Annotated in this window: 37 protein-coding genes and 2 tRNA genes; 33 read left to right on the forward strand and 6 right to left on the reverse strand. The window is 34.3% G+C overall.

The window, feature by feature from the left end:
* Nucleotides 1-173 precede the first annotated feature (173 nt).
* The 5 genes from uvrA (at nucleotide 174) to NE544_RS06640 (ending at nucleotide 6,912) form a co-directional block, all read left to right on the forward strand.
* Nucleotides 174-3,023 carry an excinuclease ABC subunit UvrA gene (gene uvrA, locus NE544_RS06620; protein WP_256268774.1) on the forward strand — a complete coding sequence of 950 codons (2,850 nt, stop codon included), beginning with the start codon at nucleotides 174-176 and terminating at the stop codon, nucleotides 3,021-3,023.
* A complete protein-coding gene (gene hprK, locus NE544_RS06625) occupies nucleotides 3,001-3,963 on the forward strand; it encodes an HPr(Ser) kinase/phosphatase (RefSeq protein ID WP_118116032.1) in 963 nt (320 codons plus the stop codon). Before uvrA ends, hprK begins: the two co-directional genes overlap by 23 nt.
* Nucleotides 3,941-5,398 carry a prolipoprotein diacylglyceryl transferase gene (gene lgt, locus NE544_RS06630; RefSeq protein ID WP_256268775.1) on the forward strand — a complete coding sequence of 486 codons (1,458 nt, stop codon included), beginning with the start codon at nucleotides 3,941-3,943 and terminating at the stop codon, nucleotides 5,396-5,398. The genes hprK and lgt overlap by 23 nt, the downstream gene beginning before the upstream one ends.
* Complete coding sequence (gene trxB, locus NE544_RS06635) at nucleotides 5,374-6,288, forward strand: thioredoxin-disulfide reductase (RefSeq protein ID WP_256268776.1); 915 nt, start codon at nucleotides 5,374-5,376, stop codon at nucleotides 6,286-6,288. The genes lgt and trxB overlap by 25 nt, the downstream gene beginning before the upstream one ends.
* Nucleotides 6,289-6,420: 132 nt before the next feature.
* On the forward strand, nucleotides 6,421-6,912 hold the full coding sequence (locus NE544_RS06640) for a PocR ligand-binding domain-containing protein (RefSeq protein WP_118116038.1): 492 nt from the start codon (nucleotides 6,421-6,423) through the stop codon (nucleotides 6,910-6,912).
* A gap of 44 nt (nucleotides 6,913-6,956) precedes the next feature.
* Here NE544_RS06640 and NE544_RS06645 read toward each other — a convergent pair whose 3' ends face one another.
* The gene (locus NE544_RS06645) at nucleotides 6,957-8,330 is read right to left on the reverse strand and encodes a polysaccharide deacetylase (RefSeq protein WP_256268777.1); all 1,374 of its coding nucleotides are present in this window, start codon (nucleotides 8,328-8,330) and stop codon (nucleotides 6,957-6,959) included.
* A gap of 200 nt (nucleotides 8,331-8,530) precedes the next feature.
* Here NE544_RS06645 and NE544_RS06650 point away from each other — a divergent pair, with 200 nt between their 5' ends.
* The 3 genes from NE544_RS06650 (at nucleotide 8,531) to NE544_RS06660 (ending at nucleotide 11,882) form a co-directional block, all read left to right on the forward strand.
* Nucleotides 8,531-8,854 (forward strand): cyclic-di-AMP receptor, encoded by a 324-nt coding sequence (locus tag NE544_RS06650; protein ID WP_003865930.1) that lies wholly within the window; start codon nucleotides 8,531-8,533, stop codon nucleotides 8,852-8,854.
* Between the two features lie 123 nt (nucleotides 8,855-8,977).
* Entirely contained in the window at nucleotides 8,978-10,210 is a 1,233-nt protein-coding gene (purD, locus tag NE544_RS06655; RefSeq protein ID WP_256268778.1) for a phosphoribosylamine--glycine ligase, read from the forward strand.
* Between the two features lies 1 nt (nucleotide 10,211).
* On the forward strand, nucleotides 10,212-11,882 hold the full coding sequence (locus tag NE544_RS06660) for a formate--tetrahydrofolate ligase (protein ID WP_256268779.1): 1,671 nt from the start codon (nucleotides 10,212-10,214) through the stop codon (nucleotides 11,880-11,882).
* Between the two features lie 99 nt (nucleotides 11,883-11,981).
* Here the strand turns inward: NE544_RS06660 and NE544_RS06665 are convergent, their stop codons facing one another.
* Nucleotides 11,982-12,776: a DUF6591 domain-containing protein gene (locus tag NE544_RS06665; RefSeq protein ID WP_256268780.1), complete on the reverse strand. Its 795-nt coding sequence runs from the start codon at nucleotides 12,774-12,776 to the stop codon at nucleotides 11,982-11,984.
* A gap of 544 nt (nucleotides 12,777-13,320) precedes the next feature.
* On the opposite strand from NE544_RS06665, the gene NE544_RS06670 reads away from it, so the two are divergent.
* From NE544_RS06670 to NE544_RS06695, 6 genes are read left to right on the forward strand one after another with little or no spacing between them, the layout of a single operon-like run.
* Nucleotides 13,321-14,298, forward strand: coding sequence for an SIS domain-containing protein (locus NE544_RS06670; RefSeq protein ID WP_227992537.1), 978 nt, complete (start codon nucleotides 13,321-13,323; stop codon nucleotides 14,296-14,298).
* An 11-nt stretch (nucleotides 14,299-14,309) separates the two neighbouring features.
* Complete coding sequence (locus tag NE544_RS06675) at nucleotides 14,310-14,996, forward strand: HAD family phosphatase (RefSeq protein ID WP_256268781.1); 687 nt, start codon at nucleotides 14,310-14,312, stop codon at nucleotides 14,994-14,996.
* Nucleotides 14,980-15,402: a PTS sugar transporter subunit IIA gene (locus tag NE544_RS06680; RefSeq protein WP_003865937.1), complete on the forward strand. Its 423-nt coding sequence runs from the start codon at nucleotides 14,980-14,982 to the stop codon at nucleotides 15,400-15,402. Before NE544_RS06675 ends, NE544_RS06680 begins: the two co-directional genes overlap by 17 nt.
* A complete protein-coding gene (locus tag NE544_RS06685) occupies nucleotides 15,399-15,860 on the forward strand; it encodes a PTS sugar transporter subunit IIB (protein WP_256268782.1) in 462 nt (153 codons plus the stop codon). The genes NE544_RS06680 and NE544_RS06685 overlap by 4 nt, the downstream gene beginning before the upstream one ends.
* Before the next feature lie 38 nt (nucleotides 15,861-15,898).
* A complete protein-coding gene (locus tag NE544_RS06690) occupies nucleotides 15,899-16,642 on the forward strand; it encodes a PTS sugar transporter subunit IIC (RefSeq protein WP_256268783.1) in 744 nt (247 codons plus the stop codon).
* 2 nt (nucleotides 16,643-16,644) lie between these two features.
* Nucleotides 16,645-17,460, forward strand: coding sequence for a PTS system mannose/fructose/sorbose family transporter subunit IID (locus NE544_RS06695; protein ID WP_256268784.1), 816 nt, complete (start codon nucleotides 16,645-16,647; stop codon nucleotides 17,458-17,460).
* Nucleotides 17,461-18,539: 1,079 nt separating this feature from the next.
* On the opposite strand, the gene NE544_RS06700 is transcribed toward NE544_RS06695, so the two are convergent.
* Nucleotides 18,540-19,295, reverse strand: a complete 756-nt coding sequence (locus tag NE544_RS06700) for a GntR family transcriptional regulator (protein WP_256268785.1) — start codon at nucleotides 19,293-19,295, stop codon at nucleotides 18,540-18,542.
* Nucleotides 19,296-19,508: 213 nt separating this feature from the next.
* Here NE544_RS06700 and NE544_RS06705 point away from each other — a divergent pair, with 213 nt between their 5' ends.
* The gene (locus tag NE544_RS06705; RefSeq protein ID WP_256268786.1) at nucleotides 19,509-19,745 is read left to right on the forward strand and encodes a hypothetical protein; all 237 of its coding nucleotides are present in this window, start codon (nucleotides 19,509-19,511) and stop codon (nucleotides 19,743-19,745) included.
* 374 nt (nucleotides 19,746-20,119) lie between these two features.
* Here the strand turns inward: NE544_RS06705 and NE544_RS06710 are convergent, their stop codons facing one another.
* The gene (locus tag NE544_RS06710) at nucleotides 20,120-20,623 is read right to left on the reverse strand and encodes a hypothetical protein (RefSeq protein ID WP_256268787.1); all 504 of its coding nucleotides are present in this window, start codon (nucleotides 20,621-20,623) and stop codon (nucleotides 20,120-20,122) included.
* A gap of 339 nt (nucleotides 20,624-20,962) precedes the next feature.
* On the opposite strand from NE544_RS06710, the gene NE544_RS06715 reads away from it, so the two are divergent.
* The 14 genes from NE544_RS06715 to NE544_RS06780 all read left to right on the forward strand — a co-directional run bounded on the left by NE544_RS06715 (nucleotide 20,963) and on the right by NE544_RS06780 (nucleotide 31,526).
* Complete coding sequence (locus tag NE544_RS06715; protein ID WP_256268788.1) at nucleotides 20,963-21,673, forward strand: LytTR family DNA-binding domain-containing protein; 711 nt, start codon at nucleotides 20,963-20,965, stop codon at nucleotides 21,671-21,673.
* A gap of 194 nt (nucleotides 21,674-21,867) precedes the next feature.
* Nucleotides 21,868-22,851 (forward strand): hypothetical protein, encoded by a 984-nt coding sequence (locus tag NE544_RS06720; RefSeq protein ID WP_256268789.1) that lies wholly within the window; start codon nucleotides 21,868-21,870, stop codon nucleotides 22,849-22,851.
* 100 nt (nucleotides 22,852-22,951) lie between these two features.
* On the forward strand, nucleotides 22,952-24,196 hold the full coding sequence (gene pepT / locus NE544_RS06725; RefSeq protein WP_118116050.1) for a peptidase T: 1,245 nt from the start codon (nucleotides 22,952-22,954) through the stop codon (nucleotides 24,194-24,196).
* Between the two features lie 57 nt (nucleotides 24,197-24,253).
* Nucleotides 24,254-24,339: transfer RNA gene (locus NE544_RS06730), tRNA-Leu, on the forward strand.
* A 10-nt stretch (nucleotides 24,340-24,349) separates the two neighbouring features.
* Nucleotides 24,350-24,425, forward strand: a tRNA-Thr gene (locus NE544_RS06735).
* Between the two features lie 92 nt (nucleotides 24,426-24,517).
* Complete coding sequence (locus tag NE544_RS06740; protein WP_118116561.1) at nucleotides 24,518-25,237, forward strand: sugar isomerase domain-containing protein; 720 nt, start codon at nucleotides 24,518-24,520, stop codon at nucleotides 25,235-25,237.
* 20 nt (nucleotides 25,238-25,257) lie between these two features.
* The gene (locus tag NE544_RS06745; RefSeq protein WP_256268790.1) at nucleotides 25,258-26,364 is read left to right on the forward strand and encodes an AI-2E family transporter; all 1,107 of its coding nucleotides are present in this window, start codon (nucleotides 25,258-25,260) and stop codon (nucleotides 26,362-26,364) included.
* A 61-nt stretch (nucleotides 26,365-26,425) separates the two neighbouring features.
* Entirely contained in the window at nucleotides 26,426-27,805 is a 1,380-nt protein-coding gene (gene purF, locus NE544_RS06750) for an amidophosphoribosyltransferase (RefSeq protein WP_256268791.1), read from the forward strand.
* A 2-nt stretch (nucleotides 27,806-27,807) separates the two neighbouring features.
* Nucleotides 27,808-28,692: a Cof-type HAD-IIB family hydrolase gene (locus NE544_RS06755; RefSeq protein WP_256268792.1), complete on the forward strand. Its 885-nt coding sequence runs from the start codon at nucleotides 27,808-27,810 to the stop codon at nucleotides 28,690-28,692.
* A gap of 28 nt (nucleotides 28,693-28,720) precedes the next feature.
* Nucleotides 28,721-29,029 carry a thioredoxin gene (gene trxA / locus NE544_RS06760; protein WP_117926679.1) on the forward strand — a complete coding sequence of 103 codons (309 nt, stop codon included), beginning with the start codon at nucleotides 28,721-28,723 and terminating at the stop codon, nucleotides 29,027-29,029.
* A gap of 36 nt (nucleotides 29,030-29,065) precedes the next feature.
* Entirely contained in the window at nucleotides 29,066-29,476 is a 411-nt protein-coding gene (locus tag NE544_RS06765) for a gamma-glutamylcyclotransferase family protein (RefSeq protein ID WP_227992197.1), read from the forward strand.
* 53 nt (nucleotides 29,477-29,529) lie between these two features.
* Nucleotides 29,530-30,114 carry a VanZ family protein gene (locus tag NE544_RS06770; RefSeq protein ID WP_118116570.1) on the forward strand — a complete coding sequence of 195 codons (585 nt, stop codon included), beginning with the start codon at nucleotides 29,530-29,532 and terminating at the stop codon, nucleotides 30,112-30,114.
* On the forward strand, nucleotides 30,104-31,003 hold the full coding sequence (locus NE544_RS06775) for a ketopantoate reductase family protein (protein ID WP_118116572.1): 900 nt from the start codon (nucleotides 30,104-30,106) through the stop codon (nucleotides 31,001-31,003). The genes NE544_RS06770 and NE544_RS06775 overlap by 11 nt, the downstream gene beginning before the upstream one ends.
* 283 nt (nucleotides 31,004-31,286) lie before the next feature.
* Entirely contained in the window at nucleotides 31,287-31,526 is a 240-nt protein-coding gene (locus NE544_RS06780) for a hypothetical protein (protein WP_256268793.1), read from the forward strand.
* A gap of 38 nt (nucleotides 31,527-31,564) precedes the next feature.
* Here the strand turns inward: NE544_RS06780 and NE544_RS06785 are convergent, their stop codons facing one another.
* Nucleotides 31,565-33,061 (reverse strand): carboxypeptidase M32, encoded by a 1,497-nt coding sequence (locus NE544_RS06785; RefSeq protein WP_118114927.1) that lies wholly within the window; start codon nucleotides 33,059-33,061, stop codon nucleotides 31,565-31,567.
* 108 nt (nucleotides 33,062-33,169) lie between these two features.
* On the opposite strand from NE544_RS06785, the gene NE544_RS06790 reads away from it, so the two are divergent.
* From NE544_RS06790 to NE544_RS06805, 4 genes are all read left to right on the forward strand, one after another.
* Nucleotides 33,170-33,670, forward strand: coding sequence for a nitroreductase family protein (locus NE544_RS06790; protein WP_118114926.1), 501 nt, complete (start codon nucleotides 33,170-33,172; stop codon nucleotides 33,668-33,670).
* Nucleotides 33,657-34,166, forward strand: a complete 510-nt coding sequence (locus NE544_RS06795) for a GNAT family N-acetyltransferase (RefSeq protein ID WP_117571336.1) — start codon at nucleotides 33,657-33,659, stop codon at nucleotides 34,164-34,166. Before NE544_RS06790 ends, NE544_RS06795 begins: the two co-directional genes overlap by 14 nt.
* 66 nt (nucleotides 34,167-34,232) lie before the next feature.
* The gene (locus NE544_RS06800; RefSeq protein ID WP_256268794.1) at nucleotides 34,233-35,258 is read left to right on the forward strand and encodes a 3-deoxy-7-phosphoheptulonate synthase; all 1,026 of its coding nucleotides are present in this window, start codon (nucleotides 34,233-34,235) and stop codon (nucleotides 35,256-35,258) included.
* Between the two features lie 91 nt (nucleotides 35,259-35,349).
* A complete protein-coding gene (locus tag NE544_RS06805) occupies nucleotides 35,350-38,553 on the forward strand; it encodes a PAS domain-containing hybrid sensor histidine kinase/response regulator (RefSeq protein ID WP_256268795.1) in 3,204 nt (1,067 codons plus the stop codon).
* 14 nt (nucleotides 38,554-38,567) lie between these two features.
* On the opposite strand, the gene ftsH is transcribed toward NE544_RS06805, so the two are convergent.
* A complete protein-coding gene (gene ftsH, locus NE544_RS06810) occupies nucleotides 38,568-40,436 on the reverse strand; it encodes an ATP-dependent zinc metalloprotease FtsH (RefSeq protein ID WP_256268796.1) in 1,869 nt (622 codons plus the stop codon).
* Between the last annotated feature and the right edge of the window lie 152 nt (nucleotides 40,437-40,588).

The raw sequence follows: 40,588 nt of genomic DNA on the forward strand, positions 1-40,588 counted from the left end.
ACAATAGTTGGGCTTGCCCCTGCGAAGATAGCTAGCTGCCGGGTCCTTTTTTTTTGCCTTTTATATTCAAAAGCCAAGTCTTTATTTACTTTGACTTGGCTTTTTTCTTGCACATTTTTTCACATATCATGAATAAATGTTTATGGTATAATAAAGTGCATAGGAGGTTTACTATGGACCAAAAGTATATAACAATACAAGGTGCTCGTGAAAACAACCTTAAAAATATAAGTTTAAAAATACCTAAAGATAAATTAGTCATTATGACAGGCGTTTCTGGAAGTGGAAAAACCTCTCTAGCCTTCGATACCATTTATGCTGAAGGACAACGTCGATATATGGAATCTCTATCTGCATACGCTAGACAATTTCTTGGCAATAGCGAAAAACCTGATGTTGATCAAATCGATGGATTATCACCAGCCATCGCAATTGATCAAAAAACTACATCTAATAATCCACGTTCAACCGTAGGAACAGTTACCGAAATTTATGATTATCTACGATTATTATATGCACGTATAGGTGTCCCTTATTGTCCTGATCACCATATTCCTATTACTGGAAATACAATTAAGGAAATGATTGATAAGATCATGGAACTACCTGATAAAACCAGATGTACAATTTTAAGTCCAGTGATTCAAGGTAAAAAGGGATCACATAAAGATCTTTTAGAAAATTTAATGAAAGAAGGCTATATTCGAGTTCGTATTGATGGAGAAATTAAGTATCTTGAAGAACTTGAACCTTTAGATAAGAACAAGAAACATTCAATTGATGTTGTTGTTGATCGCATTGTAAAGAGTGATGATCGTTCGCGTTTTCATGATTCATTAGAAACTGCACTCAAATTAAGCGATGGTTTAGCTATTTTACTAACGAATGATTCTGAAACATTATTTTCAAGCAATTATGCATGTAAAGTGTGTGGTTTTTCTGTACCTAAACTAGAACCTAAATTATTTTCATTTAATGCTCCTTTCGGAGCTTGTCCAGAATGTAAAGGACTAGGTATTACACAGAAAGTAGATCTATCTTTGTTGATTCCGGACGATACTAAATCAATTGCCCAAGGTGGTATTCATTATTATAAAAATATTGTAAATACAGAAAACCTAGAATGGCAGAGAATTCATGCGCTTATTAAATATTATGAAATAGACATGGATACACCTATCAAAGATTTACCTAAAAAGAAGCTTAACTATTTATTATATGGTTCAGATGTACCAATCGCATACCAGTTGAATTCTCGTTCGGGAATCGTCTCAACAAAGTTAGAATACATTGAAGGTGTTTGCCCTATGATTGAACGTAGATATATGGAAACTACTTCAACGATGTCTCGAGAATGGTACGGTTCTTTCTTGGCAGATGCTCAATGTCCGAAATGTCATGGAGCACGATTAAATAAACAGGCACTATCTGTACTTGTTGGTGGAAAAAACATTTATGAATGGACGCAAATGAGTATTAGTGAAGCCATCGATTTTATGGATCAGTTAAAATTAACTCCAACACAAGCTAAGATTGCAGAGTTGGTGGTCAAAGAAATTAAAAACCGTCTTTCATTTTTAAATCATGTTGGACTTAGTTATTTAACACTCGATCGTTTAGCATCCACTTTATCAGGTGGAGAAGCGCAACGTATTCGCTTGGCAACACAGATTGGATCCCGCTTAACGGGTGTTATGTATGTTTTGGATGAACCAAGTATTGGTTTGCACCAAAGGGACAATGACCGTTTGATTGGTGCATTAAAAGATATGCGTGATTTAGGCAATACATTAATTGTGGTTGAACATGATGAAGATACAATGCGAGCAAGCGATTATATTGTGGATGTAGGACCGGGTGCCGGTGTGCATGGTGGACAAATCGTTGCGGCAGGAACACCTGAAGAAATCATGCAAAACAAAAACTCAATTACGGGAGCTTACTTAAGTGGACGTAAAAGAATTGAAGTACCGGCAACGCGTCGCAAAGGAAATGGCAAGAAACTAAAGATTGTGAAAGCGAGTCAAAACAACTTGAAAAATGTGAATGTAACTATTAAACTTGGTACATTTACTGTTGTCACTGGTGTTTCAGGAAGTGGGAAATCGTCATTAGTTACAGAAGTATTAACACATGGTTTACAACATGCACTAGGACGATTAAGAATTAAGCCAGGGGCATGTAAAGAAATTCAAGGAATCGAAAATATTGATAAGATTGTTGAAATAGGACAAGATCCAATCGGTAGAACGCCACGTTCAAATCCTGCTACATATACAGGTGTATTCGATGATATTCGTGATTTATTTGCGCAGACAAAAGAAGCTAAAATGTTAGGCTATGATAAAGGACGCTTTTCATTCAATGTGAAAGGTGGACGTTGTGAAGCTTGTCAAGGCGATGGAATTTTACGTATTTCTATGCACTTTTTACCAGATGTTTATGTACCTTGTGATCAATGTGGTGGAAAGCGTTACAACGAAGAAACATTACAAGTCCATTATAAAGGCAAGACGATTGCGGATGTATTGGATATGACGGTTGAAGAAGCCTTGGAATTCTTCAGCAATGTTTCAAAAATCAAACATAAACTACAAACATTAAACGATGTAGGACTTTCTTATATTAAGTTAGGTCAAAGTGCTACGACTTTATCTGGTGGTGAAGCACAACGTGTTAAACTGGCAAGTGAACTTCAAAAGAAGGCAACAGGAAAAACATTATTTGTGCTTGATGAACCAACAACAGGTTTGCATAGTGATGATGTAAAGAAATTGATTGATGTTCTACAACGTCTTGTAGAACATGGTGATACAGTATTAGTTATAGAGCACAATTTGGATGTGATCAAATGTGCAGATCAAATTATAGATATGGGACCTGAAGGTGGACAAGGAGGAGGAACTGTGATTTGCACGGGAACTCCAGAAAAGGTTGCTGCATGTAAAGAGAGTTATACAGGTCAATATTTAAAACCAATGTTAGAAAAAGGAGGAGACCATGGCAAAAGTAATTGTTCGTGATTTAGCTAAAAAATTCATGTGGACTATTGTAACTGGGGATTCAGACTCATTAAATCGTCCGTTGACTTTGGCAGATACAAACCGCCCTGGATTAGAACTAGCCGGATATTTTCCAGACACACAAACAAAACGTCTTGTCGTACTTGGGGATAAAGAAATAGGATATATCGAAGAGCAGATGGATGAAATTTCTCAGCGTCGTTCTTTTGAATTTTTGACAGGAGATAATACACCATGTATTGTGGTTGCGCATGGGCATGAGTGTCCTCCTGTTTTAAAAGAGATAGCACAACGTAAAAATTTCCCTGTATTTAAAACAGAACATCAAACATCGCACGCAATCGTTAGTATCACAAACTATCTAGATGAATGTCTTGCAGAATCTGTAGTCATTCATGGAGAGTTAGTGCGTGTATTTGGGGTTGGTGTATTGATTACCGGTCGAAGCGGTATGGGAAAAAGCGAAATTGCCTTGGAACTTATCAAACGAGGCCACCAATTAGTTGGTGATGATCGTATTGATTGTTACAAAATACACGATGATTTGGTAGGAAGAACGACACCTATGTTAGAAGGGTTCATGGAACTGAGAGGTGTTGGAATTATCAATGTTTCTCGCATGTATGGAGTAGGAGCTGTTGCCCATGAAACACAAATTGAATTTCAAATCGATTTAGAACCATTTAATGATTCTTATGAATATGATCGTGTTGGAATTGAAGAAAAAGAATACAATGAGATTTTAGGAATCAAAATTTTAAAGATGACTATTCCGGTTTCTCAAGGACGTCCAATGTCATCTGTTATTGAAACGGCTGTGACAAACTTCTTATTGTTGAAAGATGGCTTAGATTCAGCTAAAGAATTTGAAGAGCGTGTGCTAGCACAAATCTCTGAGAATAAGAAGGAGGAATTCGATGCATCTGTTTCCGAACACTAGAATTTTTGTTTCTTTTGGATCTTTAGAAATTGCTTGGTATGCCGTTTTAATTTTAACAGGCGCATTGTGTGCCTATTTACTATGTCAAAGAGCAATGAAAAAATGGGGGTATGCACCTGAAGTTCTAGACGATTATGTAGTTCCTATGTTGTTTATTGGAATTTTGGGAGCTCGAGCCTGGTATGTTATTTTTGAATGGAATTATTATTCTTCACACCTAAATGAAATTGTAGCCATTTGGAACGGTGGTTTGGCCATACATGGAGGTTTGATTGCAGGAACTATATTTAGTTTATTCTTCTTTAAGAAACGCAACATTTCATTTCTTAGAATGTTTGATTTGATTATGCCAACCGTGTTATTGGCACAAGCCTTTGGTCGTTGGGGAAACTTTATGAATCAAGAAGCCTATGGTGGCATTGTATCTGAGAGTTTCTTTGCGCATTATCCAGCGTTTATTAAAAATCAAATGTTTATTGATGGAGCCTATCGTATGCCTACTTTCTTATTTGAAAGTGTATGTAATCTATTAGGATTCTTGTTTATCACATTAATTTTCCGTAAGCATTGGTATAAAAGACGCGGTGACTGCGGATTTATGTATATGGTATGGTATGGAATTACACGTTTTGTGATTGAAGGAATGCGAACAGATTCTTTAATGGTATTTGGCCTTCGTACAGCTCAACTTGTATCTTTAGCTTTAATGGTTGTTGGTTGTCTTGGCTTAATGGGTGTATTTCATAAGGTGTTTCACTGGAAAAAGAAACCGATTGTTTTGTTTGACTTGGATGGAACGCTGATTGATTCACAACAATTGGTTTTTGAAACATTTAGAAGAGTTTTTAAAGAATTAAAACCCAATTATGAATTATCAAATGAAGAATTATATTCATTCTTTGGACCAACGTTAGAAGTAACTTTTTCAAAGTATTTCCCAGAAGAGCAGGTACAAAGTATTATTGATCGTTATCAAGTAATCAATAAATCTTTGCATAAAAATCTATTAAAGGAAGTGCCTCATGCCAAAGAAATGTTAGAGGGGTTAAAAGAACAAAATATACAGTGTGCGGTAATATCAAATAAGCGTATTGAAGTTGTGAAAAGAGGACTAAAACAAGCTGGTTTAAATGGCTATTTCAAGGTTGTATTGGGAAAAGAAAATTTGCCCGAACCTAAGCCAAGTGCATCTGGCTTGATTGAAGCATGCAACTTATTACATACTAGTCATGACGATTGTATTTATGTTGGTGATAATGTTGCGGATATTGTAGCCGCAAAAAATATGGCTGCCTATTCTGTAGGGTTTAGTGTAGATGAAAAACAACGCGAAGCTTTAGAAAAAGCACATCCATGTAAGGTCATCGATGATTTAATGCAGTTAGTACCATTATGTAAGGAGGATCGCATATGGAGCGACAATACGATTTGGTAATAGTTGGTGCCGGCCCTGCTGGTTTAAGCGCAGCATTATATGGTTCAAGGGCAGGACTTAAAACTTTGATATTAGAAAATGGAGCGCCTGGTGGAAAATTGATTAAGACAAATAAAATCAGTAATTATCCAGGTATAAAAGATATTGAAGGTACACAGTTGGCAATGGATATGTTTGAACAAGCAACATCCTTTCAAGCTGAATATGCGTATGGTGAAGTCAATAAAATCGATGAAAATAAAAATGTATATTTAAACGATGGGAATGTTGTGAAAGGGGAAGCTGTCATTCTTGCGACAGGGACAAAGGAACGTTTATTGAATATTCCTGGGGAAAATGAAAATCTAGGACATGGTGTTTCTTTCTGTGCAGTTTGTGACGGTGCATTTTTTAGAGATAAAGAGGTTGTAGTGATTGGTGGAGGAAACTCGGCATTAGAAGAATCGATTTATCTTGCCGGGCTTGCGCGCAGTGTTACGATTGTGATTCGTAGAGATGTATTTAGAGCTGAAGAACATATTCAAAAACAAATTGAAGAGAACGCAAAGATTCATGTCATTAAGAAGCATATTCCTGTTCGAATTTTAAGTTCGGAAGGAAAAGTATCCGGTATTGAACTTGAAAATGTGGATACGCATGAAAAACAAGTTATAGAATGTTCAGGTATCTTCCCTTATGTTGGACAAGATCCAAATACGGATTGTGTACAAGATTTAGGTATATTAAATGAGCGTGGCTATGTTCTAGTCGATGATGATCGTCAAACAAAAATTCCAGGAATTTATGCAGCAGGCGATGTCATTGACAAAAATTTAAGACAGGTTATTACGGCATGTAACGATGGTGCCATTGCAGCACAGCATGCATTTCATAAAATAAAAGGAATTTAATAATCCCAGAAACCAGGTGGAAACATCTGGTTTTAATTTACAAAAAAGCGATTGAAACGGCTTACAATATGCTTGAAATCAATCACTGAAAGTGATTTAATTAAGATAAGAAAAGGATTTGAGGTGTTATTTATGTTGCCTGAAGAAGCAATCAAAAAGGTAATGGATGCGTATTACCATATTACTGGATTAAGATGCTATTTCGTGCAAGACGAGACAGAAATTAGCAGTGCAAAGGAAAAGAACTTCTTTTGTAAATGCTTAAAAACAAGTTCATCTGCATTACGCCAATGTGATGAATGTACATTTGAAAATTATACAGGAGCTTTAAAATCGAATGAACCGCAAAAGTATGCATGCCATGCAGGACTAGTGAAATGGAGTGTTCCCGTATCGCTTGCAGATGTAAAAGGTGTAATTGTATCAGAAGGTGTTATTACAAAGCAGCAAGGCTTAGAAGCAGAGGATTGGGTCAATCATTTGGCAGAAACATATAATGTTTCTAGACCTATACTTTTACATAACTACACAAAAGTTGTTGTGATGAATGAAGATCAGGTTGAAGAAAGTATTGAATTGATGCAAGATCTATTAAAGTACTACAAAGCAGTAATCGAGGGTTAATTCCTTCGATTTTTTTGTATAAAAAAAGCCAGCAATTTGCTGACTTAGTTATTGACTCCATGATGGAATATGGGTGTATCATCACTGATCGCTTTAAATACATAACCACGACTTTTATAGTTTTCAATGATGGCGGGCAAAGCTTCAACTGTAGAAGTTTTAGGACTTGAGTCGTGGAACAACAACATAATTTGATCGTAGTTGCAATTTGTTGAGTTATCGACGATTGTTTGAGCAGGTACGCTGTTTGAAGCGGCATCCCCACTTGAGCAGTTCCAGTCAAAATATTCATAACCTCTTTCATGTACCATACTATCAAGTTTTGACATAATACCCTGAGAGTAGTTGGCAGAAACCATATTGCTTGAACCACCAGGGAAACGAATATATTTTGGAGCTTTTCCTGTGATTTGTTTAACCATATCACTTATTTGTTGTAAATCATTAAAATATGCTTCTGTAGACGAATAGACAGTCGCATAATCATGCGTATATGTATGAAGTGCAATTGTATTTCCTTGTTTTTCTGCTTTTCGAATGGAATCATTATATTTTTGATTGTTTCCAGTCACAAAGAATGTAGCTTTCGCATCATATTTTTTTAGTATCTTTAATACTTTATCCGTATTTTCACTTGGACCATCATCAAATGTTAGATAAACGACTTTTGTAGGATCCTCAACAATGACATTAATTTTTTTCTTAGCCTTATTGCCAGAACGATCTGTTGCCGTAACCGTTAATTTATAAGAGCCTTCTTTTTTTGTCTTTACTTTTGAAGAATCGATTTTGATCTTTGGATTTAAATCTAAGTTATCCGTTACGTCAATATAAGATTTAAAGTTCGGTTTTGAATCTGTGTAGACATGAATTGGATCTGTACGAATAACAGGTTTTTCAGTATCTTTTTTTAACGTAAGTGTCGTATCTTTCATTGTGCAATTTCCATATGCATCTTTAGCTACGATCGTCACTGTTTGTTTTTCATCTTTAGTCACTTTATTTTTAAAAGATAAGGTAACCTTTGAATCATCTTCAACACTTTCTACAAAAGAATTGGGCTTCACATCTTCTTTTAAATCGGTGGTGTATGTTTTAACTTTTAGCTTTGGCGCTTTCGTATCTTTTACTGAGACTGTACATGTTTTTTTATAGTCTTTTATTTGATAAGTAACCGTATAATTCCCCACTTTTTTAGTATCGATATCACTTGAAACTTGAACACTAGAATCCGAATGATAGAAGACTTGTTGAATGTTTGTCTTTGGATCATATTCATGATTGATCTCTACTTCTGGATTTGTAGAATATAATAATATAGGATTTTTAAAAGCATAACCCATCAAAAATATCATGCATATAAATAAAAAAGCAATCAAGCCATTTCCGAAAGTATCTTTCCTTTTTTTATTTGTCATAGTTGACCCTCGAAAGATAGGTTACAGTCTTTTTTTGTGCATAAAAAATTAAATTCCCTTAACATAATTAACCCCTTTTAAACTCTATATCTATTATACATGAAATAAGAGGAATTGTTCTAAAGATTATGGTTCTTTTTTCTTGTTGTAGTTGCGCATAAATTCTTATATAATAACCTTAGAAAGGTGGGGGAAGCACTATGAAACTTATCCTAGCAATTTTATCAAATGACGATAGTCCAGTGGCAAGTAATGCACTAAATAAAAATGGTTTTTCTGTTACTAAATTAGCAACGACTGGTGGATTCCTTCGCGCAGGCAATACAACGTTGATCATTGGTTGTGAAGACGAAAAAGTAGAAGCAGCTATAGATATCATCAAGGAATATTCAAGTAAGCGAACGGAAATTGTACCTAGTACAGCTAGTTATGATATTGGCCGTTATGCAAGTTTTCCTGTGGAAGTTACTGTTGGTGGAGCCACAATTTTCGTGCTAGATGTAGCACAATTCTTAAAGGTTTAGAAAACAAGGGGGGTAGAATATAATGTTCTACCTTTTTTCTGTTAAAAAAATTGTGAATAAAGACCCATTAGGGGCTTTTTTCTGTTATGATTGAATGGTAAAGAAAAAGGAGATTAAAACGCAATGAAAATACTAGTTATCGGTAAGGGCGGACGTGAACACGCACTTGCGTATGCATGCAAACGTTCAGCTTTATGTGATGAGTTGATTTGTGCTCCAGGTAATCCTGGAATGGCAAAAATTGGAGAATGTGTCAATGTGAAAGACAATGATGTAGAAGGCCTTGTCGCCTTGGCAAAAGAAAGAAATGTAGATTTAACCATCGTAGGTCCTGAGGCAACTTTAGCTCTAGGTGTTGTAGATGCGTTTAAAAAAGAAGGCCTAAAGATTTTTGGGCCAGATAAGAAGGCGACTCAAGTCGAATCAAGTAAGGATTTTGCCAAGAAAATCATGGCAAAATATAATATCCCAACAGCTGCTTATAAAACATTCTATGATTTAGAATCTGCATGGGCATACGTACAAGAACAAGGGGCTCCTATTGTTATTAAGGAAGATGGCTTAAAAGCTGGAAAAGGTGTTACAGTAGCTTCTACGGTAGAACAGGCTAAGGAAGCATTGGATATTGCCTTTGCGATTGAAAATAATTCGGTTGTGATTGAAGAATGTTTATTTGGATTTGAATTTTCTTTGATCTGTCTAGTACACAATGAAACAGTTGTACCTTTAGAAGTAGCCCAAGATCACAAGTGTGTATTTGATGGAGATAAAGGTCCAAATACAGGTGGTATGGGATCTTATAGTCCAGTTAAGAAGATTACTTCTGAAATTATCGATGAAGCCATGAATGAAATTATGAAACCAATGGCAAGTGCTATGGTTAAAGAGGGTGTTCCATTCACTGGATTCTTATATGGTGGATTGATGTTGACAGAAAAAGGTATTAAAACAATTGAATTCAATGCACGTTTTGGAGATCCAGAAGCCGAAGTTATTTTGCCTCGTTTAGAAAGTGATTTTGTCCAAGCTATTTTAGATTTAATGGATAATAAACCAGTTGAACTAAAATGGACAGATAAAGTCAGTCACGGTGTTGTTTTAGCAAGTACAAACTATCCTGCAAGCTCTACAAAAGGATCTTTGATTACAGGTGTTGATGATGTAGACGGATTGGTTTTCCACATGGGAACAAAAATGACAGATGAAGGATTAGTCACAGATGGAGGACGTGTTTTAATGGTCGTTACTCTAGAAGATGACTTACAGACTGCATTTGATCATACATATAAAGAATTAGAAAAAATTCAATGTAAAGATTTATTTCACAGAAATGATATTGGAAAGAAGGATATGTAAAATGGCTAAAACAGATTTAGAAATTGCACAAGAATGCGTCATGGAACCAATTGAAAAGGTTGCCGCAAAAATTGGAATTCCTGCAGATAGCTTGGAACATTATGGAAAATATAAAGCTAAATTGTCTTTTGATTATTTGAAATCCATTGAAAATAATCCTCATGGAAAATTAGTATTAGTTACAGCCATTAATCCTACTAAGGCTGGAGAAGGAAAGAGTACGACAACAGTTGGTTTGGGAGATGCCTTAAATCGTTTAGGTAAGAAAACGATGATGGCTTTACGTGAACCAAGTTTAGGTCCAGTATTTGGATTAAAAGGTGGAGCTACAGGTGGTGGCTATGCCCAAGTTGTACCCATGGAAGATATCAACCTTCACTTTACTGGAGATATGCATGCGATTACGACAGCTAATAACTTAGTTAGTGCATGCTTGGATAATGTGATTCATCAGGGAAATGAATTGAATATTGATCCTGAAAAAGTCACATTCAAACGTTGTTTAGATATGAATGATCGTACTTTGCGTAATATTACCATTGGTTGTGGTGCAAAAGCCAATGGAGTTGAACGTAAAGACGGATTTAATATTACTGTCGCAAGTGAAATCATGGCAGCTTTATGTTTGGCAGATGATTTAATGGATTTAAAGAAAAGATTTGGAAAAATGCTTGTGGCATATACTTATGATGATAAGCCTGTATATGTGCATGATTTAGGTATTGAAGGTGCATTGGCTATGGTTATGAAAGATGCTGTATTGCCTAACGTTGTTCAAACTCTTGAACATAATCCAGTATTGATTCATGGTGGTCCATTTGCGAATATTGCGCATGGATGTAACTCTGTTATTGCCACAAAAGCATGTCTAGAACTTGCAGATTATACAGTTACAGAAGCTGGATTTGGTGCAGATCTAGGTGCTGAAAAATTCTTGGATATCAAGTGTCGATTGGCTGATCTTAAACCGAATGCGGTTGTGATTGTTGCGACAATTCGTGCCTTAAAACAACATGGTGGAATTGCCTTAGAAGATTTAAAAGAAGAAAATGTAGAGGCTATGCTTGCAGGATGTGAAAACTTAGCAAAACACATTGATACAGTACAACAATTTGGTTTACCATACATTGTTGCGATCAATGAATTTGCGACAGATACACCGGCTGAAGTAGCTGCATTAGAAAAATGGTGTGAAGAAAACAACCACCCAATGTCATTATCTCAAGTATGGGCAAAAGGTGGAGAAGGTGCTATTGATTTAGCCAACAAAGTCGTTGCGTTATGTGATCAAGAAAATAACTATGCTCCTTTATATGATTTAGATAAGACTATTGAAGAAAAAATAGAAACCATTGCCAAAAAAGTATATGGTGCAGATGGTGTTGATTTTACAGAAGAAGCACAAGCACAAATTGCGAAGTTCAATGAATTAGGATGGGATAAATTACCAATTTGTATGGCTAAAACACAAATGTCATTATCAGATGATGGTAAAGTAATGGGTCGTCCTACAGGATTTAGAATTACAGTTCGTGAATTACGCCCAAGTTTAGGTGCTGGCTTCATTGTTGCTCTAACAGGTAAAGTATTAACAATGCCAGGACTTCCAAAACATCCAAGTGCATTAGACATGGATGTGGATGAAGATGGTAAAATCGTAGGATTATTCTAATGTCAAAGGCTGGATGAAAATTCCAGTCTTTTTTTTTGTTCTCATTAAAAAAAAGAGTCCAGACAATCAAATGTTGTCTGGACTTTTGGTGAGTAGAACTTATTGTCTTCGAATGTATAAATCAAGGATTTTATTTGTTGCATCATAGTGTATATTGACTGATATATTATCGTTGTTGACGCCTAAAAAAGATTCTTCTGGAGAATTTGGATCAATGGAATCAAAACCCTTCTCTTTAATTTTCTTTATGTAATCGGAATACTCATTTTCTTCTACTTCATAATAATGAATGGCATATTTATTCTTTTTGTTGAAAACCGTTCGTGAAATATAATCTGTTTTTGGCAATAATGAGTTTAATTCACTGACTGGAGAAGACAGATTTTTCTTTTCTTCTTTAGCATCTTCTTGGATCAAACGGTTGTATTCTTTTTCTTTCGCTTCTTTTACTGTCATAGAATCATAATCTGGATTATTAGCCAAGTCTTTTTCGTTACCATTTTCATCCATGACTGTAGATGCATCTGTGAAGCCACCATTTTTCTTATTATAGAAAACCTCATCTGAATCGTTGAATCCCTCAAATTCTTCAGTTAAATAATTACTCACATCTATAGCTAGTAAAGCATAATATTTAGCTTTTTTTGCCCGAATGGCCCCTGAATCTTGATCGCTATCATAATATTTTCCATTCACTTCTTTTGTTCCATGTATATATTCTCCATTTGGCAAACGAATAATTGTATCTGAATCACTATATGAAGAGAATGAATCATAAGCTACATTATCCTTTAGAATATGCTCCTTAATATTATTTGTGTTTGTGATGGTAGGTGTAGAAGAGCATCCAGTGATTAAAAGTAAACTGGTGATTGCGATAGCTAATTTTTTCATAGTTATGTCCTGCCTTTCTAATTTAAGTATACTATATTGTTTTAAATATTGACTAGATATGTATAAGAGGAAAAAATAATGCATAACATGATCTGATTACAATAGTATGGTAACACGGGAGTTTTTTATTATGAGTTACTGGAGAACGTAAAATAATCTGTGTATTTCTCTCTTTACATCTCTGCAGATATAAACCAATTTAAATAAGATTGTAAGTTTTCTACTTCCATTCCTATAAACCTTCAGATATATCTTTTCAACCAGCTGCACATATTATTGATCATTGCCATATTCTTATTGGAATCAATAGCTACTACGATGCATATCTTTGTTTTCGACAATCCTCTTGGATGCTTTTCGTTATTAGATTCCAGCACTTGATAATCTTCTACGTACTTTTCATCGATCCATACATGATTGTAGATTAGCCGATTGCTAATATAACAAAAAAAAATAAATGAAAGCGCTTGACAAAAAATACGCTATCGATATAATAGGTTATGTAAGGACACATAATGATATATAATCATTCAGGAGGGAAAATATGAGAAACTTACATGAATTACAAATTAAAACAGCTGTTGAAGCAGTAGCTTCCAGAAAGGAAGTTAACGAAGTTTATTTCGTGGCTTGCGGTGGTTCTCAGGCAGTGTTAATGGCAGGTCAGTATTTATTTGATAAGGAGTCTTCTGTTCCATCACATGTATACACTGCAAATGAGTTTGTATATGACACACCTAAAAATCTATGCGAAAAATCAGTGGTTATTTCATGCTCACATTCAGGTAATACTCCAGAAACAGTTGCTGCTACAAAACTTGCAAGATCTAAGGGCGCAATTACAATTTGTTTATCTAATTTAGAAGGTTCTCCATTATGGGAAGCTGCAGAATATCCAGTACATTATGACTGGGGTAAAGATGTCAGCGATTCTGATAAGAATAAAGGTATTCTTTACGGATTGCTATTCAAGCTACTTGGTGTTCTTGCAGCTGATGCAAAATGGGATATTTGCTTTAAAGAGTTGGAAAAGTTAACAGAGTTATCTACAAAAGCAAAAGAACAGTATGATGCTCAGGCTAAACAGTGGGCAAAAGATAATAAACGTAAAAAGACGATTTATACAATTGGTAGTGGTATTAACTATGGTGAAGTATATTCCACAGCAATGTGCTGGTTTATGGAAATGCAGTGGATTAATTCTGGTTGCATTCATTCTGGTGAATTCTTCCATGGACCATTTGAAGTTACAGACTATGATGTTCCATTTATGCTTGTAAAGAGCATTGGCAAGACAAGATTCCTTGATGAACGTGTTGAAAATTTTGCTAAGAAATTTACAGAAGATTTGTTAGTTCTTGATCAGAAAGATCTTGATTTATCAAATGTTGCTGAGGAAGCTAGACAATACATAGCTGCAATTCTTACAGGTGTTGTCATTCGTCACTTTGTGGAAGCCATTGCATTTGAACGTGGACATTCTTTAGACGTTCGTCGTTACATGTGGCAGATGGAATACTAAGAGGAAAAAATATGTCGCTGGAACTTGTCATTTTTGATGTAGATGGTTTATTATTGAATACCGAAAGGGTCTGGCAGAATGTTTGGTGTGATGTAGCTGAATCCTATGGGATTTCAGAATGGACACAGGAATCATTTTTGCATGTAGTTGGGCGGACTGGAATTGCTGTAAGAGAATTTCTTAATACTGTTTTACAAGGAAAATGCTCTACAGAGGAATTTCTTGAAACTGCACGACAAACAGGCCTTAAAAGACTGGAAAGTCAGTTGGAAGTCAAAACGGGTGTCTATGAAATTCTGGACTACATTAAAATGACAGGTATTCGGTGTGCAGTAGCTACTTCTACCAGTAGAGTCTTGACAGAGGAACGTTTAAGAAAATTACATCTGATACAGTATTTTGATTATATATGCTGCGGGGATGAGGTAAAACATACAAAGCCATCTCCGGATGTGTATCTGAATGTGATTGATACTATGAATGTTTGCAAAGATAATGCTCTCGTGTTTGAAGATTCTGCTGTAGGAGTACAGGCTGCGTGGTCTGCAGGAATTCCTGTTGTGATGGTGCCGGATTTAGTTCAGGCTACCGAAATACAGCAACGGCAGACAGTGAAAATTATATCCTCTTTGCATGAGGGTATTCCACTTTTAGATGAAATACAAAAGGATGGTATGAAATATGAAAGATGCATTTGATGTGTTAATGATTACGCATAGTAGTTTATGTAAAGGTTATGAAGGTGCACTGAAATTAATTCTGGATATCGACGATGATGATTTTGGGACATTGAGTTTTGAAAATGCTGAATCTCTGGAAGATTTTTCAGAGAAGATAAAAACTATGATAGATGGAGTCTATAAAGATAGAAATCTGGTAGTTCTGTTGGATCTTCCTGGGGGATCACCTGCAAATGTATCTTTACCATTTATCAATTCATCCAGAAAATTTATTGCGGGTATCAATCTTCCATTTGTTTTAGAACTTATGACTATGAAGAAAAATGGCATTTCCTGGGAAGAGCTGAATATAGAAGAAATTTGTGAAAATGCATCCCGTAGTATGGTGTTTTATAACAAATTATTAGATGGAGGTAATGTATGATTAAATTAGTTAGAGTTGACCATCGTCTTCTGCATGGTCAGGTAATCTTTTCCTGGACAAAACAACTGTCAGCAAATTATATTATTGTGGCAGATGATAAAGTGCCTAATGATCCAATAAGTATGATGGCTCTTAGCATTGCTAAACCAGCAGATTGTGAATTAAGCATCATTCCATTTTCTAAAGTAAAGGAAGTTGTGGAAAAGAATGCAGATAAAAATATCATGATTATTGTTAAAGGACCTAAAGAAGCTGTACAGCTTGTTAAAGAATTGCCGGAAGTTACAGAAATCAATTATGGTGGTGTGGCAAAGAAGAATGGTTCTAAGGCATATGGTAAAGCTATCTTCTTGAATGAAGAGGAACTTGCTTCAACTAAAGAGTTGATTTCCATGGGTAAGAAGATCATTATCCAGATGGTGCCTACTTCACCGATTGAACGTGCAAATTTTGAATAATAATTTTAATAATAATATCATAATTAAGGAGAAATATTATGCTAATTAAGGCTATATTATTAGGCTTGGTCTCATTGGTTGCGGTTGTTGACTCCAGATTGATTGGACGCCAGAATATCGGAAGACCTCTTATTTTGAGTACATTGGCCGGCTTAGTTTTAGGCGATATGAAACAGGGAATTATCCTTGGCGCCTCATTAGAATTGATGTCCATGGGCTTTGTGGCTATTGGTGCTGCTGGTCCTCCAAACATGCAACTGGGAAGTGTCATTGCTACTGCGTTTGCTATCCTTTCGGGTGCTACTACAGAAGAAGCTCTATCACTTGCTATTCCTGTAGCAGTTGCAGGTGAATTCCTGAGTGAACTGATGCGTATGGTGATTGCACAGTTCTCACATTTTGCAGATAAGGCAATTGATGAAGGTAAATTCAAAAAGGCAATTCATGTTCATTTATGGTGGTCCTTTACCTTCAACTGTTTAGTATACTTTGTTCCTGTCTTTTTAGCTGTATATTTAGGAATAGATTTAGTAAGTAACTTTGTGGATGCGATTCCTGAAGTTATTACAAAAGGTCTGACAGTATCCGGTAACTTGTTATCTGCACTTGGATTTGCAATGTTATTAAGTACTATGTTGTCTAAAAAGATGTTCCCTTACTTTATGTTAGGTTTCTTGATTGTTGCTTACTCCGGATTGGATCTGGTTGGCGTAACACTGTTTGCTATCATTTTGGCATACATCTTAGATAAGGTATTCTATGGAAAAGGAGCAAATGTATAATTATGGAACAGAAGAAATTAACAAAAGCAGATTTGCGTAAAGTTTTCTTAAGATCTTTGACAATCATGTGTTCCTGGAACTATGAACGCCAGATGCACATGGGATTCATGTGCGGAATGTCTCCGGTCTTAGATAAATTATATGCAGATGATGAAGAAAGAAAAAAAGATGCGTACAGACGTCATATGGAATTCTTTAACTGTACACCTCAGATGACACCATTTATTATGGGTCTTGTAGCTTCTATGGAAGAGCAGAATGCCAATTCTGAAGAAGGTGATTTCCAGACAGAATCCATTCCTATGATTAAAACAAGTTTGATGGGACCGTTTGCAGGTATTGGGGACAGTTTCTTCCAGGGAACTTTAAGAATCATCACATTTGGTATCGGTTTATCCTTTGCAAAGCAGGGAAGTGTGTTAGGTCCAATCTTGGCTGTAGTATTGTTTGCGATTCCATCATTACTATTTGCGTATAATGCAACTTTCCTTGGATATGAATCTGGTAATAAATACCTTGCAAAACTCTATCAGGGAGGCCTTATGGATCGTGTCATGCATTTCGCTTCTATCGTAGGTCTTTTGGTTGTAGGTGGAATGGTTGCAAGTATGGTAAACATTACTACACCATTACAGTTCCAGAATGGTGGTACATCTCTTGTTCTGCAGGATATGTTAAATACTATCTTCCCTAAGTTATTACCACTTGTATTTACTTTGGGTGTTTACAAGCTTATTCAGAAGAAAGTGAATACTAACGCATTATTAATCGGAACCATTCTGTTTGGATTGGTTATGGGTGGCCTTGGAATTCTCTAGTAACATTTAATCTCTCTTTCAAATATACATAATTTCAGATTGGGAACCCAAAAACAGATGGCAATGCATATTCAGATATGCAAAACCATCTGTTTTTTTATATATTAAGAATTTCAATGCGTCGCATAAGACAAATCCCGGGGAGATTTTCCTCGGGATAATCATTATTATTTCATTCGAGCATGATGAAAACATATGTATATTTTATGTGACCTAATTATGTTTGAATCTAGGTGAATCTATACGATACATATCATGTAAACAGAAGGGGCAAAGAAGATGGTCTTCAGTGTCATCAGGTGTAGTTAGTTGTCTAAGTATAAGGATGTCATGAATAGGCACATTTTCTGTGTAACCACATTTCTCGCATTTCATCAAGACAAACTGCTCTGTAGTATCTGTCATTGTGTCGGTATCCTCCTTTAAATGGATTGTCAGAACTGATCTAGTCCATAAGATGACCACATCTGCATTTAAGCATATCATGATTATAGGTGTCTGACACAAAGTTCTGAATCTTAGTTTCTTTAATTTGTATTGTAGATTGGCTTTTCTTTGAGTAAGTGTTCGTTTGAATTTCTGATGCTGTTCTAATAGTTCATGCACTCTGTTAAGTACATCCTGTTCTTTGTTGTTGTAAAAACAATATGACGGTTATGAACATCAACACACATAGCCTGAGCTTTGGTTGCAAGAATTTTTGATACTTAACACCACAGGAAGTGCAGAATCTTGAATGACACTAATGATTAACAATATTGAAGTTATTGCATTCAGGACAAACGAAATAGTCAGAGCCTAAATAAAAGGTGTTACATAAAAGAGTTTTTTTACATTATCCAGAACAGCTTCACGAACTTTACCGTGCATGTAGAGATCGTATAGCCATTCATAGTGAGTTCATAAAATATCTTTGATTCTAGGCTTATTAAGGTCATAATTTCTATCATCACATGACAGAGCATTATGAGATATGTGTTCGGAATAAAGCTCAGTATCAAACATGACTATATTATAAAACAAGCAGAGACTATTGCCTCTGCTCTAATTGAATAGTGTCCCGTAGGGACTTCTTTATGTTATCTTGATTTGGTTTGTGTGTTCATCATGGTGGAGTTGTCTGTATGAACGACGTAAGTTGCTCTGTCGCATCTGACAATTGTTGATGAATAATGAATTGGCTTATCTTCAAAGTCATAACTGATTTTATTGATGGAAAACAATGGGTCTCCGATGTTACATTTCAAAAGATCCGCATGTTGATTCTGAGCAATGATGCCATCAATTTCTAAAACGGCATGTTTAGGTTGGATATTATAGTCTTTTTCTAATATAGTGTAAAAAGAAAGATCTTTGCTCAGCTTAGTGATGAAGCCAGGGAATTTTTCATCTTCGATATAAATTTTATCGATAGCCATAGGCTCGTTATCTTCCCATACAAGTCTTTCCAGATAGACGACTTTTGTGTTTAAAGGAATGGACAGTTTTTCTGAGATGTCTTCATCCGCATTAAGAAAAGATGCTTGAATAATATCATTTTTAGAAGAATGACCTTTGCTGGAAAGTGTTTCTTTAAATCCGCGAGGTTTATTTAAGTACATCTTTTCTTTTTTATAGGTGATAAAAGTGCCTTTTCCCTGTACCTTTTTTACGTAGCCTTCATCTGAAAGGTTCTGGATGGCTTTACGTATGGTAATTTTACTGACATTGTATTGTTCGCTGAGCTCATTTTCAGTAGGCATCTTTTCTCCGGCGACATATACTTTTGAAACTATTTTGCTTTTTATATCTGCTTCTACTTGCCTATATAGCGGTTTACTGCTATCCAAATTCATAGGTATTTCTCTCCTTATAATCTTTAACTATATGATTATAACACAATTTATAATCAATTTGGTTATAGAAAATTCTGAAATATGCGATAAATACAGTATATTATTATATTTTTAAAAATTTTGATCTGGAGGAACGGTATGATCAAGTGCTCATCTGATTTTGCTTTGTGTATAATGAATGCAAAGTTCTTAAATGGTCACAAGGATATGTAGGTGCAAGAAGGCAAGTATATCAATAGATATGAAGTTCTATTCACATTGGCAAAAGAGTATACAGGCTGTGATACAAAGGGAATTCTATTATCAATCAAGAAAATAATGCATCAAATCACAGATTTCTTCCGTATTGTTGAGATGAAGAAAGATGATCTTTTCGGCTATAAGCATTTACAGCCGATACATACTGGAACGCAAGACAAATTTATGAATATACATAAGATGCAGATGTAGCATGTGCAATCAGTGGAGCCATAAATGAAATCTATATAAGCATTAAGGATATAGTCGAATAAGAGAATATCCTTTTTAAGAGTAGAATGGTTTTCGCTTTCTGTTATATTTACTATACATTCTGATTGTAGTTTAAAATAGAGTAGAATTTGTGGAAAATCTGCCCTTCAATATTATATTTGGGTGTGAAAATGATGTGATATTTACACACATCTATTTTGTATAACATTTCTTTGATACTATTCGCATAGCATGTGTTTTTTTGCTTTGTACTTTGTATTCAACTAGTTAGAGCAAAAAGCGTAAAATAAAAGAAAATTGGCAACTTACTATAAAAAAGTTCCAATTTTATGATAATTTAAAAATCTTGAGTTTTAGATACCTTTTATTTTCTTTTCCTTAAATAAAAGAATTAATTCTTGTTTTTTTGAAGGTATATATAGTATATATTTTTTTTCTTTTTTGTTATTCATCATTAAAAATACTCCATCTTTTACAATCATATAATTTGTGAACTCGCTCAAATCTCTAATAATAGTTTTATTTGGTAAGACACCAATGATTTGTTTGTCGGTGATTTCAATTTCAATAATAGAATTAGGACTAAGAATACCAGATGAAATGGATTCAGGAATCATTATCTTTTTTCTTAAAGAAATAATAGTATGTATAGTTACAATAAAAAGGAAAAAGTCAAAGATACATAAGAAATAGATGTGATTTAATAAATTAAAAACAAAATCTGCAAATATTGCAATAAAAGGTATGGAGTACAATAAGTATTGATATTTTCTAGGAATATTAAGTAATAATAATGGAGCATATTTTTTTACATGGTTCATTTGTTCTTCTATAGTTGAAGTTGTTTTAAAATTCATAAAAATTTTATCCTCCTAGTTACAATGAATTATAGCATACATGATTGGCTCTAGAAGGTTTCACCAAATCGTCTTATGCGATATTCTGTCCTCTTATGCACGATATAAGCATTATCTATTTAACATCATATATAATCAAAATAATACATACATTCAAAAATTGAATCGATCATTTAATTTTGGAAGTCAGTTCTTATTAATATACAATTGTCATATATGTATGTAGTGATCATGAAAATGCTTAGGACATATATAAAGAATTGACTGGGTAATTAAAGAAAACAATTTTTTGAAGCAACTTTCTGCACGTTCATTCATACAGATTAGGGGGAAAGGGTTATGTTGAATGTATTGATTATTGATGATGATTTAAAAGATTCTAAAGATGTTGAAAAGTTATGCATCCATTATTTTAATAAACGTAATATCGATTACAAGATAAGTGTTGAATTAAAATTAAATGAGAATTTGGATACCCTTTCTAATGTAGACATATTATTTTTGGATGTAGAAATCGGAAATGATAATGGAATTGAATTTTCTAAAAAACTTAGAAAAGTTTATCCGGAATTAATGATCATCATTACTTCTAAATACTCACAGTATTTGATTGATGGGTATTCTGTTGATGCTAAACGATATTTTTTAAAACCAATTGATGAAAATATATTTAATGAAGAAATGGAGAATGTACTAGGTGCGACATTTCAAAAATATATGGGGTTCTATGATTCTAAAATTGCACCATATAAAATCCACTATGATAAGATTCTCTATGTTGAATTTTTAAATCGTGCAACTGTACTTCACTTTTTAAATGGAGTACAAATAAAAACAAGTTATCCTTTGAAATATTGGATTGAAAAATTAACAGAATATGGTTTTGCGCAACCTTACAAGTGTTATGTGGTAAATCTTAAATATATTTCTGGTATTAGTAAAGATGAAAGAGATCTTTTCTTATCGAACAATGAGAAAATTCCTTTGTCAAAATTTTATAAAAAGACCTTTATTGACAATTATTATAGATCTTTATTTAAATCATTATGATGTTAATATCAGTCTCTTTAAATTTATTGTTTTTAACACTTTTTATCAGGTCTTTTAGTGAATTCAAAAACAATAAATTTGTCTTGCCAACATACGTAACAGTAGTTTTAATTCAGTGGTATTTAAATCGGAATGGAATGACATTTTATGGCCGATGGATTATTCTACTTTTGAATCTATGTTACATCATGTATATGTACAAAGGTAAAATATCTAAAAAATTGATTTACTTTATTTTTGTCTATTTTATTTTTGCGATTTCAGAATTAGTGTCGATTCTACTTTTAGAAATTTTTAATGTTGTCAGTGCGCCAATAGATGTACATTCATCTACATATTTAATTGTGATTTTAACAACACAGATTATTTCGTATACAATAGGATTTACATTATCAAAGTTCTATCATGATAAGAATACAATCAAGTTTACATACATTGTGTTGATTCCGATTATTTTTCTTTTAGGGATTGCTTTATGCTACAAAGATTATCGTGAAATCTTGCAGAAGAATCAAATATTCTTGAATGTTTTCTTCTTTTTAACAATTCTAATCTTCATTTCATTTTTAATTCAATATGGTTTTATTCACAATTTACAGATTAAAGAAGAACTGAAATTAGAAAAGATGGAGAATGAATTTAATGCTATAAAATTTGATATGTTGGATAGAAACTATAAATCGAATTTTAATTTTATGCATTCGTTGCTGCATGAAATCACGACATTAAAAAATAGGATAGAAAAATCAGAAAATCAGGCAGAATATGCACAAAGTATAGATGCAATAGAAAAAATTGTATTGGAAAATTTTAATCAGATTTATTCGAATAATATCGCAATGTCTGTAGTTTTAAATGAATACAAAAGTAAATTAGAAAATAAACACATAAAACTTTCGATGAATCTTCCAACAGATATTTTTTCAAATATTAAATATGATGAACAAATCAATTTGTATCTATGCTTATTTGATGTGGTCTGTGAAAAAATTAAAGAAAATAGTGTTCTTAGTATACAAGGTTGTTCAACTAAACTACAAGATGTGATCAAAATTGTTTTTGAATCACAAGAACAATGCGATGAGTTTGATAAACTATTCAAAGAATTTTCATATATTCAAACTTATTCATTTAAAGAAAATGGACATTTCAATGGTCTTATTATGGATAAGAAATAAAAAAGTATAGACTTATAATGGTGCTTACATCCTCGTAGGTACTTTTTTTCTTTTCATCTGCATTGAAAAAGAATAAAATAATCAAAAAAGGAGAAGTCTTATGACGGAGTTTTATGAACCAGTAAAAGAGAGATTGATGCGCTACGCAAGAATCAATACAGAATCCAATCCACATAGTACAAGTGTTCCTACTACATCTTGTCAGCATGATTTAGCTAAAGTTATCTATGAAGAGCTTCAAAAAATTGGTGCTACAAATGTATATTATGATAAAGATACATGTGTAGTATATGGATCACTTGAAGCAAATGTAAAAACGGGTAGAGCCATTGGTTTTGTGACACATATGGATACAGCTCCAGATGCGAGTGGTAAAGATGTGAAGCCTTGGGTACTAGAAAATTATGATGGAAATGATATTGTTTTAAATAAAGAAAAAGATATTGTGATGTCACCATCTGTATTTCCCAATCTGAAACAATATATTGGTCAGGATTTGATTTTAACGGATGGTACAACACTACTTGGAGGGGATGACAAGGCAAGTATTGCAGCTGTCATGACGTTGTTGGAATATTTAGTGAAACATCCAGAAATCAAACATAATTTTATTTCTGTCGCCTTTACACCAGATGAAGAAGTAAGTGGATTAGCTAAAGATTTAGATTTAGAACGCTTTAAATCGCCAATCGCATATACACTAGATGGAGATCATTTGGGTTATTATATGGATGAAACATTTAATGCGAGTCTTTCAACGATTGAGATTCATGGTATTTCAGTACATACAGCTACCGCAAAGGGCATTATGAAGAATGCGGTGGATATTGGAAATGAATTCTTAAATAAATTACCCGCATTAGAAAAACCACAATATACTCAAGGAAGAGAAGGCTTCTATCATGTGGTGAGTTTTAATGGAGATTGCGAATATGCCAAGATTGAAATCAATGTTCGTGATCATGACAGTTTACAGTTTGATATTCGAAACAATACATTAAAGATGATTGTGGATATGTTAAATAAAGAGTATGGACAAGGTACTGTAAATATTACACAAAGAATTCAATATCGTAATTTAAAAGAAGTGATTGATCAAGTACCATTTATGATTCCATATTTGAAACAAGCCATTGAAAGTGTAGGATTAACACCTCAAACAGAACCATTTAGAGGAGGAACCGATGGCTCAGCCTTATCTCATAGAGGACTTCCTTGTCCTAACTTATCGGCGGGATATGAGAATGCGCATGGACGTTTTGAATATGTTCCCATTCAGTCGATGGAAAAGAATGTGGAAATCTTATTGAATCTAATTGATATATATGCGAAATGTGACTGTTAAAAAGGTCACATTTTTTGGTTGCGTACTGTTTGAATTTTTAGTATAATACACTCAGTCGCAGAGATGGTGAAATGGCAGACACGCTGTCTTCAGGCGGCAGTGCGAGAGATCGCGTGAGGGTTCAAATCCCTTTCTCTGCACCATATAAATTATGCCGACTTAGCTCAATTGGTAGAGCAACTGACTTGTAATCAGTAGGTTGTGGGTTCAATTCCTATAGTCGGCACCACTTAAACAATATACAGCCTTGATGGCTGTTTTTTATTTTTCTTCTTGTTGTATAATGAATGTAAAGAAATATGCATATCAAGGAGAAATAATATGAAAGAAGTATTTGAAGTGGGTCTTGATATCATTAAAAAGATTCAAGAAACACAATCGGAAAAATTAGAACAAACCGGTCACTTAATGGCCCAAGCGTTTATGGAAGGTCATAAGTTTTTCGTAAGTGGAAGTGGCCATTCTCATACAATGGCTGAAGAGATGTATGCTCGTGCAGGTGGTTTAGCTTTTGTAGTTCCCATTTTGACAAGTGAACTTACGATGACGGAGCATCCGACAAAGAGTTCACATATTGAAAGACTTAGTGGTTATGCCAAAATTTTAGTGGACTTATATGGAGTATCATGTGGTGATGTCGTTTTGATCGCATCTAATTCTGGGCGTAATGCCTATCCAATCGAACTTGCACTTGAAGCTAAAAATCGTGGTGCACATGTAGTGGCCATCACGAGTATGAAACATACAACTGCTCAATCTTCTCGTCATTCTTGTGGAAAGAATTTGTACCAAATTGCAGATATTGTCATTGATAATTGTGGAGAAGTTGGAGATTGCGCTTTATCTATGGATGGCTTGGATGCCAAACTTTGTCCAACATCAAGTATGGCTAATTCTTTCATTGCACAATGTATTAATGTGGCATGTGCCGAATATTTGATCGAACACAATGTAGAAGTACCTGTTTTTTCTTCTTTAAACTGTGATGGTACGGAAGAAAGAAATGATAAATTATTTAAAAAGTATACGCGTATGTATTAGAATAAGAGAGTGAGGTGCCTATGAAGAAAAAAAGTTTATGGATATATATATTTGGAATCACAATCATCATTATCGGATTGATTAAATTGGATACATTGATTTCTATGGTATCTATATTATGGAATGCATGTAGAGTTTTAGTGTTTGGAGCTATGATGGCATTTGTGATCAATCTAGTTATGGCTAAGATTGAAAAGCGCTTAGGTTTTATGAAGAAGGGGAAACGTGCAACAAGTCTGCTTCTTTCTTTGATTTTAATTTTTCTTTTTGTATATTTCTTAATTACACTCGTTGTTCCTTCATTAAGCGAAGCCATTGGAGTGATTGTGGCTGTGTTGCCAAAGTATTTTGAGAATACACAGAAATTTTTGGTGAATTTATTTGAGAACAATCCACAGCTTGCGGAATCTATTAATAATTTAGATATCAACTGGAAAAATTTGATTCAATCCGGTATTAATGTCATTTCAACAGGTGTAACAAACGTGTTGGGTACGACATTTAATGTGGTAACCGTTATTGTGAATAGTGTATTTAATTTTGTGTTGATGTTTATCTTCGCAATCTATGTTTTATTAGAGAAAGAAAGATTTATTCAGTTGTATCACCGTTTAACGAATCTATATCTAAGTGAAACTGTGAAGCGTAGAATGGATAGGTGTTTGAATATTATTAATCAAACGTTTAGTGCTTTTATTGGTGGACAATGTATTGAGGCAACGATTCTTGGAACACTATGTACATTGGGTATGATTATACTACGTATGCCATATCCGGCTATGATTGGAACATTAGTTGGAGTTATTAATATTATTCCGATGATTGGAGCTTATATTGGTGGAGCAATTGGTATGTTTATGGTATTTACCGTAAGTCCAATAATGTCTCTTTGGTTCTTATTATATTTATGTATTCTTCAACAAATCGAAAGTAATGTGATCTATCCACATGTCGTTGGAAATTCAGTGGGACTTCCCGGAATTTACGTCATGATGACCGTTGTGATTTTTGGCTCTTTAGCAGGTATTCCAGGTATGTTTTTAGGGATTCCCACAATGGCAAGTGTGTATAAAATAGGTGTTTTATATCTAAATCGAAAAGAACGCTTAAAAGAAATGAATGGATGATGAAAAGTCGTCCATTTTTTCTTGTATGCATGATATAATGTTGTGGCAAAGGAGATCAGTTATGTTTGATGAAATTCATGAAGAGTGTGGTGTGTTTGGTGCATATCGCGTAGATAATGCAGCAAGTATTACGTATTATGGTTTGCATTCCTTGCAACACAGGGGTCAGGAAGCGAGTGGTATTGCCGTTTCAGATGGCGAAAATATCACTTTACAGAAAGGAAAAGGCTTGACGGTAGATGTTTTCCAAAAAGAAAAATTAGATTCTATGGTCGGAAGATTGGCTGTTGGACATGTTCGTTATAGTACAGCTGGTGGTCAGGAAAATGAAAATATTCAGCCAATTGTATCAAAGGGACATAATGGAAGTTTAGCTATCGTTCATAATGGACAGATTGTTAACGAAAAAGAGCTTCGTATTGAACTTGAAAATGAAGGGGCTATTTTCCAGGGAACAAGTGATAGTGAAATTATTCTTCACTTGATTCAGAAACAAAAAGGTACTTTAAAAGAACGTGTTATGCAGACTGCAAATCGTATTGAAGGTGCATTCTCTTTCTTAGTTATGAATGAGGATACTATTTATGCGGTTCGTGATCGTCATGGTTTAAGACCTTTAAGTTATGCCAAAAGTAAAGATGGCTACGTAATTAGTAGTGAAACATGTGCTTTTGAAGTTATGGGAATTTATGAAAGTGTGGATTTAAAACCAGGAGAAATCGTAGAGTTCCATAAGGGTATTGTGAAACATGAATTTTATTCAACAAATACAGATAACCATATGTGCGCAATGGAGTACATTTATTTCGCAAGACCAGATAGTGTAGTGGAAGGTATCAATGTACATGCGTTCCGTAAGGCTACAGGATCTATTCTTGCTAGAGAAGATAAAGATTTACATGCGGATATCGTTATTGGTGTTCCAGACTCATCTTTATCAGCAGCCATTGGTTATGCAGAAGAGGCGGGTATTCCATTTGAAACTGGATTGATTAAAAACCGTTATGTAGGACGTACATTTATTCAACCTACACAAGCAATGCGTGATCGCAGCGTTCGATTAAAATTGAGCCCTGTATCTAGCGTGGTTAAAGGGAAATCGATTGTTATGATTGATGATTCAATTGTACGTGGAACGACTTCAAGAAGAATTGTACAATTATTGAAGGATGCAGGAGCTACAGAGGTGCATGTTCGTATCGCTAGTCCAGTCATCACGAGTCCATGTTTCTATGGTGTAGATACTTCTACAAAGGATCAATTGATTGGTGCTCAGATGAGTGTAGAAGAAATTCGTGACTACATTCATGCGGATACATTACGTTTTATGACCGAAGAAGAAATGAAGGAAGCTACACATGATGTAGGATTATGCTTGGCATGTTTTAATGGAGAATATTGTACAAAATTGTTCTCATATCAAGAAGAATTGGATAAATAATTATGACTATAAAGTGTTTGGCTTTTGATTTAGATGGAACTTTACTTTTAGATGGTTCAAAAAAAATCGATCCAAGAACGTTTGATTCGATTCAAAAGGCGATGGCACAAGGTATGCACGTTGTGATTGCGTCGGGTCGAGATAAAAACGGATGTAAATTTGTATATGAACCATTGGGATTAGAAAATGGAAATCATTTTTTGGCATTGGTAAACGGACAAGTTGTATATGATTTTGAAAATAAAGAATATGATTTGGATGATGTATTAACGGCAGAAGATGGAGTTAAGATTCAGAAAGTTTGTAAGGAATTTGGTGTCGAAGGAATTTTTCAATGTGGATATGATTTTTATAGTTACATATCTTCATTGAATCGTGTAAAGAAAAAAGTCAAAAATGCTATTTTAGGAGAGCCAGATGATTATGGCTTGAAGGATGGCAAAGAAAATCGTAATTTTATTGATTTGCCTTTTGAAGAAATTCGTTTAACGCAAGATATCAATAAAGTGATTATGGTGCATTCTCCTAGATTCTTTGAAAAGAATTTTGAGGGAATTAAAGCAGCTTTAAGTGATTATGATGTATTGTTGATTGGTCCAGATTGGCTAGAGATTATGCCAAAACATGTCAATAAGGCGAGTGCATTGTGGAAAATCTGTGATAAGCTTGGAATCAGCATGAATGAGGTCATGGCTTTTGGAGATGCACAAAACGATTTGAAGATGCTTCAACAAGTAGGTATTGGTGTAGCTATGGGGAATGCGATGGATGAAGCTAAGTATGCAGCTACTGTAGTTACGGACACCAATATGAATAATGGTATTGGAAAAGTCATTGATGCTTTGTTGGCGGGCAAAGAAATGGACTTACGCAAAGGCTTGTTATAGAATGGAATCAGATAAGGAGGAACCTTGTATGAAAATTGTAAATACAGAAGAATTTAACGCATTAATGAATGAAGATGCAGTTTTAGTCGACTTCTTCGCAACTTGGTGTGGACCATGTAAAATGTTGACACCAGTGCTTGAATCAGTCGCAAATAAATTAGATGGAAAAGTAAAAATCGTAAAGGTGGATGTGGATGAAAGTCCAGATTTAGCTCAAAGATTTGGTATTATGTCTGTTCCAACAATGATTCTATTTAAAAAAGGACAACAAGCTGCAGCATTCTCAGGATATATGCCTGAGGCAATGTTGATGCAAAATATTGAAAGTAAACTATAGGATGATTCGTCATCCTATTTTCTTTAGGGGGAAAATATGTATTATATCGCATATGGAAGTAATTTAAACAAAGAAGAAATGAAGCAACGATGTAAAGATGCGAAGTTTGTATCTTTGGCAAGACTTGAAAACTATACACTTACATATCGTGGAAATCCTGGACGAGCTTATCTTACAGTAGATAAGAAACAAGGAAATTTTGTGCGAGTAGCTGTATGGGATGTGAGTGAAAAGGATAAGAAGAGTTTAGATGAATATGAAGACTATCCATACTTATATGATTGTTTTGAAGAAAAGGTATTATTAGAAAACAATGAAACAATCACTGGTTTTATCTACCAAATGTATGATCGTTTTCCAATATGTAAACCAAGCGATTCGTATATGGAACGTTGTAAACAAGGATATAAGGATATGGGTTGGGATTCTTCAATTTTAGATTTTTAATGAATTTTAAAGCTTGGTGTGGCATAATAGAAAGAAAATAAGGGGACTTTAAAATGAAAAATTGGAGATACTTAATTTTAAGTTTAGTTTTATCCTTGTTCATTCATTACTACGTCACAGCTGTTTTAATGGAAATTTTTGGCATGGGATGGTATCCAATTCAATTTGTCGTATGGTGCATTGAATTGGTCGTTATATATGATGCGTTGATGTTTTTTACAAAAAATTGGAATGTAAAACATCGAGCGATGTTTTTCTTTGTGTATTATTTGTTTTTAATTATTGCCCTATTGATTCGCTATGATCAAGGTATCAGCATTATTCAATTGAATCCATTTGCATGTCTTAGAGAAATCTATTATGGTTCTTGGACAGAGTGGATCGTATTCGCATTTAATATTGGATATTTTATGTTTATGCCATGGGTGAATGGACTGCTTATTTCATCAAATAAAGAAAACTTCATTGTTTCTGTATTCATTGGTTTTCTGTGTGAATTTATGCAGTTGATCTTTCATAGAGGCGTATTTGATTTAGGGGATATTTCTCTATATGTAGTTGGAATCTTGTTGGGAATTTATGTAAAAGAAAAGTACCATGTTCATTTAAAAGAAAAGAGTGAAGTACATGACAATTAAATCTGTAGCGATATTAGGTGCTGGCGCGGTTGGTTCATATTGTATCTACGGTTTATCAAAGTGCGATATACAATTAAGTGTCATCGCAAAAGATGAGCGGTATGAAAGATTAAAAAAGAATGGTTGTTTAATCAACAATATCATGTATCATCCTGAAGTATTAACGCCTGAAGAAGCGCATGGAGTAGATCTTCTTATTGTATGTTTAAAATACAATGCGTTGCCAGATGCTTTAGAAGATATTAAACAAATTGTAGATGAACATACTTTAGTCATGTCTTTAATGAATGGTGTGGATAGTGAACAAATTATTGGAAATCAGATTGGTATGCAGCATATGGTGTATTCATTGATTAAAGTTGCAAGTCATAAAGAAGGTAATGGATATGTATTTGATCCAGAAACAACGATTGGAATTGTGCTTGAAAAAAATGAGGAAATCGATGAATTGTTGAGTCAAAGTGATTTACATTATCGAATGACTTCATATATTCAGGAAGAAATATGGAGTAAGTTTCGCTTAAATGTAACGAAAAATTTACCTCAAGCTATTCTTGGCGCTGGAGTTGGATGTTACTCGGATAGTGATCATGCGAAAGCTATACAGTCTGGATTAAAGGATGAATTAGAGGCTATCGCAAAAGCTAAAGGTATTGATATGTCAAAGGCTGATCCAAGTGCTACACGAGGCAGTGCAGTGCCTAAAACGGCCAGATATTCTACACTGCAGGATTTGGATGCCAAAAGGCATACGGAAATTGATATGTTTTCGGGAGCAATAATGAAGATGGGAAAAGAACTGAATATTCCAACGCCTTATAATGAATTTGTATATCATATCATCAAGGCTATGGAAGAAAAGAATGATGGTTTGTTTGAGTATAAATAAAGAGAAGTGAATAATCACTTCTTTTCATTTAGTATATAGAATGTCTTTTTACCTTTACCATGTTGACTGATTTGACCTTCTTCTTTCATTCTGTTTAATCAGTTTTTTTTAACCATTCTACCCATACTAATCAATAAATGAATTTGTTTTCTTATTTTTGCATACAATCCTTCTTAATGATAATGAACAAGTAAAAGAAGATTGACAGAGAATAGAATATTGCATATTTTAATAATAAAAGATGGGAATGCTTATGTTGATGTTTGAATTGGAGGTGTTGATAATGAAGGATTATGTTGCGTATTTGGATAACAAAAAAAGAATTACTCTTAGAGGAGCGACTTATCAATATTACAATGTTAAAGAATATGGAAATGGTTGTATTATTCTCGAACCTCGGGAATTGTCAGTGTCAAAGAGCATTTCATCTAGAACCTTGGCAGATATGGATCGTGCGGTAAGTAATTTTAAACGTGGAGATGTTTCTTCGGCCATTGATTTGTCGGATTTTTCAAAGGAATAATAAATGAATGAAAAAGAAGTGATGTTACTCACTTCTTCTTAGTCTAGATTGTATAATTTCTTGTATTTTTTGATTAAATAATCTGTGTAATAGTCTGGATTGAATGGTTCACCACTTACTTCTTCTACGATTTCAGCCATAGATTTACTTGCGGCATAATGGTGTACATTTTCTTTTAACCAGTCTGTAATCTTTTCAAAATGATTTGTTAGCAGGGCTTCTTCTACATCAAATTGTTTTTCCATGGTTGCATACAATTGTGCAGCATAAGCACTACCCAATGCGTATGTTGGGAAGTATCCTAAATAGCCCGTAGACCAGTGCATATCTTGTAAGACACCTTCTTTATAGTTTGCAGGACGAACACCTAAATATTCTTCGTATTTATCAGCCCATAGTTCTGGTAACTTATCATAGTCTACATTGCCTTTTGCAATTTCTTTTTCGATTTCATAACGAACCATAATGTGTAATGGGTATGTTAATTCATCCGCTTCTGTACGAATCAAAGCACATTCAGTTTTATTGATCATGCTGACTAACTCGTCAACAGACACATCTTTAAATTCTGGGAATAAATTTACTAATTGATTATAGTTTGCTTGCCAGAATGCATGACTTCTACCAACGTGGTTTTCTAAGAAACGAGATTGCGATTCGTGCGCAGCCGAACCAACAGCTTGTGTTAGCATGGTTCCTTCAAATGCAGGATCCATTTGTAGTCCATAAAGAGCGTGTCCATATTCGTGTACAGTTGAAAGGATAGCACTCAAAAATTGGTCTGGATAATAGTGTGTTGTGATACGAGCGTCGTTGCTTGAGAAGAAATCAGTGAATGGGTGTTCTGTTGTTGAAAGGTATACTTTCCCAAAATCTACTTTCATGAAGTCACAAATAACATCCATAAATTTTTCTTGGCGATCCACTGCATAAGTTTCATGAAGTAAGTCATCATTGATTTGTGGTTTGTTTTGGATTTCATGAATCAATGGAACTAATTTTTCCTTAACATTATTAAAGAATGCATCATATTTTTCTTGTGTCATTCCTTTTTCATAACGATCCAATAATACATCATACGCATTATTTCCATTAAACTTAGGGTCATATTCTAAAAGGTGTAAAGTCTCTTTCATGATGGCTTGTAAATGAGGTTTGAAGTGTTCATAGTTATCTGCTTCTTTAGCTTCATGCCAAGCAAGTTCACTATCGGCTTTGACTTTGACATAGTTAGCATATACATCACTTGGAATGTTTTCAGATTGAGCTAAGGCTTCAAGGCGATAATCGACTTCTTTCTTTTCCAAACTTCCTTCTGGCAATGTTTTTGCGTATTCCTTGATCTTTTGAATGGTTTCTGGATCATTTTCAATGATGAATGCTTGTTTAGATAGTCTAGACAACATTTCATTTGAATAAGGAATTCCTTTTTTTGGTGCAATTGTCATTTGTTCAAAATAGATTGTTGAGAATGCCAATGAGAAGGCATCTAATGTTCTTTCGTATTCTTGATAGAATGGTTCAAATTTTAACATGGTTAAATCCTCCTGCTTGTATTGTAACACAAAGAAAAGAATAGTCATTATATAATGAAAGCGAATTTTCAAAATGGTGATATAATACAGAAAAAAGGAGTAAAGAGTATGGACGCAATTTTTAATCGTACGAGTGTAAGAAAATATAAACAAGAATCATTAAAGAAAGAAGAGATTGATTTAATTTTAAAGGCTGCATTTAGTGCACCTAGTGCTAGAAATAGTCAACCTTGGCAATTTATTGTCGTTCAAAACAAAGGTACATTAAAGGATTTAAGTCAAATGACACCCTATGCATCTTTTCTAAAAGATGCAGCTATGGGAATGGTTGTTTGTGCGGATAAAAATAAGAATGATAGTTTGGATTATTGTCAACAAGATTTGGCAGCGGCTACAGAGAATATGTTGATTGAAGCGAAAAGCTTGGGAATTGGTTCATGCTGGCTGGGTGTGTATCCGAATGAAGAGCGTTATTTGGCTTTAAACCAATATTTTAAATTGCCAAAAGGAATTGTTCCAATGTGGATGATTTCATTTGGATATATAGATCAAGAAGAGGCTGTAAAAGATAAATTTGATAGTTCGAAGGTGCATTATGAAAAGTATTAATATTGTAGAATGTAAGAATGAGGACGATTTAAAAGAAGTAGCTATTCTTGCCGAAAAGATTTGGCATGAATTTTTTCCTGGAATCATTTCAGAAGCACAAATTGATTATATGGTAGAACAGTTTCAGAGTTTTGATGCCATGCAAGACCAAGTCAAACATCAGCAGTATCATTATCATAAGGTATATGAAGGTGATGAGCTAGTTGGATATATTGGTTTGCAGAATCAGCCAGATCGTTTATTCTTGTCTAAACTGTATTTAAAGGATTCAGCTAGAGGAAAGCACTATGCATCTGAAATGTTTGAGTATGTAAAGAAGCAGGCAGAAAAGTATTGTTACCCATCTATTTATTTGACTTGCAACAAATATAATAAACATAGTCTAGCTGTATATGAGAAGTTTGGTTTTCAATGGATTGATTCTGTACAGACAGATATAGGAAATGGCTTTATCATGGATGATTACATCTTGGAATATCGATTAAATCGTATCTGATTTTGAAAAATATGCAAGAATATGATATTGTCAAAGGGTGATTAAAGAGGGATGTTGAATATGGATATGAAGAAGATACAGGAGTTACCAACTCCAGAAGATTTAAAGAAGGAATTTCCTTTGCCTTATAAGGTGCAAAAAATTAAGAAACAAAGAGATCAAGAAATTGAAGATATTTTTACTGGAAAAGATGATCGTTTAATTTTAATTATCGGTCCTTGTAGTGCGGATCGCGAAGATGCGGTTTTAGACTATATGAATCGTTTGGCTGTATTACAAGAAAAAGTTAAAGATAAGATTTTTATGATTCCACGTGTCTACACAAACAAACCACGTACAAAGGGTGTTGGATATAAGGGGATGTTGCATCAGCCAGATCCACATTCCAAAGAGGATATGTTGAAGGGAATCATTGCGATTCGTAAATTACATACAGATGTTGTTACACAAACTGGATTTACTTGTGCAGAAGAGATGTTGTATCCAGAAAATCATGCGTATTTATCGGATTTATTAGGATATGTTGCCATCGGTGCAAGAAGTGTGGAAAATCAACAACATCGTATTGTGGCTAGTGGTGTAGGAATTCCTGCGGGAATGAAGAATCCGACAGGTGGAGATCTTACAGTCATGATGAATTCTATTGTAGCTGCTCAAGCTGATCAAAGATTTGTATATCGTGGCTGGGAAGTGCAGACAGATGGAAATCCACTAGCTCATGCGATATTAAGAGGATATGTGGATAAGTTCAATCATGCGCATGCGAATTATCACTATGAAGATTTGATGGAGTTGATTCATTTATATGAAAAGTCAGATTTAAAGAATCCGGCTTGTATTGTAGATTGTAATCACTCGAATTCAAATAAACAATATCTAGAACAGATTCGTATTGCCAAGGATGTTATGCATTCTAGAAGTAAATCGGAAGATATCAAAAAGCTGGTGAAGGGTTTGATGATTGAGAGTTATTTAGAGGATGGAAATCAACCAACAGATGGTAATGTGTATGGAAAGTCAATCACAGATCCTTGTCTTGGTTGGGATAAGACAGAACAATTGATTTTAGATTTATATGACTTATGTGATTAAGAGAAGCAAATGTTGCTTCTTTTTTATTTTAAAATAGGCAAAAATTAAATAGTCATTTATAATGAAAATGTCAATATGAGGAGGTCATACTATGAATCAACTTCTTCAAGAAAAAAGAGATGCCGAAAATTTTTTGCGATTAATAGCACCTAAATATGCAGCGGTTTATATTTTAGATCGAAGTACAGATACTTTTCGTGATATTTTAGCTCCAGAAGCATTTCGTGCTTTTGCCAAAGACACAAAAGGTTCCTATTCAGATGCGATGCAATTATATCGAGATCATTATGTAGCTTGTGATTATCAAGAAGTGATTGATCGAGTCTTGGACTATGATTATGTATATAATATTTTATCTTCTGGAAATCAAGTGAATGTTACGTATCGTAAAAAGGATGGTACCTTGATTCGTCTGAAAATTGATCGGTATTCAGATAATGATGAGAATACTTCTATATGGGTATATACAAACGAAGATAGTGAAGATGCGCTATATGGAGAGCTTGGTGAGGCTCGTTTTCGCATTCGGTTTGATGATAATGAAAGGCCAGTAGAGTTTATAGGTAGTGAGAGTCTATCTGAGATGCTTTATGGATTTAAAGGTGAGACGCACATTTCGTTTTCTATGCTTTGGAATCATATGCATCCTCAAGATATTGATGTTGTTAAAGAAGAGTTTAAAAACATTCATGATACGAGGGATTCAACCGCAACATATGAGGTAGAGTATCGTCTTCAGAATAAAGACAAACAATATCGTTGGTATCGTGCGATTGGAAAGCCTGTTTTAAATGAAAAAGGAAAAATAGTAAGTGTTTGTGGATTTCTTATTGATATTCACAAACATAAAGAAAAAAACCTTCTTCAACAGCGTTTTATTTCTGGTTTGAGTCATGAATATGTCACGGTATGGGTGATCAATCATGATTTAACGGTAGAGTTGTATCAACAGACGAAAAAAGGTGATCATATTGCACAAGATGCAATTGAAAAGTTTGCCAAAACAAATAATTATCAAAAGAGCATGGAGAAATATGCTTCAGAATATGTTTGTGAAGAAGATCGAGAAGATTTTTTAAGAAATGTGGATTATCGTGTTGTTCGTGAACGGATCAAGACAGAAAAAGTATATCCGGTTGTTTTTCAAAGAAAATTTAATGGAAAAATAGATTATTTCCAGGCTTGTTTTGCCCAAATATCTGAAGAAACAGATGATTTTGTGTTGGGCTTTAAATTGGTGAATGACATTGTTGAGCATGAAAAAGAAAGAAATGACCGGTTAGAAGAAGAAAAACAAATTCTAGAAAGTCTAAGCTCTGACTTTACGGCTATTTATTATTTGGAAGTTAACAGTGGCAAATTTGAACCTGTTCATATTCAGGATGAAACCAATGCGAGTGAATTAATAAGAAGTTGTTCAGGGTATAAAGATTTTTATGAATATGCTTATCAATATGCGATGCGTTATATTCCTAAGGAGGAGCAACCTGAGTTTTTATGGTGGTTTTCTCGTGATAATTTAAATTCTTTGTTGAAAACACAAGTGAGTCTTACACAGAATTATCGTACTTATCCAAATGCACAGAATCATCAATATTTTGAAACGAAAGTTGTTAAGGTGAGTGAAGATGAAGAGTCGTGTCACGTATTATTGGGTTTTCGTTATATTGATGATATTATCAAAAAAGAAAAAGCAACGCAGAAAAGGTTACAGAATGCTTTAGAGGAAATAAAGAGGAGTGATGAAACGATTTCTACAATTGCGAAAAGTTATAGTTCAATTTATAAAGTTGATTTTGAAACAGATACATATGAAAGAATTTCCGGAAGTGACATTATTCCTAAAACGGGGTGTGCATCTGAAAAAATGTTTGATGTATGTGAACAGGATGTTGCACCGGAATATCGAAATATCATTCATCAATTTGCGAATATAGAAACATTAACTTCACAACTTGAAAAAGAAGAGGATGTTTTAGCGGAATATCGAATGGCGGATGGCAACTGGCATAAATTGCGTATTATTGTTTCCAAAAGAAATGCGAACGGAAAAGCGATTCAAGCCATTGCGACAATTCGTATAATTAGTGAAACAAAGCGTAAAGAATTAAATTTATTCTTTGAAGCAGAACAGGCAAAGCGTGAGGCAAAAATAAAAACTCGATTCTTACAGAGTATGTCTCATGATATGCGTACGCCATTAAATGGTATTGCGGGTATGCTTCATATTGCAGATCAAAATCCAAAGGATTTAGAGTTACAAAAAATTACTCGAAATAAGATTCATCAGTCGTTAAATTATTTGATTTCTTTAGTCAATGATGTTTTGGATATGAATGATTTAGAAAGTGATCATTTCACAGAGGAAGAAGTTGATTTTGATATTACTAAATTATTAGGAAACATGAATATTGATGCACAACAATTGGCACAAGAAAAGAATATTCAATATGTTTTGGATTGGTATGAAGGTCAATTGAGTCATTCAAGTTTTAGGGGATTTCCAATATATCTTTCACGAATATTATCGATAGTTGTACAAAATGCCGTTAAATTTACACCAGAAAATGGAGAAATTCATGTATGGATGAATGAGAAATGTTTAGATGATTCGACATCGCTTTTAGAATTTAGATGTAAAGATAATGGTATCGGAATGAGTCAAGATTTTATTCAACATGCTTTTGATTTATTTGCGCAAGAAGATAGTTCTAGTAGATCCACATATCAAGGTACAGGTCTTGGCTTACCTATTGCCAAAAAGCTTGTGGAGTATATGCATGGAAATATTCAATTGGAAAGTGAAAAGGGGATTGGAACTTTGGTTTCGATTCAGATTCCTTTTAAGTTAGGAAGATCAATTGAAAACAAAAATAATAGGAATCAACAAATTTCGTTAGAAGGTTTATGTGTGCTTGTGGCAGAAGATAATGATTTGAATATGGAAATCGTTGAATATATGTTAGAACGTAATGGTATTCAGGTTGTATGTGCAAAAGATGGTCAAGAAGTAATCGATTTATTTGAAAAGAGTGAAGTAAATGAATTTGATTTTATTCTTATGGATATCATGATGCCAAAATTAAATGGTTTAGATGCGACAAGAAAGATTCGTTCATTAAAACGCCAAGACGCAAAGACAGTTCCAATCATTGCGATGAGTGCCAATGCGTTTGTAGAAGATATGCTTAATAGTAAGATAGCGGGAATGAATATGCATCTAGCTAAGCCTTTGGATGAAACAAAGCTAATCAATGCTTTAAAACAATGTAAAAAGGATGAAGATTTGATATAATCTTCATCCTTTTCTTAATATGTTTCCTTTGTAGAAATTTCAGCTGGCTTATTTAAGATATACATGAATTCTTCACCCGTAATTGTTTCTCTTTCATATAAGAATTTGGCAAGTTCATGTAACTTCATTTTGTTGTCTTCTAGAATTTGATAAGCTTCATCATGTGCTTTTTTAATTAATGCGATAGTAGCTTCATCGATCTTAGTAGCTGTTTCATTTGAACAAGCTAAAGATGTATCACCACCCAAATATTGGTTGTTTACTGTTTCTAAAGCTGTCATACCAAATTCATCCGACATTCCTAATCGTGTAATCATGGCTCTGGCTAGTTTCGTGGCTTGTTCAATGTCGTTGCTCGCACCACTTGTGATGGAATTAAAAATCAACTCTTCAGCACAACGACCACCTGTATACACCATGATTTTTTGGAAAGCTTCTTCTTTTGATAATAAGTTTTGTTCGTTTTCTTCTACTTGCATAGTGTATCCCAAAGCCCCTTTTGTACGAGGAATAATTGTGATTTTATGAACGGGAGCCGTATTTTTGCATTTGGCAGCGACTAGAGCATGTCCGATTTCGTGATAAGAAACAATCATTCGTTCTCGATTTGAAATCACTGCACCCTTCTTTTGTTCACCGGCAATAACGATTTCAATGGCTTCTTCTAAGTCTTTTTGAACTACGGTTTTACGATGGTCACGAACCGCTAATAAAGCTCCTTCATTAATGATGTTGGCAAGTTCGGCACCACTGGCACCTGCACTAGCTCTAGCGATTACGTTAAAGTCAATGTTGTTAGAGCATTTGATATCTTTGGCATGTAATTTAAGAATGGCTTCACGACCGGCAAGATCAGGAAGTTCAACAGGAATTCTTCTGTCAAATCGACCAGGACGCGTTAAAGCAGGATCTAATGAGTCAGGACGGTTTGTAGCGGCAAGTAATACAACACCTTTGGATCCATCAAATCCATCCATTTCGGCAAGTAACTGGTTCAATGTTTGTTCACGCTCATCATTACCATTCATGCCTGCGCCATCACGTTTTTTACCAATGGTATCAATTTCATCAATAAATACAATACAAGGTGCTTTTTCACGAGCTTGTTTAAATAGGTCACGTACTTTGGCAGCTCCTCTACCGACAAACATTTCTACGAATTCACTACCTGAAATCGAGAAGAAGGGAACGCCAGCCTCACCAGCTACGGCTTTGGCAAGTAATGTTTTACCAGTTCCTGGAGGACCTACTAACAAGGCTCCTTTTGGCATTTTGGCACCAATCTCTTTATATTTAGCTGGATTGTTTAAGAAGTCCACAATTTCTTGTAGATTTTCCTTTGCTTCTTCTTGTCCAGCAACATCTTTGAATGTTTTTCCCGTTTGTTCACCAACATAGACTTTGGCATTGCTCTTTCCTAGATTGCCTAAACCAAAACCAGAGCCTTGTGAAAATGACATTTGATCATCTCCGCCCATTTTCTTTTGCATACGTTTAAACATCCATGCTCCAAATGCCCAGAAAATGATTAATGGTAAGAAAAAGGAAATTAAACTCGATAGAATAGGATTCATTTGTTCTTGATAGACTTGTCCAAACTTAGCTCCAGATTTATCCAATCGATTGACTAAATCCGAATCATTCATAACACCTGTTTTATAGGTCTTGTCTGTTGCGTCTTTCTTTAAAGTGTAAAAAATATTGTGATTTTCGATTTGAACGGTATCAATCTTCTTTTCTTCAATCTTATTTAAGAAATCGGAGTAATTGGTTGTTTCAAGCTTAGATTGTTGAAACATAGGGAATACGATAAGGTTTAAAGTCATAATGACAATCAATATGATCATGTAATATCTGTATAAAGGCTTCTTTTGTTTGTTCATGAGTGTTCCTCCTTAAGAAATTGATTACATTATACACCTTATTAGCACTTTCACAAGCAGAGTGCTACACATTCCATAATTCCACATAATTTAAAAGAAAAAATTGGATAATAGAAATCAAGTAAAAATCAAAAAAATATCAATGATTTTTC

Source organism: Holdemanella sp. MSK.7.32 (genome assembly GCF_024460475.1).
Taxonomy (GTDB): domain Bacteria; phylum Bacillota_I; class Bacilli_A; order Erysipelotrichales; family Erysipelotrichaceae; genus Holdemanella.

Bases quoted from the DNA above. Each gene is read 5' to 3' on its own strand.
- uvrA (WP_256268774.1), top strand. From the start codon at position 174: ATGGACCAAAAGTATATAACAATACAAGGTGCTCGTGAAAACAACCTT.
- hprK (WP_118116032.1), top strand. From the start codon at position 3,001: ATGGCAAAAGTAATTGTTCGTGATTTAGCTAAAAAATTCATGTGGACT.
- lgt (WP_256268775.1), top strand. From the start codon at position 3,941: ATGCATCTGTTTCCGAACACTAGAATTTTTGTTTCTTTTGGATCTTTA.
- trxB (WP_256268776.1), top strand. From the start codon at position 5,374: ATGGAGCGACAATACGATTTGGTAATAGTTGGTGCCGGCCCTGCTGGT.
- NE544_RS06640 (WP_118116038.1), top strand. From the start codon at position 6,421: ATGTTGCCTGAAGAAGCAATCAAAAAGGTAATGGATGCGTATTACCAT.
- NE544_RS06645 (WP_256268777.1), bottom strand. From the start codon at position 8,330: ATGACAAATAAAAAAAGGAAAGATACTTTCGGAAATGGCTTGATTGCT.
- NE544_RS06650 (WP_003865930.1), top strand. From the start codon at position 8,531: ATGAAACTTATCCTAGCAATTTTATCAAATGACGATAGTCCAGTGGCA.
- purD (WP_256268778.1), top strand. From the start codon at position 8,978: ATGAAAATACTAGTTATCGGTAAGGGCGGACGTGAACACGCACTTGCG.
- NE544_RS06660 (WP_256268779.1), top strand. From the start codon at position 10,212: ATGGCTAAAACAGATTTAGAAATTGCACAAGAATGCGTCATGGAACCA.
- NE544_RS06665 (WP_256268780.1), bottom strand. From the start codon at position 12,776: ATGAAAAAATTAGCTATCGCAATCACCAGTTTACTTTTAATCACTGGA.
- NE544_RS06670 (WP_227992537.1), top strand. From the start codon at position 13,321: ATGAGAAACTTACATGAATTACAAATTAAAACAGCTGTTGAAGCAGTA.
- NE544_RS06675 (WP_256268781.1), top strand. From the start codon at position 14,310: ATGTCGCTGGAACTTGTCATTTTTGATGTAGATGGTTTATTATTGAAT.
- NE544_RS06680 (WP_003865937.1), top strand. From the start codon at position 14,980: ATGAAAGATGCATTTGATGTGTTAATGATTACGCATAGTAGTTTATGT.
- NE544_RS06685 (WP_256268782.1), top strand. From the start codon at position 15,399: ATGATTAAATTAGTTAGAGTTGACCATCGTCTTCTGCATGGTCAGGTA.
- NE544_RS06690 (WP_256268783.1), top strand. From the start codon at position 15,899: ATGCTAATTAAGGCTATATTATTAGGCTTGGTCTCATTGGTTGCGGTT.
- NE544_RS06695 (WP_256268784.1), top strand. From the start codon at position 16,645: ATGGAACAGAAGAAATTAACAAAAGCAGATTTGCGTAAAGTTTTCTTA.
- NE544_RS06700 (WP_256268785.1), bottom strand. From the start codon at position 19,295: ATGAATTTGGATAGCAGTAAACCGCTATATAGGCAAGTAGAAGCAGAT.
- NE544_RS06710 (WP_256268787.1), bottom strand. From the start codon at position 20,623: ATGAATTTTAAAACAACTTCAACTATAGAAGAACAAATGAACCATGTA.
- NE544_RS06715 (WP_256268788.1), top strand. From the start codon at position 20,963: ATGTTGAATGTATTGATTATTGATGATGATTTAAAAGATTCTAAAGAT.
- NE544_RS06720 (WP_256268789.1), top strand. From the start codon at position 21,868: ATGTACAAAGGTAAAATATCTAAAAAATTGATTTACTTTATTTTTGTC.
- pepT (WP_118116050.1), top strand. From the start codon at position 22,952: ATGACGGAGTTTTATGAACCAGTAAAAGAGAGATTGATGCGCTACGCA.
- NE544_RS06740 (WP_118116561.1), top strand. From the start codon at position 24,518: ATGAAAGAAGTATTTGAAGTGGGTCTTGATATCATTAAAAAGATTCAA.
- NE544_RS06745 (WP_256268790.1), top strand. From the start codon at position 25,258: ATGAAGAAAAAAAGTTTATGGATATATATATTTGGAATCACAATCATC.
- purF (WP_256268791.1), top strand. From the start codon at position 26,426: ATGTTTGATGAAATTCATGAAGAGTGTGGTGTGTTTGGTGCATATCGC.
- NE544_RS06755 (WP_256268792.1), top strand. From the start codon at position 27,808: ATGACTATAAAGTGTTTGGCTTTTGATTTAGATGGAACTTTACTTTTA.
- trxA (WP_117926679.1), top strand. From the start codon at position 28,721: ATGAAAATTGTAAATACAGAAGAATTTAACGCATTAATGAATGAAGAT.
- NE544_RS06765 (WP_227992197.1), top strand. From the start codon at position 29,066: ATGTATTATATCGCATATGGAAGTAATTTAAACAAAGAAGAAATGAAG.
- NE544_RS06770 (WP_118116570.1), top strand. From the start codon at position 29,530: ATGAAAAATTGGAGATACTTAATTTTAAGTTTAGTTTTATCCTTGTTC.
- NE544_RS06775 (WP_118116572.1), top strand. From the start codon at position 30,104: ATGACAATTAAATCTGTAGCGATATTAGGTGCTGGCGCGGTTGGTTCA.
- NE544_RS06780 (WP_256268793.1), top strand. From the start codon at position 31,287: ATGAAGGATTATGTTGCGTATTTGGATAACAAAAAAAGAATTACTCTT.
- NE544_RS06785 (WP_118114927.1), bottom strand. From the start codon at position 33,061: ATGTTAAAATTTGAACCATTCTATCAAGAATACGAAAGAACATTAGAT.
- NE544_RS06790 (WP_118114926.1), top strand. From the start codon at position 33,170: ATGGACGCAATTTTTAATCGTACGAGTGTAAGAAAATATAAACAAGAA.
- NE544_RS06795 (WP_117571336.1), top strand. From the start codon at position 33,657: ATGAAAAGTATTAATATTGTAGAATGTAAGAATGAGGACGATTTAAAA.
- NE544_RS06800 (WP_256268794.1), top strand. From the start codon at position 34,233: ATGAAGAAGATACAGGAGTTACCAACTCCAGAAGATTTAAAGAAGGAA.
- NE544_RS06805 (WP_256268795.1), top strand. From the start codon at position 35,350: ATGAATCAACTTCTTCAAGAAAAAAGAGATGCCGAAAATTTTTTGCGA.
- ftsH (WP_256268796.1), bottom strand. From the start codon at position 40,436: ATGAACAAACAAAAGAAGCCTTTATACAGATATTACATGATCATATTG.